This window comes from Corynebacterium sp. 1103A, from assembly GCF_055700955.1.
Map to the genome: position 1 here is coordinate 226160 of NZ_JASTTF010000002.1, position 55576 is coordinate 281735.

At 64.5% G+C, this 55576-nt stretch carries 58 protein-coding genes, 4 tRNA genes and 1 riboswitch (2 of these 63 cut by a window edge); of the genes, 19 read left to right on the top strand and 43 right to left on the bottom strand.

Annotated features, from left to right (window positions below):
• On the top strand, positions 1–523 hold the 3' portion of the coding sequence (gene fdhD, locus QQS52_RS02605) for a formate dehydrogenase accessory sulfurtransferase FdhD (RefSeq protein ID WP_472772446.1). 317 nt of this gene lie to the left of the window's left edge; 523 of the gene's 840 nt are visible here — the last part of the coding sequence; its start codon lies beyond the left edge, outside the window; the stop codon is at positions 521–523.
• 164 nt (positions 524–687) lie between these two features.
• Here fdhD and QQS52_RS02610 read toward each other — a convergent pair whose 3' ends face one another.
• Entirely contained in the window at positions 688–1473 is a 786-nt protein-coding gene (locus QQS52_RS02610; protein ID WP_472772447.1) for a formate/nitrite transporter family protein, read from the bottom strand.
• 476 nt (positions 1474–1949) lie between these two features.
• On the opposite strand from QQS52_RS02610, the gene QQS52_RS02615 reads away from it, so the two are divergent.
• The 3 genes from QQS52_RS02615 to QQS52_RS02625 all read left to right on the top strand — a co-directional run bounded on the left by QQS52_RS02615 (position 1950) and on the right by QQS52_RS02625 (position 3810).
• Positions 1950–2606 carry a hypothetical protein gene (locus QQS52_RS02615; RefSeq protein ID WP_472772448.1) on the top strand — a complete coding sequence of 219 codons (657 nt, stop codon included), beginning with the start codon at positions 1950–1952 and terminating at the stop codon, positions 2604–2606.
• Between the two features lie 447 nt (positions 2607–3053).
• A complete protein-coding gene (locus tag QQS52_RS02620; protein ID WP_472772449.1) occupies positions 3054–3506 on the top strand; it encodes a hypothetical protein in 453 nt (150 codons plus the stop codon).
• Entirely contained in the window at positions 3484–3810 is a 327-nt protein-coding gene (locus QQS52_RS02625; RefSeq protein WP_472772450.1) for a hypothetical protein, read from the top strand. Before QQS52_RS02620 ends, QQS52_RS02625 begins: the two co-directional genes overlap by 23 nt.
• Positions 3811–4146: 336 nt before the next feature.
• Here QQS52_RS02625 and rplE read toward each other — a convergent pair whose 3' ends face one another.
• From rplE to rpsJ, 14 genes are all read right to left on the bottom strand, one after another.
• Positions 4147–4698: a 50S ribosomal protein L5 gene (rplE, locus tag QQS52_RS02630; protein WP_472772451.1), complete on the bottom strand. Its 552-nt coding sequence runs from the start codon at positions 4696–4698 to the stop codon at positions 4147–4149.
• A gap of 2 nt (positions 4699–4700) precedes the next feature.
• Positions 4701–5015, bottom strand: coding sequence for a 50S ribosomal protein L24 (rplX, locus tag QQS52_RS02635; RefSeq protein ID WP_070768204.1), 315 nt, complete (start codon positions 5013–5015; stop codon positions 4701–4703).
• A 4-nt stretch (positions 5016–5019) separates the two neighbouring features.
• The gene (rplN, locus tag QQS52_RS02640) at positions 5020–5388 is read right to left on the bottom strand and encodes a 50S ribosomal protein L14 (protein ID WP_290224700.1); all 369 of its coding nucleotides are present in this window, start codon (positions 5386–5388) and stop codon (positions 5020–5022) included.
• A 329-nt stretch (positions 5389–5717) separates the two neighbouring features.
• Positions 5718–6026, bottom strand: a complete 309-nt coding sequence (gene rpsQ, locus QQS52_RS02645; protein ID WP_472772452.1) for a 30S ribosomal protein S17 — start codon at positions 6024–6026, stop codon at positions 5718–5720.
• 2 nt (positions 6027–6028) lie between these two features.
• Positions 6029–6259, bottom strand: coding sequence for a 50S ribosomal protein L29 (gene rpmC, locus QQS52_RS02650; RefSeq protein ID WP_070768201.1), 231 nt, complete (start codon positions 6257–6259; stop codon positions 6029–6031).
• The gene (gene rplP, locus QQS52_RS02655) at positions 6259–6675 is read right to left on the bottom strand and encodes a 50S ribosomal protein L16 (RefSeq protein WP_070768200.1); all 417 of its coding nucleotides are present in this window, start codon (positions 6673–6675) and stop codon (positions 6259–6261) included. Before rplP ends, rpmC begins: the two co-directional genes overlap by 1 nt.
• Positions 6676–6678: 3 nt before the next feature.
• Positions 6679–7425, bottom strand: coding sequence for a 30S ribosomal protein S3 (gene rpsC, locus QQS52_RS02660; protein WP_472772453.1), 747 nt, complete (start codon positions 7423–7425; stop codon positions 6679–6681).
• Positions 7425–7787, bottom strand: coding sequence for a 50S ribosomal protein L22 (rplV, locus tag QQS52_RS02665; RefSeq protein WP_472772454.1), 363 nt, complete (start codon positions 7785–7787; stop codon positions 7425–7427). The genes rpsC and rplV overlap by 1 nt, the downstream gene beginning before the upstream one ends.
• Before the next feature lie 3 nt (positions 7788–7790).
• Positions 7791–8069, bottom strand: a complete 279-nt coding sequence (rpsS, locus tag QQS52_RS02670; protein WP_040084843.1) for a 30S ribosomal protein S19 — start codon at positions 8067–8069, stop codon at positions 7791–7793.
• A 13-nt stretch (positions 8070–8082) separates the two neighbouring features.
• Positions 8083–8919 carry a 50S ribosomal protein L2 gene (gene rplB / locus QQS52_RS02675; protein ID WP_472772455.1) on the bottom strand — a complete coding sequence of 279 codons (837 nt, stop codon included), beginning with the start codon at positions 8917–8919 and terminating at the stop codon, positions 8083–8085.
• Between the two features lie 28 nt (positions 8920–8947).
• Entirely contained in the window at positions 8948–9250 is a 303-nt protein-coding gene (gene rplW / locus QQS52_RS02680) for a 50S ribosomal protein L23 (protein WP_070768196.1), read from the bottom strand.
• Positions 9243–9908, bottom strand: a complete 666-nt coding sequence (gene rplD / locus QQS52_RS02685) for a 50S ribosomal protein L4 (RefSeq protein WP_448871544.1) — start codon at positions 9906–9908, stop codon at positions 9243–9245. Before rplD ends, rplW begins: the two co-directional genes overlap by 8 nt.
• Complete coding sequence (gene rplC / locus QQS52_RS02690) at positions 9905–10561, bottom strand: 50S ribosomal protein L3 (RefSeq protein WP_070768194.1); 657 nt, start codon at positions 10559–10561, stop codon at positions 9905–9907. Before rplC ends, rplD begins: the two co-directional genes overlap by 4 nt.
• 32 nt (positions 10562–10593) lie before the next feature.
• Positions 10594–10899: a 30S ribosomal protein S10 gene (rpsJ, locus tag QQS52_RS02695; RefSeq protein ID WP_003848085.1), complete on the bottom strand. Its 306-nt coding sequence runs from the start codon at positions 10897–10899 to the stop codon at positions 10594–10596.
• An 809-nt stretch (positions 10900–11708) separates the two neighbouring features.
• Here rpsJ and QQS52_RS02700 point away from each other — a divergent pair.
• Genes QQS52_RS02700 through amaP form a run of 6 tightly spaced genes read left to right on the top strand, consistent with a single transcriptional unit; the run spans position 11709 to position 14825 of the window.
• A complete protein-coding gene (locus tag QQS52_RS02700; protein WP_472772547.1) occupies positions 11709–12152 on the top strand; it encodes an Asp23/Gls24 family envelope stress response protein in 444 nt (147 codons plus the stop codon).
• A gap of 6 nt (positions 12153–12158) precedes the next feature.
• The gene (locus QQS52_RS02705) at positions 12159–12542 is read left to right on the top strand and encodes a hypothetical protein (protein ID WP_472772456.1); all 384 of its coding nucleotides are present in this window, start codon (positions 12159–12161) and stop codon (positions 12540–12542) included.
• Between the two features lie 47 nt (positions 12543–12589).
• Complete coding sequence (locus tag QQS52_RS02710) at positions 12590–12787, top strand: hypothetical protein (protein WP_472772457.1); 198 nt, start codon at positions 12590–12592, stop codon at positions 12785–12787.
• Positions 12787–13707 (top strand): Asp23/Gls24 family envelope stress response protein, encoded by a 921-nt coding sequence (locus QQS52_RS02715; RefSeq protein WP_472772458.1) that lies wholly within the window; start codon positions 12787–12789, stop codon positions 13705–13707. Before QQS52_RS02710 ends, QQS52_RS02715 begins: the two co-directional genes overlap by 1 nt.
• Entirely contained in the window at positions 13697–14272 is a 576-nt protein-coding gene (locus tag QQS52_RS02720) for a DUF6286 domain-containing protein (protein ID WP_472772459.1), read from the top strand. The genes QQS52_RS02715 and QQS52_RS02720 overlap by 11 nt, the downstream gene beginning before the upstream one ends.
• Entirely contained in the window at positions 14265–14825 is a 561-nt protein-coding gene (gene amaP, locus QQS52_RS02725) for an alkaline shock response membrane anchor protein AmaP (protein WP_472772460.1), read from the top strand. Before QQS52_RS02720 ends, amaP begins: the two co-directional genes overlap by 8 nt.
• A 33-nt stretch (positions 14826–14858) precedes the next feature.
• On the opposite strand, the gene QQS52_RS02730 is transcribed toward amaP, so the two are convergent.
• The 5 genes from QQS52_RS02730 to rpsL all read right to left on the bottom strand — a co-directional run bounded on the left by QQS52_RS02730 (position 14859) and on the right by rpsL (position 20547).
• Positions 14859–15596 (bottom strand): hypothetical protein, encoded by a 738-nt coding sequence (locus tag QQS52_RS02730; RefSeq protein ID WP_472772461.1) that lies wholly within the window; start codon positions 15594–15596, stop codon positions 14859–14861.
• 151 nt (positions 15597–15747) lie between these two features.
• Positions 15748–16938 carry an elongation factor Tu gene (tuf, locus tag QQS52_RS02735; protein ID WP_472772462.1) on the bottom strand — a complete coding sequence of 397 codons (1191 nt, stop codon included), beginning with the start codon at positions 16936–16938 and terminating at the stop codon, positions 15748–15750.
• Positions 16939–17360: 422 nt separating this feature from the next.
• Positions 17361–19490 (bottom strand): elongation factor G, encoded by a 2130-nt coding sequence (gene fusA / locus QQS52_RS02740; RefSeq protein WP_472772463.1) that lies wholly within the window; start codon positions 19488–19490, stop codon positions 17361–17363.
• Between the two features lie 211 nt (positions 19491–19701).
• Positions 19702–20169 (bottom strand): 30S ribosomal protein S7, encoded by a 468-nt coding sequence (gene rpsG / locus QQS52_RS02745; protein WP_070768185.1) that lies wholly within the window; start codon positions 20167–20169, stop codon positions 19702–19704.
• A gap of 6 nt (positions 20170–20175) precedes the next feature.
• Positions 20176–20547, bottom strand: a complete 372-nt coding sequence (gene rpsL, locus QQS52_RS02750; protein ID WP_070768184.1) for a 30S ribosomal protein S12 — start codon at positions 20545–20547, stop codon at positions 20176–20178.
• 548 nt (positions 20548–21095) lie between these two features.
• On the opposite strand from rpsL, the gene QQS52_RS02755 reads away from it, so the two are divergent.
• On the top strand, positions 21096–22919 hold the full coding sequence (locus QQS52_RS02755; protein WP_472772464.1) for a ribonucleoside triphosphate reductase: 1824 nt from the start codon (positions 21096–21098) through the stop codon (positions 22917–22919).
• Entirely contained in the window at positions 22900–23589 is a 690-nt protein-coding gene (locus QQS52_RS02760; protein ID WP_472772465.1) for an anaerobic ribonucleoside-triphosphate reductase activating protein, read from the top strand. Before QQS52_RS02755 ends, QQS52_RS02760 begins: the two co-directional genes overlap by 20 nt.
• Before the next feature lie 30 nt (positions 23590–23619).
• Here QQS52_RS02760 and QQS52_RS02765 read toward each other — a convergent pair whose 3' ends face one another.
• The 4 genes from QQS52_RS02765 to QQS52_RS02780 all read right to left on the bottom strand — a co-directional run bounded on the left by QQS52_RS02765 (position 23620) and on the right by QQS52_RS02780 (position 27094).
• Positions 23620–24270: a hypothetical protein gene (locus QQS52_RS02765; protein ID WP_472772466.1), complete on the bottom strand. Its 651-nt coding sequence runs from the start codon at positions 24268–24270 to the stop codon at positions 23620–23622.
• 8 nt (positions 24271–24278) lie between these two features.
• Positions 24279–25049, bottom strand: coding sequence for an energy-coupling factor transporter transmembrane component T family protein (locus QQS52_RS02770; RefSeq protein ID WP_472772467.1), 771 nt, complete (start codon positions 25047–25049; stop codon positions 24279–24281).
• Positions 25042–26517: an ABC transporter ATP-binding protein gene (locus QQS52_RS02775; protein WP_472772468.1), complete on the bottom strand. Its 1476-nt coding sequence runs from the start codon at positions 26515–26517 to the stop codon at positions 25042–25044. Before QQS52_RS02775 ends, QQS52_RS02770 begins: the two co-directional genes overlap by 8 nt.
• Positions 26510–27094, bottom strand: coding sequence for an ECF transporter S component (locus QQS52_RS02780; protein WP_472772469.1), 585 nt, complete (start codon positions 27092–27094; stop codon positions 26510–26512). The genes QQS52_RS02775 and QQS52_RS02780 overlap by 8 nt, the downstream gene beginning before the upstream one ends.
• Positions 27084–27199: riboswitch (TPP riboswitch) on the bottom strand. It overlaps the preceding gene by 11 nt.
• 149 nt (positions 27200–27348) lie before the next feature.
• Here QQS52_RS02780 and QQS52_RS02785 point away from each other — a divergent pair.
• The 4 genes from QQS52_RS02785 to QQS52_RS02800 are packed head-to-tail and all read left to right on the top strand — an operon-like array spanning position 27349 to position 30702.
• The gene (locus QQS52_RS02785; protein ID WP_472772470.1) at positions 27349–28185 is read left to right on the top strand and encodes an ABC transporter ATP-binding protein; all 837 of its coding nucleotides are present in this window, start codon (positions 27349–27351) and stop codon (positions 28183–28185) included.
• Positions 28186–28201: 16 nt separating this feature from the next.
• On the top strand, positions 28202–28990 hold the full coding sequence (locus QQS52_RS02790) for an ABC transporter permease (RefSeq protein ID WP_472772471.1): 789 nt from the start codon (positions 28202–28204) through the stop codon (positions 28988–28990).
• Between the two features lie 9 nt (positions 28991–28999).
• The gene (locus tag QQS52_RS02795) at positions 29000–30061 is read left to right on the top strand and encodes a sensor histidine kinase (protein WP_472772472.1); all 1062 of its coding nucleotides are present in this window, start codon (positions 29000–29002) and stop codon (positions 30059–30061) included.
• Complete coding sequence (locus QQS52_RS02800; protein WP_472772473.1) at positions 30058–30702, top strand: response regulator; 645 nt, start codon at positions 30058–30060, stop codon at positions 30700–30702. Before QQS52_RS02795 ends, QQS52_RS02800 begins: the two co-directional genes overlap by 4 nt.
• Positions 30703–30855: 153 nt before the next feature.
• On the opposite strand, the gene QQS52_RS02805 is transcribed toward QQS52_RS02800, so the two are convergent.
• From QQS52_RS02805 to rplJ, 5 genes are all read right to left on the bottom strand, one after another.
• Positions 30856–34848 (bottom strand): DNA-directed RNA polymerase subunit beta', encoded by a 3993-nt coding sequence (locus tag QQS52_RS02805; RefSeq protein WP_472772474.1) that lies wholly within the window; start codon positions 34846–34848, stop codon positions 30856–30858.
• A gap of 110 nt (positions 34849–34958) precedes the next feature.
• Positions 34959–38456 (bottom strand): DNA-directed RNA polymerase subunit beta, encoded by a 3498-nt coding sequence (rpoB, locus tag QQS52_RS02810; protein WP_472772475.1) that lies wholly within the window; start codon positions 38454–38456, stop codon positions 34959–34961.
• Between the two features lie 307 nt (positions 38457–38763).
• Positions 38764–39747 (bottom strand): cell envelope lipid trafficking protein PgfA, encoded by a 984-nt coding sequence (gene pgfA / locus QQS52_RS02815; protein WP_472772476.1) that lies wholly within the window; start codon positions 39745–39747, stop codon positions 38764–38766.
• Between the two features lie 191 nt (positions 39748–39938).
• A complete protein-coding gene (gene rplL / locus QQS52_RS02820; protein WP_070768237.1) occupies positions 39939–40328 on the bottom strand; it encodes a 50S ribosomal protein L7/L12 in 390 nt (129 codons plus the stop codon).
• Between the two features lie 80 nt (positions 40329–40408).
• Positions 40409–40930 (bottom strand): 50S ribosomal protein L10, encoded by a 522-nt coding sequence (gene rplJ / locus QQS52_RS02825; protein ID WP_472772477.1) that lies wholly within the window; start codon positions 40928–40930, stop codon positions 40409–40411.
• A 334-nt stretch (positions 40931–41264) separates the two neighbouring features.
• Between rplJ and QQS52_RS02830 the strand changes: the two genes are divergently transcribed.
• Complete coding sequence (locus tag QQS52_RS02830; protein ID WP_472772478.1) at positions 41265–42695, top strand: cryptochrome/photolyase family protein; 1431 nt, start codon at positions 41265–41267, stop codon at positions 42693–42695.
• A gap of 7 nt (positions 42696–42702) precedes the next feature.
• Here the strand turns inward: QQS52_RS02830 and QQS52_RS02835 are convergent, their stop codons facing one another.
• The 8 genes from QQS52_RS02835 to QQS52_RS02870 all read right to left on the bottom strand — a co-directional run bounded on the left by QQS52_RS02835 (position 42703) and on the right by QQS52_RS02870 (position 47503).
• The gene (locus QQS52_RS02835; RefSeq protein ID WP_472772479.1) at positions 42703–44124 is read right to left on the bottom strand and encodes a phytoene desaturase family protein; all 1422 of its coding nucleotides are present in this window, start codon (positions 44122–44124) and stop codon (positions 42703–42705) included.
• A 99-nt stretch (positions 44125–44223) separates the two neighbouring features.
• Positions 44224–44928: a 50S ribosomal protein L1 gene (gene rplA, locus QQS52_RS02840; RefSeq protein WP_472772480.1), complete on the bottom strand. Its 705-nt coding sequence runs from the start codon at positions 44926–44928 to the stop codon at positions 44224–44226.
• Between the two features lie 79 nt (positions 44929–45007).
• Positions 45008–45445, bottom strand: coding sequence for a 50S ribosomal protein L11 (gene rplK / locus QQS52_RS02845; RefSeq protein WP_070768167.1), 438 nt, complete (start codon positions 45443–45445; stop codon positions 45008–45010).
• 226 nt (positions 45446–45671) lie between these two features.
• Positions 45672–46613, bottom strand: a complete 942-nt coding sequence (nusG, locus tag QQS52_RS02850; protein WP_472772481.1) for a transcription termination/antitermination protein NusG — start codon at positions 46611–46613, stop codon at positions 45672–45674.
• A 129-nt stretch (positions 46614–46742) separates the two neighbouring features.
• Positions 46743–47075, bottom strand: a complete 333-nt coding sequence (gene secE / locus QQS52_RS02855; protein WP_296206646.1) for a preprotein translocase subunit SecE — start codon at positions 47073–47075, stop codon at positions 46743–46745.
• Positions 47076–47106: 31 nt separating this feature from the next.
• Positions 47107–47182 (bottom strand) — tRNA-Trp (locus tag QQS52_RS02860).
• Positions 47183–47305: 123 nt separating this feature from the next.
• A tRNA-Met gene (locus QQS52_RS02865) sits at positions 47306–47377 on the bottom strand.
• Between the two features lie 53 nt (positions 47378–47430).
• Positions 47431–47503 (bottom strand) — tRNA-Thr (locus QQS52_RS02870).
• A gap of 518 nt (positions 47504–48021) precedes the next feature.
• Here QQS52_RS02870 and QQS52_RS02875 point away from each other — a divergent pair.
• Positions 48022–50028 (top strand): M3 family metallopeptidase, encoded by a 2007-nt coding sequence (locus QQS52_RS02875; protein ID WP_472772548.1) that lies wholly within the window; start codon positions 48022–48024, stop codon positions 50026–50028.
• A 72-nt stretch (positions 50029–50100) separates the two neighbouring features.
• Here QQS52_RS02875 and QQS52_RS02880 read toward each other — a convergent pair.
• Positions 50101–50185 (bottom strand) — tRNA-Tyr (locus QQS52_RS02880).
• Between the two features lie 98 nt (positions 50186–50283).
• Positions 50284–51300, bottom strand: a complete 1017-nt coding sequence (locus QQS52_RS02885) for a polyprenyl synthetase family protein (protein WP_472772482.1) — start codon at positions 51298–51300, stop codon at positions 50284–50286.
• A 115-nt stretch (positions 51301–51415) separates the two neighbouring features.
• On the opposite strand from QQS52_RS02885, the gene QQS52_RS02890 reads away from it, so the two are divergent.
• Positions 51416–52678, top strand: coding sequence for a geranylgeranyl reductase family protein (locus tag QQS52_RS02890; RefSeq protein WP_472772483.1), 1263 nt, complete (start codon positions 51416–51418; stop codon positions 52676–52678).
• Between the two features lie 4 nt (positions 52679–52682).
• Here QQS52_RS02890 and QQS52_RS02895 read toward each other — a convergent pair whose 3' ends face one another.
• The 4 genes in view from QQS52_RS02895 to menD are tightly spaced (at most 56 nt apart) and all read right to left on the bottom strand, a layout consistent with a single transcriptional unit that may run on beyond the window.
• Positions 52683–53375 carry a demethylmenaquinone methyltransferase gene (locus tag QQS52_RS02895; RefSeq protein WP_368520745.1) on the bottom strand — a complete coding sequence of 231 codons (693 nt, stop codon included), beginning with the start codon at positions 53373–53375 and terminating at the stop codon, positions 52683–52685.
• An 11-nt stretch (positions 53376–53386) separates the two neighbouring features.
• The gene (locus QQS52_RS02900) at positions 53387–54586 is read right to left on the bottom strand and encodes a glycosyltransferase family 4 protein (RefSeq protein WP_472772484.1); all 1200 of its coding nucleotides are present in this window, start codon (positions 54584–54586) and stop codon (positions 53387–53389) included.
• A gap of 56 nt (positions 54587–54642) precedes the next feature.
• The gene (locus QQS52_RS02905; RefSeq protein ID WP_472772485.1) at positions 54643–55086 is read right to left on the bottom strand and encodes a DUF3592 domain-containing protein; all 444 of its coding nucleotides are present in this window, start codon (positions 55084–55086) and stop codon (positions 54643–54645) included.
• A 13-nt stretch (positions 55087–55099) separates the two neighbouring features.
• Positions 55100–55576 carry the final stretch of a 2-succinyl-5-enolpyruvyl-6-hydroxy-3-cyclohexene-1-carboxylic-acid synthase gene (gene menD, locus QQS52_RS02910; protein WP_472772486.1) on the bottom strand. Its footprint extends 1185 nt past the window's final position, so only the last 477 of its 1662 coding nucleotides appear in the window; its start codon lies off the right edge, out of view; it ends in the stop codon at positions 55100–55102.

Genomic DNA, 55576 nt, shown 5'->3' on the forward strand with positions numbered 1-55576 from the left:
CATCGAACTATCGGATCTGCGCCTGGGGCTGACGACCTCCGCGTGCGGGGTCTGCGGTACCTCCTCCATCGAGCAACTCCAGCACAGGCTGCCCTACCCCATCCCCCACTGGGACGTGGACCCGCAGCTCATTGCAAACATCCCGGACCGCCTGCGTGAGCACCAGAAGCAGTTCAAAAAGACCGGCGGCATCCACGCCGCGGCTGCCTTCACCATGGGCGGCGAACCGGTGGTCGTGCGCGAGGACATCGGCCGGCACAACGCCGCCGACAAGGTCATCGGACACCTGCTGCTGGAAGGCCGCCTGCCCGCCCACGACATGGTGCTGGTTGTCAGCTCGCGTGCCTCCTTCGAGCTGGTACAAAAGGCCGCCATGGCCGGCTTCCCCGCGCTGATTGCGGTCTCCGCCGCCTCCTCACTTGCCGTCGAGACCGCCCGCGAGGCCGGCATGGCACTCGTCGGCTTCGCCCGCGGCGACCGGTTTAACCTGTACTCCGGCCAGCTGGACCGCTCACGGGGCTAGCTACAACCGCACCACCAGATCACCAACGCCAGATCAGTAGCACCAGATCACGAAGGCCCGCCGGGCAGGCACCCAGCGGGCGTTGTCCTCACCACGTGAGAACTTGCCGAAATTAGGAAACTCGCGGAGCCAAAAGGTCTGAGTTTCCCATCCCTCGGCGGGGATTAGTCGCGGTATTCCACGGGGCCGTTGTTCAGCCAGGCGTAGACGCCGCCGATGAGGAAGCCGCCGCCGACCAAGTTACCCAGCCAGACCAGGGTCCAGTTGAGCGCGACGTTGCCGATGGTCAGCGCGACCGGGAGCGGATCCGAACCGAAGGCGGTGAGCAGGAAGAGGCAGAAGTTAGCAATAACGTGCTCGAGGCCCAGGCCCACGAAGCAGGCGATGATCGGCACGATCATGAAGAACTTGGAGACGACCTCCTTGGCGAAGATGCCGCCCACGATGGCCATGTTGACCACGAAGTTGGCCAGGATGGCCTCAACGAACATGCCCTGCGGGGACTTGGTCAGCTTGCCCTCGGACAGGGTGACGATGAGGTGGGTGGGATCCATGCCGGAGAATTTCGCCGACATGCCCATGGCCGCGGCAAACAGGATGACCCCCACCAGATTGAAAAAGGTCGTTACGATGAGCAGCCAGAGGCCCTTGCCCCACGAGACCTGCTTGTTGACCGCGCCGTAGACCATATACATCATGTTGCCGGTGGCCAGGTCAGCGCCGAGCACCACGATGGCGAACAGGCCCAGGCCGAAGAGCATGGCAAAGACTGGGGTTCCCAAGCCGGGAGCGAGCTGCTCCACCGAGTTACCCACGACACCGGCGAAGGCCGCACCCACGGTCAAGTACACGCCTGCCAGGGTGGAGCGGCCCGCGAACCTGCTGAAGGATTTATCCAGCAGGGTCACTTTCTTATTGACGGCCGCGGCGGCCGAATCATTCAACGACATTGATTTCCTTTACTGCGGTTACGCGGAAGGGGCCACGCGGGCCTAGTACGCATAAAATTCTAAGGCTCTATACAGCAGTTGCATAATCAGGCAGCAAGTTTCCCATCACCCCAACCGTGTCTTTTGCAACTCCCATCACTCCAGACACTATGGTTGTGTATATTCGTTCCCCCGCCCCCACCGCCGCCCCCCTTTCCCCTCCCCGCCTTTCCCCCTTTCGGAACCACCTCGATGCCGAGCCACCCACACACCAGCGCCTGGGCCGCCTTACAGGCCCGGGACGACGCTGCCCGCCCGGATTCACGCTCCACCGCCCGCCCGCGCCCGGAAGCCACAAGCCCTCGCCGGAGCGCGGACACCGCCCCGCGGCAGCACCCTTTGGCTTTCCCGCCGCAGCAGGAGGCTGCCGCGGCCGCGCCGGTTAGCGGGGAAGCCAACACTAGCCAAGCCAAGGTCCGGCCCGGATTGCTCCGCGCGTGGTCCGCGTCGCTACGGTCGCGCTAATCTTCTCAATCCAGCACACCGTCGACACCCCGGAGGAGATCACTCAGGCCCCACAGCTGTTAGCTCACGCAAGTCAGCCCCCGGCTATCGCCCCGTCCCCAGCGCAGGAGATGTACGTGCCGGCGGTAGGCATTCACGCTAACTTCGACGCGGAGCCCTGCCGAGTCACGGACGGCGCCATCGATCCGGAAAACATGGACACCGCGTGCACGTATACCGCGGATGACCGCCCCTATTCCCTGCCCGGCACCACCGCCGAGGACCTCGTGGTGGTCGCCGGTCACACGGGCGCGGGTGTGTCCGGGGTCTTCGACAACCTCTATCTGCGCACGGAGTCCTCCGGCGACGACTGGCTGGTCTATACAGCAACCGACCCCCACGACCTCGACAAGGGTGGCCTAACTGACGATACCGCCGTGTGGGGTGACGGCCCCCAGCCCGGGCGCCTGTTGACCATCAGCTGCATCCAGCCCGCCAACCTGTGGCAGCCGGCCGTCCGCAACGCGGTGGTGGGCTGGCGGCCGGAGCCCGTGGTCAGCCCCGACGCCGGCAACCATGCGCCGGACCAGGTCTCCCCGGACGGGGTCCAGCCCGTGCCCTACCCGGGCAAAGACCCTGCCTCGGTGTAGCGGCAGCGCGCCGCGACCCGTACCGGCGCTATTATCTATACCCCCGAAATTTACCCCCAGCGAAGGAAGGGGGTCTTGACTAATACTTTTACGCTGGGGCGATACGGGTCCTACACGCCGAAAGCTGTTCGATCCACTACCTAGCTGGAGATTTACCCAGTCCCGAGCATATTCACCCCGAACCCTGTCTACCCTTTTGAACCCCAAATTGTGCCGAAGCACTCAAAGTTACTGAAGAGACAATTGTTACTTGTTGTGGCAAAAGTGACTATTGGGGGTAATCTCAATTTCGATGGCGCCATGGTCCTCTATTCGAAGTTGGCGCCTAGTCCCATCACTCTCAAGGAGAACCTCTCATACAGAAGCTCACCCGCCCCTGACCGACGGCATCCTAGCCGCAGCTCTTACCCTGGGCGGCACCGTCGTCGCTCAGGCCCAGGAATACCCATGTCGCTCACCGTCGATGGCACGGAGTACTACAAGAACGCCCAGGGCAAGTACGCCTCCGGTTTCGGCGAGGATGCCACCGAACTGACCGGTACCGAGCTCGACAATGCCCTGAATGAGTGGCGCGAAGAAAACGACTTCACCTCCGAAGACGAATCCGGTGACGCCGGCGAGGAAGGCACCCCGCGGAAAAACGAGGGCACCCCCGGCCCAGCCACCATCGAGGAAGAGGGCACCACCTGGTACCAGTCCACCCAGGACAAGCGCGGCTACGTCGACGATCTGACCAAGGTCAACGAGCCGATCGCCGGCGAGATGCGCGCCGCTTCCGATGCCATGCTGGCCGAGTACAACAAGCAGCAGGCAGAGGGAGAAAAGGACTACTCCAAGCTGGCTTGGCTGGCCCTGCCGGCACCTCATCATCGGCGGCGTGACCTGGTACCTGATGCATGACGGCAAGACCTACACCCAGGACAAGTCCCGCGTGAACGAGCAGCCGACCACAGAAGAAAAGGCCGCCTCCGAGGAACTTTTGGCCACTAACAAGGACAAGGTCATCGCCCAGGGCGGCAAGCTGGACGAGGCCGCCTACGCCGGCGCCCAGAGTTTCGGCACCGCTCAGGACACCGCCACCGCCCCGCGCGGCATGGCCGCTGAGACCGGCTCCAACACTGTGGCACGCGGCCTCATCGCCCTAGCCGGCGTCGCCATGGCAGGCGCCGCCGCCTTCGTGGCCCGTCGCAAGTTCTTCGCCTAATTACGCGAAGCCGTAAATGCTAAAGCTCCCGTACTCACCAGCTCGGTGACTGCGGGAGCTTTTCTATGCCCAGCTCAGCGCCCGTAAGCAGCCGCCGACACTCAGCAGGCGGCTATGAAGCTTTCTAAGCGACCTTATATCTCGGATACACCGCAGAGCGCACAGAACTCTGCTACGCATCGCGGTGGAACCGGGGCGTCAACTGAGAGAGGAACAGAGTCAACAAAGACAGAAGACAGAGAAGAACCCCAGCCGGTACTTCGTGTTAGTACCCGCCGGGGTCTTGCTTAGCGCGAATTCCTAGCCTTGGCTCGGCTGGGAGCTCGGCTTGCTACCTTACTTGAACGGGAAGCCCAGCTCGCGCAGGAGCTTGCGGCCCTCGTCATCGTTGGTAGCGGTGGTCACGACCGTGATGTCCATACCACGCGGGCGATCCATCTTGTCGATGTCGATCTCGTAGAACATGGACTGCTCGGACAGGCCGAAGGTGTAGTTGCCGTGACCGTCGAACTGCTGATCAGACAGACCGCGGAAGTCGCGAATACGCGGCAGCGCGATGGTCAGCAGGCGGTCCAGGAACTCCCACATGCGGTCGCCACGCAGGGTGACGCGGGCGCCGATCGGCATACCCTCGCGCAGCTTGAAGTTTGCGATGGACTTGCGTGCGCGGCGCAGCTGCGGCTTCTGGCCGGTGATGAGGGCCAAGTCTTCCAGTGCACCGTTGATCAGCTTGGAGTCACGGGCAGCGTCGCCGACGCCCATGTTGACGACAACTTTGGTCACGCCCGGAATCTGCATGACGTTGTCGTAGTGGAACTCCTCGTTGAGGGTGTTCTTGATTTCGTCGCGGTAGCGCGCCTTCAGGCGCGGGGTGTAGTTCTCGCTCATGTTTAGATGTCCTTCCCGTTGCTACGCGCGATACGGACCTTCTTGCCGTTTTCGTCGAAACGGTAGCCCACGCGGGTCGGCTTGCCCTCGGAGTCCAGGATCGCAACGTTGGACACGTGGATCGGAGCCTCTTGGGTCACGATTCCGCCGGACTCAGCACCGCGCTCGGTAGCGGAGTTGGCGACGTGCTTCTTGATGCGGTTGACGCCCTCGACGAGGACCTTCTCGCGCTTCGGGTAGGCCTCGATGACCTTGCCCTGGGCACCCTTATCCGGGCCCGAGATGACAACGACCATATCTCCCTTATGAATCTTCATAAGACTAGATCACCTCCGGGGCGAGAGAAACGATGCGCATGAAGCGCTTGTCGCGCAGCTCACGAGCGACCGGCCCGAAGATACGGGTACCGCGGGGCTCGCTTTCACCCTTCAGGATGACAGCAGCGTTCTCATCAAAGCGGATGTAGGAGCCGTCCGGACGACGGGTTTCCTTCTTGGCACGGACGATGACGGCCTTGACGATGTCACCTTCTTTAACGTTGCCGCCTGGTACGGCTTCCTTGACAGTGGCGACGACGACGTCACCGATGCCAGCGAAGCGGCGTACGGAGCCACCGAGTGGGCGGATGACGAGCAGCTCTCGTGCACCCGAGTTATCGGCGACGCGCAGGCGCGATTCTTGCTGAATCACTATGGGTCTCCTGACCTGGATTAACGTGCGACAAGATTTCCGTCCTTGCCACACCTGGTCTACTTACATGATTGGAGCTAAAGCCTTGCAACGAACATGTCGAGGGGTCTCGGGGCTGCGGTTCGGAACGCACCGCGCGCCGACCAAGCTTTTAGCAACCCTAATATTCAACCACATGCCGGCCTCTTAACTCAAATCCCTCATCTTTTCATTATGTAACACTCCGCCGGTCCGTTTGTGCAGGTGCGGGGGCCGGGCATAGAAAAAGCCCGCAGCCAACCAAATGGTTGCTGCGGGGCTTAATAGCTTAATCGCGAAAGGGCTGGGTTTTACTTAGCCTTCTCGACGATCTCGACGAGACGGAAGTGCTTGTCCTTGGACAGCGGGCGGGTCTCGGCGATGCGGACGCGGTCGCCGACGCGGGCGATCTCGTCTTCGTCGTGCGCCTTCACCTTGGAGTTGGAGCGCATGATCTTGCCGTACAGGGCGTGCTGCTTGCGGTCTTCGAGCTCGACGACAATAGTCTTCTGCATCTTGTCAGAAACCACGTAGCCGGTGCGGACCTTGCGGGCGCCCTTTTCCTTCTCCTTCTTCGGAGTCGGTTGTTTCTTGGATTCAGTCACGTTTGCCTCACTCATGATTAGGCCTCAGCTCCCGGAGCAACGGACAGGCCCAACTCGCGCTCACGCAGAACGGTGTAAATGCGAGCGATGTCGCGCTTTACAACGCTGACGCGGCGGTTGTTGGTCAGCTGGCCAGTTGCCTTTTGGAAACGGAGGTTGAACAGCTCTTCCTTCGCATCCTTCAGGCGATTTTCCAGCTCGGAGTTGTCGAGCTCGCGGAACTCGTGGGCGGGGGTACCGGTAGCCATTAGAACTGGTCCTCCTTCTTGATGATGCGGACCTTGCACGGAAGCTTTTGGCCGGCACGGCGCAGAGCCTCGATAGCGGTGGCCTCGGTCGGGTAGCTCATCTCGAAAAGAACGCGGCCTGGCTTGACGTTAGCCACCCACTTTTCGACTGGACCCTTACCGGAACCCATACGAACGCCGAGCGGCTTCTGGGTCAACGGACGGTCCGGGAAGATGTTGATCCAGACCTTGCCGCCGCGCTTGACGTGGCGGTTGATGGCAATACGTGCGGCCTCAATCTGACGGTTGGTGATGTACGCCGGCTCCAGAGCCTGGATGGCGTAATCACCGAAGTTGATGCGGTTACCGCCCTTGGAGACACCGCGCCGACCCGGGCGGTGCTGACGACGGTACTTGACGCGCTTAGGAATCAGCATGGATTAGCCCTCCTGCTTCTGCTGTGCGCGCTGACGGCGCTGGCCGCCACGGCGGGAACGACCACCACGGTCGCGGCCGCGGCCCTGCGCCGGAGCGTTCAGTTCGGATTCGCGTACGCCGCCGACAACGTCACCCTTGTAGATCCACACCTTGATGCCGATGCGGCCGAAGGTGGTGTGGGCCTCTGCGGTGCCGTAGTCGATTTCCGCACGCAGGGTGTGCAGCGGAACGCGGCCTTCGTGGTAGCGCTCGGTGCGGGACATTTCAGCGCCGCCCAGACGACCAGAGCAGAGGACCTTGATGCCCTTGACCTGCGGCTGGCGCATAGCGGACTGGATAGCCTTGCGCATAGCGCGGCGGAACGCAACGCGGTTGACCAGCTGCTCAGCGATGGACTGAGCAACCAAGGTAGCGTTGGCGTCGATCTGCTTGACCTCGAGGATGTTGAGGGCAACCATCTTGCCGGTGAGCTTTTCCAGCCCACGGCGGATTCGGTCGGCCTCAGCACCGCGGCGACCGATCACGATGCCCGGGCGGGCGGTGTGAATGTCGACGCGGACGCGGTCACGGGTGCGCTCGATAACGACGTCGGCGATGCCGGCGCGCTCGAGACCCGTCGACAGGTACTCGCGGATCTTGATGTCTTCGGCTACGTACTTTGCGTAGTCGTCCTTATCGGCGTACCAGTGGGTCTTCCAGTCGGAAGTGATGCCCAAACGTAGGCCGTGAGGATGGATTTTCTGGCCCATTACTTGGCCCCTTCCTGCTGGCTCTCGACCACCACGGTGATGTGGCTGGTGCGCTTACGGATCATGAATGCGCGGCCCTGGGCGCGCGGCTGGAAACGACGCATGGTCGGACCCTCGTTGGCGTACGCCTCGGAGATGACCAGGGTCTTCGGGTCGAGCCCGAAGTTGTTCTCAGCGTTAGCGGCAGCCGAGGCAACGACCTTAGCGACCGGCTTAGCAGCGCCCTGCGGGGCGTACTTCAGGATAGCCAGTGCCTCGGATACGGACTTACCGCGTACCAGGTCGATAACGCGGCGCGCCTTCATCGGGGCTACGCGGACGTAACGGGCCGTAGCGCTGGCGTTGGTGATGGTGTCACTCATCGCTTATCGACGTCCCTTCTTGTCATCCTTGACGTGACCCTTAAAGGTCTTGGTGGGGGCGAACTCGCCCAGTTTGTGGCCGACCATGGAGTCGTCGACAAACACCGGCACGTGCTTCCGGCCGTCGTGGACGGCGAAGGTGTGGCCAATGAAGTCCGGCAAAATGGTCGAACGGCGGGACCAGGTCTTGATGACCTGCTTGGTGCCTGCCTCGTTCTGAGCATCTACCTTGTTGAGGAGGTGCTCATCGACGAAGGGGCCCTTCTTTAGGCTGCGTGGCATTTTTTACCTCCTCTTAGCTCTTCTTGTTCGGGCGACGACGGCGCACGATCATGTTGTTGGAGTAACGGTTCGGGTTGCGGGTACGGCCTTCCTTCTGGCCCCACGGGGAAACCGGGTGGCGACCACCGGAAGTCTTACCCTCACCACCACCGTGCGGGTGGTCGACCGGGTTCATAACAACACCACGGACGGTCGGGCGAACGCCCTTCCAACGCAGACGGCCGGCCTTGCCCCAACGGATGTTCATCTGGTCAGCGTTGCCGACCTCACCGACGGTAGCGCGGCAGCGGATGTCCACGCGGCGGATTTCGGAAGACGGCATACGCAGGACTGCGTACTTGCCTTCCTTACCCAGCAGCTGGATGGAAGCACCAGCGGAGCGGGCTAGCTTAGCGCCGGCGCCCGGCTTCAGCTCTACAGCGTGGATGATGGTACCGGTCGGGATGTTGCGCAGCGGCAAGTTGTTACCGGTCTTGATATCGGCGTTGGCGCCAGACTCGACCATGGTGCCCTGCTTCAGGCCCTTCGGTGCGATGATGTAGCGCTTCTCGCCGTCCACGTAGTGGAGCAGAGCGATGTTTGCGGTGCGGTTCGGGTCGTACTCGATGTGAGCGACCTTTGCCGGGATTCCGTCCTTGTCGTTACGACGGAAGTCGATCAGACGGTAACGGCGCTTGTGACCACCGCCGATGTGGCGGGTGGTGATGCGACCGTAGTTGTTACGGCCGCCGGTCTTGCTCAGGGGACGCAGCAGGGACTTCTCCGGAGTAGAACGAGTGATTTCCTCGAACTTAGACACGGAGGATGCGCGGCGACCCGGAGTTGTCGGCTTGTACTTACGAATAGCCATAATTCTTCCTTACTTCTCGACTTCCCTCTTAGGCGCCAGCGCCGAAGATGTCGATGGAGTCGCTGCCCTCACGGAGCGTCACGTAGGCGCGCTTGGTGGACTTGCGTCGGCCGAAACCGGTGCGGGTGCGCTTCAGCTTGCCCTCGCGGTTAACGGTGTTGACGGAGTCGACCTTCACGCCGAAGATCTGCTCTACGGCATCTTTGATTTGGGTCTTGTTAGAGTCCTTGGCGACGAAGAACGTGTAGACGTTCTGCTCCATCAGGCCGTAGGACTTTTCAGAGACGACCGGGGCGATGATGATATCGCGCGGGTTAACGGTCTTAGCCATTGTTGACCTCCTTGGCCTCGTCAGCGCCGTTGACACGGTTGACGAAGGTATGCAGAGCCTCAACGGAGAACACAACGTCGTCCGCGTTCAGGACGTCGTAGGTGTTCAGCTGGCCAGCGTCCAGGATGTGGACGTTTTCCAGGTTGTTGGCGCTGCGGCGAGCGTTCAGGTCCTCGCGGCCGATGACCAGCAGCACGTTCTTGCGGTCGGTCAGGCGCTCGAGGAAGGCCTTAGCCGACTTGGTGGACGGCTTCTGGCCCGGAACCAGCTCTTCGATGACGTGGATGCGCTCGTTGCGAGCACGGTCGGACAGTGCGCCGAAGAGAGCAGCCTTGATCATCTTCTTCGGGGTACGCTGCGCGTAGTTACGCGGCTGGGGACCGTGCACGGTGCCGCCGCCAGTGTAGTGCGGGGCGCGGATGGAGCCCTGACGAGCTCGGCCGGTGCCCTTCTGGCGGAACGGCTTGCGGCCACCGCCGCGGACATCGCCGCGGGTCTTGGTGGCGTGGGTGCCCTGACGGGCGCCAGCCAGCTGAGCGGTGACGACCTGGTGCATCAAAGCGATCGATGCTTCGGTGTCAAAGATTTCAGCCGGCAGCTCCACGGAGCCGTTGGTCTTACCCTCGGCGGTCTGAACGTCTAGCTTAAGGTTGCTCATGCGTGTGCACCGCCCTTCACTGCGGTCTTAACGGTGACGAGTCCGCCGCGTACACCCGGGATAGCACCCTTGATGAGCAGCAGGTTGGACTCGGCATCGATCTTCTGAACCTTCAGGTTTTGCGTGGTAACGCGGTCCTGGCCCATACGGCCAGCCATGCGCTTACCCTTGAAGACGCGGCCCGGGGTAGCAGCGCCGCCGATACCGCCGACGCGGCGGTGAGCAGCCTGGTTACCGTGGGCAGCGCCCTGGCCGGCGAAGCCGTGGCGCTTCATAGCGCCGGCGTAGCCGTGCCCCTTGGTGGTGCCGGTGACATCTACGAAGTCAACGCCTTCGAAGATCTCAACGGTCACGTCCTGGCCGACCTCGTAAGCGGAGGTGTCGTCCATGCGGATCTCGGCCACGTGGCGACGCGGGGTCACGCCAGCCTTCTTGAAGTGGCCAGCGGCCGGCTTCTTAGCCTTGCGGGGATCCATGTCGCCGAAGGCGATCTGGATGGCGTTGTAGCCATCGGTTTCTACGGTACGAATCTGGGTGACAACGCACGGCCCAGCCTCGACGACGGTGACCGGCACAACGCGATTCTCCTCGTCAAAGACCTGGGTCATGCCGAGCTTGCGGCCCAGAATGCCCTTGATCTCGTTTTCACTCATTAGTATTTCTCCACCAAAGTTCTATTCGTCGATCACTGAATGTTCACGTCGACACTTGCCGGAAGATCGATGCGCATCAGGGCGTCAACGGTCTTCGGCGTCGGGTCGAGAATGTCGATCAGGCGCTTGTGGGTGCGCATTTCGAAGTGCTCGCGAGAGTCCTTGTACTTGTGTGGAGAACGAATAACGGCGTATACGTTCTTTTCGGTCGGCAGCGGCACCGGGCCAACGACACGGGCACCCGTGCGGGTGACAGTTTCGACGATCTTCTTGGCAGAAGCGTCGATAGCCTCGTGGTCATAGGCCTTCAGCCGAATGCGGATTTTTTGTCCCGCCACGCTTATCCTCTTTCTCGCTTTCCCACTTTCACATACCCGGTTCTTCCGGGGCGTGAAGCGGTGGAAACTTGCTTCTCGATTTCTCTATAACGTTGTCCGGGCCAGGGGCCTGGGCGCAACGCCAGTTGTCTTGACTGCCATGACGACGAAGAAGTGCTCGGCCTGACAAAAACAGGCGCCGACTTCTTTTCGGGGTACAAGACCCGAAGTCAATTCAAGCTACTCGAGGACGGTTTTCACGCATTACACGTGGCAATCCGAACCGATTTACTATACTGCCGCTGTTTATTTGCCATGCCCCTTCTCCGGTTCTAATTCTCGGGATGTCTCTGCTCAAACGCGGACCTAGCCCGATCCTTAGACCTTCGTTAGCACCTGCCGAAGCAGGCCCTATGCGAAAGCGTCATGTTCGCCTTACCAGCGCCAGCGTCTTCCTTCATTCCTTCCAGAAGCCCTGCCGTAGTTTCCTACCGCGGCCTTTCCTTCAGTCCAGAGGACACGCTGCCGTGTTAAAGCAACCCCTGTATTAAAGCACGTAGACTCACTTTTTCCAAACCACTGCCCCAAACAGTGCTAATAATCACCTTTGCATAAAGATCTCCCTATGCCTGCATTAATAACGAGCCGGTTCCGTGGAATCTCCGTATACTTTGGGTCGTAAGTAAAACCCCATTATTGAAAGGGAAATAGCTGTGGCTAACAACACCGCAAACTCCGGCAAGAACTCCAACACCAACTCGGCCAACGAGACCCAGACTAACGTGACCAAGGTGCAGGATTCCGCTTCCCAGAACGCCCCGGCCCAGAAGATTGGCGGCGAGGAGGTCTCCCAGCGCAAGGTGAACTCCAACCTGGAGACCGAGTACGGCACCACCACCATTGACGACGACGTCGTTGCCAAGATCTCCGGTATAGCCGCCCGCGAGGTCTCCGGCGTTTCCGCCCTGGGTGGCGGTGGCGCCCGCATGCTGGGCTCCATCCGCGAGTCCTTCGGCGCTTCCGAGGACGTCCGCCAGGGCGTGTCCGTCGAGGTTTCCGAGGGCACCGCTTCCGTCGAGGTCGCCATCATCGCCGAGTACGGCGTGGCTATCCATGAGCTGGCCGAGGCCATCCGCCGCAACATCATGAACGCCGTGGAGCGCATGACGGGCCTCAACGTTGAGCGCGTCGACGTCATCGTCCACGACGTTAAGCTGCCGGAGGAAGACAACGACGACCACGAGCAGCAGGCCATCGCTGGCAACCAGGCGTAGTAAATTATGCCCAGCCCCCGTTCTCGCTTCCTCTTAGAGGCAGACCAGGCCCAAGGGCTAGCTGCAGCACTGGCAGGACTTCCCGGCGTCGCCGAGCTCTTCGGCGGACGCTTCGGGGAAGTCTCTCTGTATTTCCCGGGCCAACGCGTCCCGGGGATCCGCCAACTGCACCAGCGCGACGACACCGAGATCGAAATCCAGGTGGTTGCGGATCTCTCCGGCACCACAGATCTCCACGATTTGGCCGACCGCGTGCGCGATAAGGCCCGGGAGACCGTTCCTGAGCTGCAACGCGTCGACGTGCGCATCGCGGATGCCGTCGCGAACGCTTCCGCTGTAGCGAAGGCGGACTCTTCCGTCGCCCAACCGGCCCCTGGCCCGACCTCGTAGACGAGCGACCCGCCCGACTTCTTAAATTCCCAACGAAGGGTAAACCTATGAACAACTACACCACTTACGGCATCGTCGCCGGTGTTGTTTTGGCCTTCGCCATCATTCTGGGCAACCTGCCCCTGGTGCTGCTTGTGCTCCTGTTCGGCGCCATCGGCGGTGTCATCGGCGCACACTTTGATGGCCGCATCAATCTTTCCGAAATCTGGTACAACATCATCGGCAAAGACAAGGGCCAAGGCTAATGACCGACACCCCGAACAACCCCACTGGGGCCGGGGCGGACAGCGCTGGCGCGACGGATATCTCCATCCGCACTTTTGACAAGTTGGTCACGGCAGCCATCCGTTCCGTGCCCGGAACCTGCGACGTGGACTCGAAGCTCGCCGGTATCGCCGGCCGCGGTTTCCCGCGCGTGCACACCCAGGTAGATTCCTACCGCCGCGTTCTCGCGGTGGAGGCTTCCATCGCGGTGACCTGGCCCGCGCCCGTGACCCAGGTGGCGGAGCAAGTCCGTGCCGCTATCGCCGAGGCCGCGCACACCTACACGGACTACGAGACCACGCGGGTCAACGTCTCCGTAGGCACCGTGGTCCCGGGCGAGCGCATCGCCCCGACCAGCGTTGCCGCCCGCCCGCACGCCGCGGCGTTCAGCCCGCAGGTCAACCCGCACCGAATCTGGCAGCCGGAGACGGTCCGCGGCATCAACAAGCTCGCGGAGATCCACTCCCCTGAGCCGGTCCGCCTGCGTTCCATCGACCCCGGCAGCGAGCCGGAGGTGCGTTCCGTGTCTGCGGACGCCTCCCCGTTCCGCCCGCGCCAGATTGCGCAGCCGCGCCAGCCACGGGTTACCAGCCCGGTCACCCCGGCGCCGGTCACCCCGCGCTCGGTGCAGGCGCCTGCCCCGGCACGCTTGCGCGCCCACGGCGAAGCCTTCGAACACCAGCCGCGCCCGGTGCACACCGCGTCCAGCGAGCCGCTGCGCCGGATTGAGATCCGGCCCGCCAATCCGTCGCCGGCGCACGTCCACGCGCCCCGCCCGGAGCCGCTGCGCCAGATCGAGGTCACGCCACTGAAGGTCCGCAGCCCCAAAATCATTCCGTTCCTTACCCGCCGGAAGGCGTCCCACCTGCAAACACAGAAGGGAGGCTACGATGTCCGCTAATTCCGATAACAAGGAAATCGTCGGCCTGGGCCAGCAGCCCAAGGCCTCCCCCGCCGCGCGCGGCTGGGCCATCTTCCTGGGCCTGTTGTTGCTCGCGCTGGCCGTCGTGGCCGGCCGGGAAACCTGGCTCGTGGCCACGGAAGCCAACGCCAGCTCCTGGGTCACCCCGGTCACCGACCTGGTGGCCCGGGAGAACCTGGAGACCTGGATGATCTGGGCCGGCGTGGCCGCTATCGTGGTGGGTCTTATCTTTCTCATCGTGGCCTTCAAGCCGCGCCGGAAGACCCACCTGCGCCTCGAGTCCGAGCGGTCCTCGGTCTGGCTCCGCGCCGTCGACGTGGCCCGCCGCTCCAGTGCGGTGGCCCGCCAGGTCCCGGGCGTTGCGGCCGCCCGCACCCAGGCCACGGACAATAACGTCAAGATAACTGTCAACGGCGACACCGAAGACCCGGCGCTGGCCCCGCGCGTGGAGGAGGCCGTTAGCCAAGCACTGCAGACGCTGGCGTCCACCCCGCGGGTCAGCGTGGCCGTCGAGCCGGTCCAGGAGGTCGAAACCAATGTCTAGAGCACTAGCTACCGTCGACCGCCTACTGTTTTTCCTGCTGGGCGTCGTCCTCGTCGTGCTAGGCCTGTGGCCCATCCTGATGCACTTCGACGTCAGCTTCGCCAACCAGGCCGCCGAATGGGTCAACCACGACGTCTGGGGCAGCCTCAGTGAGCAGTCCTGGTGGGTCTACGTCCTGGCCGGCACGGCCGTCGTGGCCTTCATCCTAGGCCTGTGGATCATCGTGGCGAACTCCCGCCCGCACCGCTTCAACAAGCTGACCTCCTCGGCCTCCAACGACGAAGGCCAGGTGACCATGTCGATGAACCCGATTGCCGGGGGCATCGCCAGCGCCCTGGAAAACCTCGACGGCGTGGAAGCCGTGGACCGCCGCGTGACCTATGACCGGAAGCGGCCCACCATCGCCTACACCGTCATCAGCAGCGCGGAAAAACCCCTGGCGGACCTGCGCGCAGAAATCGAGCAGTGCGAGAGCGACTTCCGCCTGGCGTTCCCGGAGATGGACGTGGACACCACGTACAAGCTCCACTACTCCAAGCTGAAGGCGCGCTAACCAGCCGCGGGCCGAGGGCCGCTGGCGGCGGCCCTAACACTCCGCGATGAGCACGTGCTCGATGGCGCCGAAGCGCGCCACCTCGCCGCCCGGCAGGCAGACAACCATCTGCTCGCCCGGGCGGCATTGTTCTATCTTCTCCCACCTAAGGCTCCGCTGTTGCAGGTCCCGGCGACCAGCGGAATAGACCCGCAGGCCATGGCCTAGCACCAGCGTCTCGCCCTGGTTGGTCTTAATCACCCAGACCACATCCCCCACGTCCCGGCGCCGCAGGGGCTTCTCCCGCGTCGCCGAGGAAAGCAGTTCCCGCGCCTTGACAATCTCTTTGTCGTCCACCCGCTTAAGGGACTCGCACACGCCCAGGCGGTGCTCTATGCCCTCGGCGTCTGCCACCACCAGCGGACGCGCCGGCCCGGTAGGGCGCAGGCGGGAATAGTCCCAAACCACCGGCTGCAGGGCGCGCGCCTGCCCGCCTTTATCCCGGAAGGAACGCACGACTATACGCTCCGGGTAGACCAACACGCGCGCGGTGGGCGCCTGCGTGGAGACCAGCCAACAGCCCTGAGCCACTCCGCCCTCGGTAGGTAGCAGGGCGGGCCGCTCCCGGGACATCTCCTCCAACGCAGAAACTAGGTCCTCGTCTCTGGTGCCCCAGCCAATCCCCCGCTCGGCTAGCTGCGCAAAGATGGTGGCCAGAGGCGACTCCGGCCGGCCCTCCCAGGCCTCCTGGAGCGCGCCCAAGGTCTTTTCAATACGAGTTGGATCATGCACCCGTCCAACTCTATTACACCGCGCGAATACGCCTGCCCCGACCACCCTCGGCGCGGGACGCGGCCAGCCCGAAGACGCGAAAAAGCCGCCTCCCCAAAAGGAGAAGCGGCTCAATCTATTACGCCTTAGCGCGGCGCGTTAGGGGTATCGATTACTCGATGACCTTGGTAACGCGGCCGGCGCCGACGGTGCGGGAGCCCTCGCGGATAGCGAAGCGCAGGCCCTCGTCCATAGCGACCGGCTGGATCAGCTCAACGCTCATCTCAACGTTGTCGCCCGGCATGACCATCTCGGTGCCTTCCGGCAGCTTGATGACGCCGGTGACGTCGGTGGTGCGGAAGTAGAACTGCGGACGGTAGTTGTCCATGAACGGGGTGTGGCGGCCACCCTCTTCCTTCTTCAGGACGTAGACGGAACCCTCGAACTTGGTGTGCGGGGTGTAAGCGCCCGGCTTGATGACAACCTGGCCACGCTCGACCTCTTCGCGCTTGGTACCACGCAGCAGCAGACCACAGTTGTCGCCAGCCTCGGTGTAGTCCATCATCTTGCGGAACATCTCGATACCGGTGACGGTGGTGGACATGGACTTGTCCTTGATACCGATGATCTCGACGTCCTCGTTGACCTCGAGACGGCCACGCTCAACACGGCCGGTCACGACGGTGCCGCGGCCGGTAATGGTGAAGATGTCCTCGATCGGCATCAGGAACGGCTTGTCGGTCTCGCGCTCCGGATCCGGGATGGACTCGTCGCAGGCATCCATCAATTCGACGATGGACTTAACCCACTTCTCGTCGCCCTCGAGAGCCTTCAGAGCGGAGATGTGAACGATCGGAGCTTCCTCGTCGAAGTCCTGCTCGCCCAGCAGCTCGCGGATCTCCATCTCGACCAGCTCGATGATTTCCTCATCATCGACCATGTCGCACTTGTTCAGTGCAACGAGGATGTACGGAACGCCAACCTGGCGAGCCAGCAGAACGTGCTCGCGGGTCTGCGGCATCGGGCCGTCGGTAGCGGCGACGACAAGGATAGCACCGTCCATCTGAGCAGCGCCGGTAATCATGTTCTTGATGTAGTCGGCGTGGCCCGGGGCGTCCACGTGTGCGTAGTGGCGCTTCGGGGTGGAGTACTCAACGTGGGAGATGTTGATGGTAATACCGCGCTCCTTCTCCTCTGGAGCCTTATCGATCATGTCGAAAGCGAAAGCGGTGTTCTCTTCCGGGTACTCGTCAGCCAGCACCTTGGTGATCGCTGCGGTGGTGGTGGTCTTGCCGTGGTCGACGTGTCCGATGGTGCCGATATTAACGTGCGGCTTCGAACGCTCGAACTTCTCCTTTGCCACTGTATGTCCTCCTGGACTATATGGTGGCTACGACCTTCGCAGCCACGTGGTTGACAGTTGCCATAGGCACGTGGGTTGTAACCGCGTGCTTATGACGCTTTCTTTACGTGCCAGTTACACGATCCTAGATTTATGCCGCGGATATTTCAAACCGCCCTTGCGGGAAGTCTGTCCGCGGAAGTTAGTGCGGACGTTATCTCTCGACAAGAATCTTTGCGGATCCTAGGTGAGCGGTAACGGCCGGCTCAGCCTGCAATGTCGCGGTGTTTACACTGCGGAGTTACAAAGCTCAGCTCGACCGCTACCGACCCAACCTAGTTCCTAGGAAGGATCTGGCATTCCCTAGCGCAGAATACCAAACGCGCAAGCTTCCTAGGATTTTGGGGTCAGAAAACCCCAAGTGATTGTCGGGGTGGATACCCCTAGTTGGCGTTGCCGGTGCGCTCAGCGATGATCTCCTGGGCCACGCTGGAGGGAACCTCAGCGTAGGAGTCGAAGACCATGGTGAAGTTCGCACGGCCGGCGGTCGAGGAACGCAGGTCGCCGATGTAGCCGAACATCTCGGACAGCGGGACCTTGGCCTTGACCACCTTGGCGCCGGCGCGGTCTTCCATAGCGTAGACCTGGCCACGGCGGGAGCTGATGTCACCATTGACGGTGCCCATGTACTCCTCCGGGGTGACGACCTCGACGGCCATCAGCGGCTCGAGCAGGGTAGGCTTCGCCTTGGCGACGGCCTCCTTCAGGACCTGGGAGCCGGCCAGCTTGAACGCCATCTCCGAGGAGTCCACGTCGTGGTAGGCGCCGTCTTCCAGGGTGGCCTTGATGTTGACCAGCGGGAAGCCTGCCACGTAGCCGTACTGCATAGCGTCCTGGATACCAGCGTCGACGGACGGGATGTATTCCTTCGGAATACGGCCACCGGTGACCTCGTTGACGAACAGGTACTGCGGGTTCTCGCCCTCTTCCAGGGTCTCCGGGTCCGGGTTGTACGGCTCGATGGAGACGATGACCTTTGCGAACTGGCCGGAACCACCGGTCTGCTTCTTGTGGGTGTAGTCCAGGGACTTCACCGGCTTCTTAATGGTCTCGCGGTAAGCGACCTGCGGGTTACCAATGTTGGCCTCGACCTTGAACTCGCGCTTCATGCGGTCGACCAGGACGTCCAGGTGGAGCTCGCCCATGCCGCCGATGACGGTCTGGCCGGACTCTTCGTCCAGTTCGACGGTGAAGGTCGGGTCCTCGTCCGCCAGCTTCTGGATAGCGGTACCCAGCTTCTCCTGGTCGGCCTTGGTCTTCGGCTCAATGGAGACCTTGATAACCGGATCCGGGAAGTCCATGGACTCCAGGATGATCGGGGCATCCTTGGCACACAGGGTGTCACCGGTGGTGATGTCCTTCAGGCCAATGATGGCGTAGATGTTGCCGGCCACGGCCTCATCCACCGGGTTTTCCTTGTTGGCGTGCATCTGGAAGATCTTGCCGATGCGCTCCTTCTTACCCTTGGTGGAGTTGATAACCTCGTCGCCCGGGGCCACGCGACCGGAGTAGACGCGCACGAAGGTCAGCTGACCAAAGAACGGGTGGGCAGCAATCTTGAAGGCCAGACCGGAAAACGGCTCGTCCTTGGACGGCTTACGAGTCATGTCCTCGTCCTCGTTGCCCACGGCGTGGCCGTGCACCTCGCCGACGTCCATCGGGGTCGGCAGGTAGTCAACGACGGCGTCCAGCAGCGGCTGGACACCCTTGTTGCGGTAAGCAGTACCGCACAGGACCGGGTAAACCTCGGAGTTGATGGTCAGCTTACGGATGCCGGCCTTGAGCTCCTCAATGGTCAGTTCCTCGCCACCGAAGTACTTCTCCATCAGCTCCTCGTCGGACTCAGCGACCGCCTCGACGAGCTTCTCGCGGTACTCGGCGGCGCGGTCCTTGAGGTCGTCCGGGATCTCCTCGATGGTCGGCTCAGCACCGGTCTCGACCTTGCCGCGCCAGGTGATGGCCTTCATCTCGAGCAGGTCGACGACGCCGTCGAAGTCATCCTCAGCACCGATCGGCAGCTGCATGACCAACGGCTTAGCACCCAGGCGGTCGATGATGGTCTGCACGGTGAAGTAGAAGTCAGCGCCCAGCTTGTCCATCTTGTTGACGAAGCAGATACGCGGAACGTCGTACTTAGCGGCCTGACGCCACACCTGCTCGGACTGCGGCTCGACACCTTCCTTACCGTCGAAGACGGCGACGGCGCCGTCCAGAACACGCAGGGAACGCTCCACCTCAACGGTGAAGTCCACGTGGCCCGGGGTGTCGATGATGTTGATCTGGTTGCCTTCCCAGAAACAGGTGACGGCCGCGGACGTAATGGTGATGCCGCGCTCCTTCTCCTGCTCCATCCAGTCAGTCGTGGAGGCACCATCGTGGGTCTCGCCTACCTTGCGGTTAATACCGGTGTAGAACAAGATACGTTCGGTCGTGGTGGTCTTACCAGCATCGATGTGGGCCATGATGCCGATGTTGCGGACCTTTTTCAGATCCTTAAGCACTTCTTGTGCCACAGTCTTTACCCCAACTCATAGTCGTTAAACGGATAGTTCTCGGTCAATTGTGCCACTAATAAGCCGCTTTAGCAGCACATGGGCGCCTAAAACACCCAAAGTGGCCTGCGAGACAAATGCCCGAGCAACGATTATCAAGTTATGGGCGCCGTGCGACGGCGCGAAAACTAGGTTGTCGTTACTCGGGCATGTGCGTGCAGTCTGCTGGAAATTACCAGCGGTAGTGGGCGAAGGCGCGGTTGGCCTCGGCCATTTTGTGGGTGTCTTCGCGACGCTTCACGGAAGCACCCAGACCATTGGAGGCGTCCAGGATCTCATTGGCCAGACGCTCAATCATGGTGTTCTCACGACGCTGGCGGGTAAACGTCACCAGCCAACGCAGGGCCAGGGTGTTGGCGCGGCCCGGGCGGACCTCCACCGGCACCTGGTAGGTAGCGCCACCGACACGGCGGGAGCGAACCTCGAGATCCGGGCGGATGTTGCCCAGAGCCTTTTCCAGCGTGTCAACCGGCTCGGTACCGGTCTTCTCGCGGCACATTTCCAGCGCACCGTAGACGATACGCTCTGCGGTCGACTTCTTACCGTCCTTAAGGACCTTGTTGACCAGCTGAGTAACCTGCTCAGACTGGTAAACGGGATCCTTTACAACCGGACGCTTCGGAGCAGCATTCTTACGCATTTTTTATTACTGTCCCTTCTTCGCGCCGTAACGGGAACGAGCTTGCTTACGGTCCTTGACGCCCTGGGTATCCAGCGCGCCACGGATAATCTTGTAGCGGACACCCGGAAGGTCCTTCACACGACCACCACGCACCAGCACCATGGAGTGCTCCTGCAGGTTGTGGCCCTCACCCGGGATGTAGGCGGAAACCTCGATGCCGGAGGTCAGACGAACACGGGCGACCTTACGCAGTGCCGAGTTCGGCTTCTTCGGCGTGGTGGTGTACACGCGGGTGCACACGCCACGACGCTGCGGGGAGCCCTTCAGCGCAGCGGTGGACACCTCGCCGCGCTTGCTGTGGCGGCCCTTGCGGACCAGCTGTTGAATAGTTGGCATATTTTCAGTCTTTCTGTTGACTTCTACGGTCGGCCGCCGGACAAGAGGACTAAACATGCAAAAATGAGGGCTCTTTTCCGGGGCCCTGCCGCACGTCCAGAACCTCACCCTAGCCGCGGCCAGTTTAAGGATCAGACTTCGTCGTCGCACGTATACGACGAGACCTTTGGAACCTTACCGGATAACACGCCAAAAAGAAAAATCACCGCCGGGCCGAAAATTTTGTGGCCCACCGGACCGAAAGTCTAGTGACAAAGTCCACGGAACTTTCCCCTCCCCACCGATAGGGTAGGTCGAACGCATGTCTGGGACGAACGTCACGGCCACTACATGGCCCCTAGTTCACGCAGCGAACTCTAGCCCAAAACCACAACATGTTGTGGGCGTGGGATACAACACCGGAATATATGGAGTTTTGGCTAACTCACACCGTCGAAATTACAGCTATGTTGTCCATCGAAAGCGCTTTTTACTTCGCCCACCCCTGGGCTCGCGGCACCGGCCCTGCCGCGACGGCTTCACCACTTCCCTGAACCGAAAGGACACCCATGGCTTACCAGCCTCCCGCACCCCCTGCGCAGCACACGACCATCGACGTGCAGTCCACCCTCGACGAGTACCTCCAGCGCGCCGACTGGCGCATCCACGCCAACGCCAACCAGGACTACTCCCTGGGCGGGATGGTGCTCAACACCTCCGGCAAGGTGACCGCCAACTACTGGCTCAACCACGTCTTCTCCCCCGCCGCCGGGCAAGCGCACCGGGCCGGCGATCTCCACATCCACGACCTAGACATGCTCTCCGGCTACTGCGCCGGCTGGTCGCTACGCCAGCTGCTGGAGGAAGGCTTCGGTGGCGTGCCCGCCACGGTCAGCTCCGCCCCGCCCAAGCACTTGTCGTCCGCGTGCGGCCAGGCCGTCAACTTCCTGGGCACGCTGCAGAACGAATGGGCGGGCGCGCAGGCCTTCTCCAGCTTTGACACCTACATGGCCCCCTTCGTGCGGCTGGACAACTTGAGCTACGAGCAGGTGAAGCAGACCCTGCAGGAGTTCGTCTTCAACCTCAACGTGCCCTCGCGCTGGGGCACGCAGACGCCCTTTACCAACCTCACCTTCGACTGGACCTGCCCGGCCGACCTGGTGGATATCACCCCTCTTATCGGCGGCGAGCCCGTCGACTTCCGTTACGGGGACCTGCAGGCGGAGATGGACCTGATCAACCGCGCCTTCCTGGAGGTCATGTCCGCCGGGGACGCCGACGGCCGCCCGTTTACCTTCCCCATCCCGACCTACAACATCACCGAGGACTTCGACTGGGACAGCCCGAACGCCCAGGCCCTGTTCACCATGACCGCGCGCTACGGGCTGCCCTATTTCCAGAACTTCCTCAACTCGGATCTGGATCCGGGCATGGTGCGCTCCATGTGCTGCCGGCTGCAGCTCGACCTGACGGAGCTGCTCAAGCGCGGCAACGGCCTGTTCGGCTCGGCGGAACTGACTGGCTCCATCGGAGTGGTCACGCTTAACTGCGCGCGGCTGGGCTACCTCTACCGCGGCGACGAGGAGGCGCTGCTGGCCCGCGTGGACGAGCTGGTCGACTTGGCCGTGGACACCCTGGAGCGCCGCCGCGCCTTCGTCCAGGAAAACCTGGACCGCGGTCTCTACCCGTACACGCGGCGCTGGCTGCCCAGCCTGGACAACCACTTCTCCACCATCGGCGTCAACGGCTGCAACGAAATGATCCGCAACTTCACCCAGGACGCCTACGATCTCACCGATCCGCAGGGCCACGACCAGGTCGCGCGCCTGCTGGACCACGTCAACGCCCTGCTGACCCAGGCCCAGGAGCGCACCGGGCACCTCTACAACCTGGAGGCCTCCCCGGCCGAGGGCGCCACCTACCGCTTTGCCCGCGAGGACAACGAGCGCTTCCCGGGCATCCTGCAGGCCGGCACCGCGGCGCAGCCCTACTACACCAACTCCTCGCAGCTGCCGGTGGTCCACACCCCGGATCCCTTCGCCGCCCTGGCCGCCCAGGAGGATCTGCAGTCCAAGTACACCGGCGGCACCGTCCTGCACCTGTACATGGGTTCGGCCATGTCCTCCGGCGACGCCTGCGCCACGCTGGTCAAGCGGGCTCTTAACACGTTCCGCCTACCGTATATCACCATCACGCCGACATTTTCCATCTGCGCCTCGCACGGCTATATCTCCGGTGAGCACCCGCAGTGCCCGGAGTGCGGCTCGACTACGGAGATGTGGACCCGCGTGATGGGCTATTTCCGCCCCGTGTCCAGCTTCAACACCGGCAAGCAGGGCGAATTCCACGAGCGCGAGTACTTCGCGGAGTCTTATGTCGGCCCAGCTCATTAATCCCCCTGGCGCTTCCGCCGGGCCGGCCAGCTCCTCGCTGCCTATCGCGGGGACCATCCCTTTTTCCACCTGCGACTGGCCGGGCAAGCTCACGATCACGGCCTTCGTGCAGGGCTGCCCGCTGCGCTGCCGCTACTGCCACAACCCGGCGCTCCAGCCCCTCGGAAACGGCGGCGGCCACCACGGCTTCGAGGAGGTGCTCGACCTGTTGGACGCGCGCAGGGGGCTTATCGATGCCCTGGTCGTCTCCGGCGGGGAGCCGCTGGCGGTGCCCGGGCTGGCCGATGCCATCCGCCGCACCCACGCCGCCGGTTTCCCGGTGGGGCTGCACACCAGCGGCTATAGCCCAGCGCGGCTGCGGCGCCTGCTGGCGGATCCGAACACGCGGCCGGACTGGATAGGCCTGGACATCAAGGGCCTGCCCGGGGACTTGCCCGCCGTGGCCGGGGTGACGTCCGCGGTTGCTCACCGGATGTGGCAGAGCCTGGATATCGCCGCGGACACCGCCCACTCTTCCGGCATGGGGCTGCAGCTGCGCACCACCTCCTGGCCCGGCTCCGTGGTGGAAAGTCACCTGCCGGAGCTTAAGGCCGCGGCGCGGGCTCGGGGATGCGAGCTGGTGGTCCAGTCCGCCCGCAGCTGCGACGCCGAGGGTTATTACCGCGGTTAGGCAGCTGGCGCGGCTGACTTTCTGCCTTCGCTAGTCCTGCGCCGGCGTCCAGTCCCAGTGGACGTCGAATTCAATTCCGGCGGCCTCGAGTTCTGCGAAGTGCTCCTGTTCTTGGTCCTCCCAGACCTCGAACCACTCGGCGTAATACGGATCGCGACTCAGTGCGCGCTCCTTGCGCTCTTCGCGCGGCCCGGTGACCCAGACGGCCACGACGCTGCCGCGCTGACGGGCGGCGGCCAACGACTCCGGGGTTACCGAGCCCACGCCCTCGACGATGAGGTCGTCGCGGGCATCCAGGCTCATCCATTCGCCGGGGGCGTTGGCCTCCCAGTCCCAACGCCAGTAGCCGGGGTTCATCTGGCGCAGGACGTGCTCGTAGACCATCTCCGAGCCGCGGTCCAGGCCGCGCCAGCCGGGATAGAACTCGTCCAGGTGCACCACCTGGCAGTTGTCGCGCTCGGCCAGGCGGGCCGAGAGCCAGGTCTTGCCCGCCCCCGACGGGCCGTCGATGAGCACGGTGACGGGCTTCATCGGCCGCTTGGTCTCGGCGGCGAGCTCTAACACCCGCGCGACCACGTAGGCCTGCTGCCGGTCAATACTCAAGTGTTTTAGCGCCGCCGCGGACGGGAAGGGCTCGTCCGCGACGCCACTAGCAGCTTGCTCGGGCTGGTCAGAGGGCATAGAAGCTATCACAATCCAAAAAATCGCCAAGAGTTCGTGATTACCGAAACTACCACCGGGACGGCCGCGAGTACTAAGGCACCGGCCATGACCAGCCAGTCTTGGGTGCACAGGCGGGATTCGCGGGCCCAGGTCCGGCTCCTGCCGTGCGGCGGGGTCCGGCCAAAACCGCGGGACTCCATCGCCGTGGCGAGCTTGCCGCCGCGCCGCAGGGCCACGACCAGCAGGCCGAAGGACATTGAGGCCATGTGCGCAATCCGGCCGCGGTCGGTCAGTCCCCTAGCCCGGCGGGCCCGTTCCATGGACGCCCAGTCATCCTTAAAGAGCGTGGCCATGCGCACCCCGGCCACCGCGCCGATGACAAAGCGCGCGGGCAGCCGCAGCACCTGGGCCAGGCCGTCGCCCAGCTCCGTCGGATCGATGTCGCGCGCCAGCACCACCACGGGCAGGGCGACAGCCAGGACACGTATCATCACCGCGATGGCCAGCTCGACCGAGTTCTCCGTGACCACCGCCAGCCAGATGGAGAAGTACTCCTTCCCACCTGGGCGGCCGTAAAGCAGCATGGAGATGCCCGACAGCGGGGCGATAATCAGCAGTGGCCAGGCCAGCCGGATCAGCCGGGGCCAGGGCACCCCGCACAGCGGGGCGAGCAGCACCGTCAGGCCCAGGGAGACGGTCGCGCTGACCCAATCCAGACTCAGCAGCAGCGGCGTGGTGATGATGATCATCAGCGCCAGCCGGGTCACCGGGTTGACAGTCGCCAGGATATTAGGCATTTGGCCCCTCCCTTCGCCGGTGTCCGCGGGCACAACTGGCTGGCCCCCTCGGCGCGGCCTCGGGGGCTGTGACGCGGATGTGGGCATCCCCCAGCGCCGCGATGAACATCTCGTCGTGGGTGATGGAGGCGATCGTGGTGCCGCCGTCGACGAGCTCGCGCAGCATGGCGACCAGCTCGGCGAAGGTAGACGGATCCTGGCCGAAGGTGGGCTCATCGAGGAGCACTACCGCCGGCGCGGTCACCAGGGCGGTGGCCACGGACAGGCGGCGCTTCTCCCCGCCGGAGAGCGTGAACGGGTTGGCCTCCAGCAGGTGCCCGAGCCGGAGGCGCTCCACCAGCTCGTCGATGCGCGCGGTCGGGACCTCCTCGCCCATCACCGTTGGGCCCACGCGCAGCTCCTCGGCCACGCTGCGGGCAACGAATTGGTGCTCCGGATTCTGAAAGACGTAGCCAATGCGGTGCGCTAGCTGCCGCGACTTCCACTTCCACGGGCTGGGCAGCAGCCCGCGGGCGACCTCCTCCGACATGCCGATCTGACCACTGACCGGGGCGAGCAGGCCGGCCATGGTCATCAGCCAGGTGGTCTTGCCGGAGCCGTTCGGCCCGGTAACCACGGTGGAGGCCCCGGCCGGGATCTCGTAGCTGCGCGGCGGCCCGAAACGGGTGACCAGGTCACGCGAGAACATCGCGGCCGGCGCGTGCGCGGCAACCGGCCGGGCTTGCGGCAGACCAAACACCGCCCGGACGGCGGCCAGTTCCGCGACGGTGGAATCCGCGCTCACGCGCCCGTCGCTGAGCATAATCGCGCGGTCCAGGAGATCTTCCCAGCCGGAGTAGTTGTGCTCAACCACGACGAGCGTCGCGCCGGTGGCCTCGACGGCATCGCGCACCGCGGCGATAACGTCCCGGGCACCCTGCGGGTCCAGGTTGGCCGTGGGCTCGTCGAGCAGGATGAGCCCCGCGCCCATGGCGATGATTCCGGCCAGCGCCAGGCGCTGCTTCTGCCCGCCGGACAGGCGCTGCGTCGGGTGGTCTAAGCCGACCTCCAGGCCCACCACGTCCAAGGCGTGGCGCACCCGGCGCCAGATCTCTTCCCTTTCCACGCCGAGGTTCTCGCACCCGAAGGCGACGTCGTCGCCCACGCGGGAGGCAATCACCTGCGCGTCCGGGTCCTGGAGCACCAACCCCACCGGGACGGTGCGCCCGGGCACCTCGCGGTGGCCGGCCCCGTCGTAGAGCGTCAGCTCGCCGGCCTGCTCGCCCTCGTCATCGCCGCCCAGCACGCCCGCGAAGGCGGCCAGCAGCGTCGACTTGCCGGAGCCGGAGTCCCCGCACAGCAGGACGCGCTCGCCCGGTGCGATGTCGAGCTCAATGTCTTTGAGTGCCGCCCGGTTGCGCCCGGCGTGCTGCCAGCCGAATTCCCGGGCGTGAAGTCCCGTCGGGTGGCTGGCAGCGGGACTAGGCACGGGCTTCCCGGCCTACCGCAAACCGGTCCAGAGCGCCGGTGCGCGCCAAGGCGCGGACCAGGTAGTAGCCGAGCACGCCGGCCAGGATGGCGCCGGAGACCATCAGGCAGGACAAGTAGATGAGGTTGAACTCCAGCGACTTGGCCAGGTTGGCGGACGTGAACAGCTCCAGGATGAACGCTCCGATGCCCGCGCCGATGCCGGACAGCGCCGCCACCGGCAGCTTGAAGTTCCGGTAGGCGAAAATCGCCAAGACGATCTCGACGCCCAGGCCCTGGGCCAGGCCGGAGTAGAGCGTCTCAAAACCCCACTGGCTGCCCAGCGCCGCGGAGACAGAGGCCGCCAGGACCTCGACGAAGACAGCCGCGCCCGGCTTGCGTACCACCAAGCCGCCAATGACGCCGCCCAACAGCCAGATACCGGTGGCCAGTCCCCCGAGCCCCGGTGTGAGACTATCCATAGCCATGAACCACGCGTACCCCACGGTGTTCCACAGCAAGAAAATCAGACCGCAGGCCACACCCAAGATGGATGCAACCACGATGTCTACAACACGCCAATGAAGCCTTTTCGGCATTCTTCCTCCCTCGCGCCGGCATTACCCGGATCAGGTTCTACGGTTCGGCCCCAAGGCCATCTCAGCCGCTGGACGTTGCCGCCAACAGCTCCCGCGTTTGTTTAGTTGTACAGGCGTTTAGCATAGCAAGCCCCTTCGCACAACAAAATCACCTGCCCGAGCGGGGGTAGAGATCCCGACCCATGACATTTGTCATGCCTATGTCTGGATCTTTGGCCTACGCACCCCTTGTTCTTCTCCCCGATACTCGGGGCATGAACGCGAGAACGAGCAGCACCCCCATCCCAGCTATTGAGATTCAGCACCTGACTAAAGCCTTTGGGCGCGGCAAGAAGCGGGTCAACGCCATCCGGGACTTTGACCTAACCATCCCCGCTGGGGAGGTTGTGGCTTTGGTAGGCGCCAACGGCGCGGGCAAGACAACGCTTTTCGACATGGTGCTAGGACTGACCGAACCAACCAGCGGCACCATCGAGCTCTTTGGCGGGCCGCCCGCCCGGGCCGCGAAGACGTCGCGCGTGGGCGCGGTGATGCAGTCCGGCGGACTTCTCCCCGACATCACGGTTGAGGAGACCGTACGCGCTATAGCCGGGCTGCACCCGCGGTCCGCGCCACTGGATGAGGTCGTGCGCGAAGTCATGGAGGAGACCCGGCTGACTGAGATCCAGAACCGTAAGGTCCGGTTGTGCTCCGGCGGGGAGCAGCAGCGCGTGCGTTTCGCGCTGGCAATCCTGCCCCGCCCCGACCTCCTCATCTTGGACGAGCCCACCACCGGCATGGACATCTACGCCCGTCACGAATTCTGGCACACCTTGCGCTACCAGGCACAAGAAGGCCAGACCATCATTTTCGCCACCCACTACCTCGAGGAGGCCCAGCGCTACGCCGACCGCGTGGTCATCCTCCAGGACGGCCTTGTCACCGCCAACGGCACCGTCGCGGAAGTCCAAGGCAGCTACCCGAGCCTCGACGAGGCGGTGCTGCGCTACATCGCCCCCGATTTCACCGCCGACCTCCACGCCGGCCTGCGGCCGGAGGAGACCCACGCGAAGAACTCCGAAGTCACGACTTGGCCTACGCGACGGGCCTAAGAAAGGAATTACAGGAATGACCACCACCGCATCCGCTGCCACGCCTGTCCGCTCCCTGACGGCGCTAAACCTCAAGCGCGCCTTCCGGGATTTCACCAACGTCTTTTTCACTGTCGTCATGCCAGTCGGCTTCTACCTGCTCTTCGGCGCGCTGCAAGACTATTCGTCCATGCCGGACTTTGCGCACGGCAACCCGAAAGCCTTCGTCATGGTCTCCATGGCGCTCTACGGCGCGGTCATCGCCGCGACCGCGGCGGCCGGAGGCACGGTCGTGGAAAGCCGCAGTGGTTGGGGCCGCCAACTAGCACTTACCCCCACCACCCCGGGCCACTACCTGACCGCCCAGGTGCTGTCCTTGGCGCTGCGCTGCACCCTCCCCGTGGTGGCTGTTTTCATCGCCGGCGCCCTGACCGGTGCCACCATGACCGCGAGCGCGTGGGCCGCCTGCTTCTTTCTCTGCATCGCCGTTTCCCTGCCCTTCGGCGTCTACGGCATGGCCTTCGGGGAGCTTTTCCGCTCCGACAGCGCGATTACGATAGCCTCCACGCTCATCGTGGTCTTCGCCTTCGCCGCCAACATGTTCATGCCACTGAGTGCCGGTATGCTCGACTTCGGGCGCTTCACGCCCCTCTACGGCGCCAACGCCCTAGCCAACTACCCCCTCACAGACGGGGTACAAACAATCTCCGACGAACCCTACTACCACGAAGAAGCCCTCCCCAATGCCCTAGCAAACATCGCCGCCTGGGCTGCTATCTTCGTAATCACCTTCATACTGCTCAACCGCCGCCAGAAGGGACGCTAAACCCGCCTCATGCACTTTTCCCGCAGCGACGCCACCAAGATCAGCATCTGGCTCGTCTTCTTGCTGTTTTCCTTCGTGCCCTTCCTGTTCTCGGAACTCAACGGAACAGCCCTAGCAACCGTCGCTGCCGGCTTTGTGTTTTTCGCCCTCGCCTACGCCCTAGGCTCCGGCTACCACGCATCAGTACCCCGCCGGCGCCTGCCCCTCTTCGTACTCGTCTGGTGCGCCGTCCTGCTGGTCGGTCCACTAGCCCTCCTACCGCTTATCGGCTGGTACGTACTGGTCTTCCTGCCCTATTTCATGGCTGTCTTCCTCTACGTCATGCCCGGGAGCACCGGCTCCTCCATGGTCGGTTGCGGAGCCGGTTTCACGGTAATCCTCCTGATCATCTTCCAGCCGCCGAACGCCTTCGCCTTGGCCGGCCTGGCCGTGTGTACTCCGGCGTTCATGGTGCTCAACAAGAGCCTCGAGGATAGGAAGGCCGCGGAGCGCAGCGCCGAGAGCCGCCTCCGGCTGGCGCGCGAGCGCGAGGCCATCGCCAGCGACATCCACGATCTGTTGGGGCAGTCCCTGACCGTCATCAATCTCAAGTCCGAGCTGGCCCGGCGGCAGCTCCAGTTCGCTCCGGAAAAGGCCGAGGAGGAACTGCGCGCCATCAGCGAGTTGACCCGATCATCTCTGGACGAGGTGCGCGCCACCGTGATCGCTTTGCGCCAGCCGCAGCTGGTGGTGGAGCTAGCCAATGCCGAAAACGCGCTACACGCCGCGGGCATCGCCGCCCGCATCCCGGAGCCCTCCCGCGCCCAAGAGCTCGCCGGTAAGCATCAGGTCTTGTATGCCTGGGCGGTACGAGAGGCCACGACCAATATCCTCCGGCACGCCCGGGCCCGCCAGGCCTGGATCGAGGTCACGCCCACACGCCTCGTCGTCGCCGACGACGGCAAAGGCCACATGATCTCCCCGGGCAACGGGCTAGCGGGCCTGCGCGCCCGGGTCGAAGACGCCGGCGGTACGTTGGGCATCACTTCCCAACCAGGCCGAGGGACCCGGATTGAAGTGGATATGTCATGACTAAAGACTTCGGAGCCAAGGACCCCATCAAGGTTTTCATCGCCGACGACCAGAACCTGGTCCGCGGGGCGCTCGCCGCGCTGCTGAGCCTGCAGGGAGGCCTCGAGGTCGTGGGCGAGGCCGCCGACGGCGCGCAGGTCGGCTCCCAGGTACGCCGCTGCCGGCCGGACGTGCTCATCATGGATATTGAGATGCCCGGCACCAGCGGCCTGCAAGCTACCAAAGAGCTGCGGGACGCAGGGCTGCTGGGAGCCGGCAAGACCCAGGTTCTTATCGTGACCACCTTCGGGCGCACCGGCTACCTGCAGCGCGCACTGGCCGCTGGGGCCTCCGGTTTCATCATGAAGGATACCCCGCCGGATTCCCTCGCCGACGCCGTACGCCGCATCCACGCCGGCCACCGCGTCATCGATCCGGGACTGGCCGAGCGAGCCCTCTTTAGCCCGCCCAACCCGCTCACCCAGCGCGAGGTAGAGGTCTGCCACGCCGCGACGGAGTACGACAGCGTGCGCGACATCGCCGCGGCCCTGCACTTAAGCGAGGGCACCGTGCGCAACCACCTGTCCGCCATCATCACCAAGACCGCCGCCAGCAACCGGCACGCCGCCGTCGCCGCGGCCGAGGACAACGGCTGGCTCTAACCCCGCCCTAGGGTCGACCGTCAAAGGCCCTGGCGTGGTGATGCCTTGGCAAGGGGGCCGCACAAAGACAGCGGCCCCGCAGCCTCCCGTGAAGGGGGTGCGGGGCCGCTGTGCAGACCGAATGTGTGCGGTTAGACCGCGGGAGTACTTCCTTTAGAAGAAGTCCTCCTCCAGCGGGACGGAGGCGCCGGTGAACTCACCGAAGCTGTCGTCGCTGTAGATGGTATCGCTGTAGGTCGGGATGGAGTACGCCGCGTTGCGGGCGGCCTCCGTCGGCTTCACAGTGATGTTGCGGTAGCGGGAAATACCGGTACCGGCCGGGATCAACTTACCGATGATCACGTTCTCCTTGAGACCAATGAGCTTATCGGAGCGCTTGTTGATAGCGGCATCGGTAAGCACGCGGGTAGTCTCCTGGAAGGAGGCGGCGGACAGCCAGGACTCGGTAGCCAGGGAGGCCTTGGTGATACCCATGATCTCACTGCGCAGCTGTGCGGGCTCGCCGCCCTCGGCCACTTGCGCGGCGTTGATCTGCTTGGCCTCGGACAGGTCCACCAAATTGCCCGGTAGGAACTCGGTCGAGCCGGCGTCGATGACCGTGCCACGGCGCAGCATCTGGCGGATGATGATCTCGATGTGCTTGTCGTGGATGGCCACACCCTGGGTCCGGTACACGGCCTGGACCTCGTCGATGAGGTGCTTCTCCACGCCACGGCGACCCAGGATCTCCAGGACGTCGTGCGGGTCGGCCGCACCGCGCATCAGGCGCTCGCCGGTGACGACGTGGTCACCGTCGCGCAGGGAACGCTCGATCATGGCGTCCGGGTTGGACTCCATCGGGCGGCGCACCTGGGCCAGACCCTGACGCTTCGACAGCTTCTCGTAGACCACGTTGTCGGAACCATCGTCCGGAGTGATGGTCAGGGTCCAGAAGTTGCCCTCGTCCGACAGGGACACGGTGCCGTCCACGGAGGCGATCGGGGCGCGGTTCTTCGGGTTACGGGCCTCGAAGAGCTCCTGCACACGCGGCAGACCGCCGGTAATATCGCCGCCGACACCGCCCTGGTGGAACGTACGCATGGTCAGCTGGGTACCCGGCTCACCAATAGACTGGGCGGCCACGATACCGACGGCCTCGCCGATATCGACTAGGTGGCCGGAAGCCATGGACTTACCGTAGCACTTAGCACAGACACCAGCCGGAGTCTGGCAGGTCAGCACGGAGCGAACCTTGATCTCCTGCACGCCAGCCTGGACCAGCTTGTTGGTCAGGCTCTCGGTCAGGTCGGAGCCGGCCTCAGCCAGCACGTTGCCGTCGGCGTCCTTGACGTCGGTAGCCACCACGCGACCGGAAGCGGAGGTCTCCCACAGCTCATGAACCGCGTACTTGCCCTCGGCGACCTCGGTGCCGATCGGCACGCGCACGCCCTGGCGGGTGCCACAGTCTTCCTCGCGGACGATGACGTCCTGGGCCACGTCGACCAGACGACGGGTCAGGTAGCCCGAGTCGGCGGTACGCAGTGCGGTATCCGCCAGGCCCTTACGGGAACCGTGCGAGTTGTTGAAGTACTCCAACACCGACAGGCCTTCACGGAAGGAGGTCTTAATCGGACGGGTGATGTAGTCACCCTTGGAGTTCACGACCATGCCCTTCATACCGGCCAGCGTCCAGATCTGGCGCATGTTACCGGCCGCACCGGACTTAACGATCATCGGGATCGGGTTGTCATCCGGGTAGAGGTTCTCCACCGCGTTACCCACGGTGTCGGTGGCGTCCTTCCAGAGCTCAACCAGGCGGTCGTAGCGCTCCCGCTCGGTCAGGGCGCCCTGCTCCCAGTACTTGCGCTCGATCCGCTCGGCTTCCTTCTCGTAGGACTCCAGGACCTCGGTCTTGTTCGGCAGAACCAGAACGTCGGACATGGTGATGGTCACGCCGGAACGGGTAGCCCAGTAGAAACCAGCGTCCTTCATCTTGTCCAGGACCTGAGCCACGGTGATCATCGGGTACTTGACGGCGAGATCGTTGATCACGTCGCCGAGCAGCACCTTGTTGCCGGACCCGCCCTTACGGACCATGACTCCCTCGAGGTACGGGTAGTTCCACGGCAGCAGCTCGTTGAACATGATGCGGCCGATGGTGGTCTCCGCCAGCCAAGCCTGGCCGCGCTCCCAGCCGTCCGGGAACTGCTCGGCTTCGATGTCCTCCGGCGGACGCAGGTGGTCGATGCGCACCTTGATCGGCGCCTGCAGGCCCACCACACCACGGTCGCGGGCCATGAGCGCCTCCGCGTAGGAGGAATAGACGCCGGTGGCCGGCTTATCGGTCTCCGCGGCGTGGAAGCGGCCCTCGCCGCCGATCTCGTCCTCGGCCTTGTCCATGGTCAGGTAGTACAGACCGGTGACCATATCCAGGCGCGGCATAGCCAGCGGCTTACCGGAGGCCGGCGACAGAATGTTGTTGGAGGCCAGCATCAGGACGCGGGCCTCGGCCTGGGCCTCGGCGGACAGCGGCAGGTGGACTGCCATCTGGTCACCATCGAAGTCGGCGTTGAAGGCCTCACAAGCCAGCGGGTGCAGCTGAATGGCCTTGCCCTCAACCAGCTTCGGCTCGAAGGCCTGGATGCCCAGGCGGTGCAGGGTCGGCGCGCGGTTCAGCAGCACCGGGTGCTCGGAAATGGCCTGCTCCAGCACGTCCCAGACCTCGGAACGCTGGCGCTCGACCATGCGCTTAGCGGACTTGATGTTCTGCGCGTAGTCGTTTTCCACCAGGCGCTTCATGACGAAGGGCTTGAACAGCTCGAGCGCCATCAGCTTCGGCAGACCACACTCGTGCAGCTTCAGCTGCGGGCCGACGATAATAACCGAACGGCCGGAGTAGTCCACGCGCTTACCCAGCAGGTTCTGACGGAAGCGGCCCTGCTTGCCCTTGAGCAGGTCAGACAGGGACTTCAGCGGGCGGGAGCCCGGGCCGGTGACCGGACGGCCGCGGCGGCCGTTGTCGAACAGGGCGTCCACGGACTCCTGCAACATGCGCTTCTCGTTGTTGACGATGATCTCAGGCGCGCCCAGATCGATCATGCGCTTGAGGCGGTTGTTGCGGTTGATCACGCGACGGTACAGGTCGTTCAGGTCGGAGGTGGCAAAGCGGCCACCGTCCAGCTGGACCATCGGGCGCAGCTCCGGCGGGATGACCGGGATTGCGTCCAGCACCATGCCGGCCGGGTCGTTGCCGGAACGCAGGAACGCGGCGACGACCTTCAGGCGCTTCAGGGCGCGCATCTTCTTCTGGCCTTTGCCGTTGTTGATGGTCTCGCGCAGGACCTCAGCCTCGGCCTCCAGGTCGAAGTTGCGGATGAGCGTCTGGATGGCTTCCGCGCCCATGCCGCCGGTGAAGTAATCCTCGTAGCGGTCGACGAGCTCTTCGTAGATGTTCTCGTCGATGATCATCTGCTTCGGGGCCAGCTTGACGAAGGTGTTCCAGATTTCGTCCAAGCGGGCGACCTCGCGCTCGCCGCGCTCGCGGATGTGCTGCATCTCCTTGTCCGCAGCGTTCTGGACCTTGCGACGGGCGTCCGCCTTGGCCCCGGCTTCCTCCAGCTCGGCCAGGTCGGCCTCGAGCTTGGACGCGCGCTCGGCGATTTCCGCCTCGGTGTCGTCCTCCACATCCTTCTTCTCGAGCAGCATCTCGCCCTCGAGGGTGGACATGTCGTTGTGGCGGGCTTCTTCATCCACGGAGGTGATGATGTTGGCCGCGAAGTAGATGATGCGCTCCAGATCCTTCGGAGCGAGATCCAGCAGGTAGCCCAGGCGGGACGGCACACCCTTGAAGTACCAGATGTGGGTAACCGGAGCGGCCAGCTCGATGTGGCCCATGCGCTCACGGCGGACCTTGGACTTGGTGACCTCGACGCCGCACCGCTCGCAGATGATGCCCTTGTAACGCACGCGCTTGTACTTGCCGCAAGCGCACTCCCAGTCGCGGGTCGGCCCGAAGATGCGCTCGCAGAACAGGCCGTCTTTCTCCGGCTTCAGGGTTCGGTAGTTGATGGTCTCGGGCTTTTTAACTTCGCCCTTGGACCAGCGACGGATGTCTTCAGCGGTGGCCAGACCAATGCGGAGCTCGTCGAAGAGGTTTACGTCGAACACGTAAATTCTCCCTTTCATCCTCGTTTAACGAGGAATTGTTGGCATTTGAAAAAGTAACTTGTTTCCTTGCCCGCCGCTGGGAAACCAGCGGCGGACCTAAAGCAGAGTTGCTAGGCGATGTCGGCGGCGGAACCCTCATCGCGGGACAGGTTAATGCCCAGCGAGGAACCGGATTCCATGTCGTCTTCATCCGAGCCGGAAAGCTCCATCGGGGTGCCGTCGGTGGACAGGACCTCCACGTTCAGGCACAGCGACTGCAGCTCCTTGAGCAACACCTTGAAGGATTCCGGGATGCCCGGATCCGGGATGTTCTCGCCCTTCACAATGGCCTCGTAGACCTTCACGCGGCCGACCACGTCGTCCGACTTGATGGTCAGCAGCTCCTGCAGAGTGTAGGCCGCGCCGTATGCCTGCATGGCCCACACCTCCATTTCGCCGAAGCGCTGGCCACCGAACTGGGCCTTACCACCCAGCGGCTGCTGGGTAATCATGGAGTACGGACCAGTCGAACGGGCGTGGATCTTCTCATCCACCAGGTGGTGCAGCTTAAGCATGTACATGTAGCCGACCGAAATCGGGTACATGTACGGCTCGCCGGAACGGCCGTCGAACAGCGTGGCCTTGCCCTCGCCGTCAACCAGGACGTCGCCGTCGCGGTTCGGGCGCGAGGACGCCAGCAGGCGGGAGATCTCTTCGTTGGTCGCGCCGTCGAAGACCGGGGTGGCAGTCAGCGAGTCGGCCGGGACGTCGTAGAGCTCTTCCGGCAGGGTCTTGAGCAGGTCGGCGTTTGCCGGGTCGTCGACGTCGACCTTCCAGCCGGCGTGAGCCAGCCAGCCGAGGTGGACCTCGAGGACCTGGCCGATGTTCATACGACGCGGAACACCGTGGGTGTTCAGGATGATGTCGACCGGGGTACCGTCCGCCATGAACGGCATGTCCTCCGGCGGGAGGATCTTGCCGACAACACCCTTGTTGCCGTGGCGGCCGGCCATCTTATCGCCGTCCTGGATCTTGCGCTTCTGGGCCACGTAGACGCGGATCATCTCGTTGACGCCCGGGGCCAAGTCATCATCGTCTTCGCGGCTGAACCGAGCCACGCCGATGACCTTGCCGACCTCACCGTGCGGGACCTTCATCGAGGTGTCGCGCACCTCGCGGGCCTTCTCACCGAAGATGGCGCGCAGCAGGCGCTCCTCCGGGGTCAGCTCGGTCTCGCCCTTCGGGGTGACCTTACCGACCAGGATATCGCCCGGGCGGACGTCGGCGCCGATGCGGATGATGCCGCGCTCGTCCAGATCGCTGAGCACGTCCTCGGCCACGTTCGGGATCTCGCGGGTAATTTCCTCGGCACCCAGCTTGGTGTCGCGGGCATCGATCTCGTGCTCCTCAATGTGCACGGAGGTCAGGATATCCTCTTCGACGATGCGCTGGTTGAGGATGATGGCGTCCTCGTAGTTGTGGCCTTCCCACGGCATGAACGCCACGAGCAGGTTGCGGCCCAGCGACATCTCGCCGTTGTGGGTACCCGGGCCGTCGGCCAGCACCTGGCCGGCCTCGACGCGGTCGCCCATCGAGACCAGCGGGGTCTGGTTGTAGTTCGTGCCCTGGTTGGTGCGCTCGAACTTGCGCAGCATATAGGTATCACGCTGGCCCTCATCGTCCATGATGGTGATGAGGTCCGCAGTCACGTCCTCGACCACACCGGCCTTCGGAGTGATGACCAGGTCGCCGGCGTCGTAAGCCGCGCGCTGCTCCATACCGGTACCCACGTACGGGGACTCGGAGCGCACCAGCGGCACCGCCTGGCGCTGCATGTTCGCGCCCATTAGTGCACGGTTAGCGTCGTCGTGCTCCAGGAACGGAATCATGGCGGTAGCCACGGACACCATCTGGCGCGGGGAGACGTCCACGTAGTCGACGCCGGAAGCGTCGGTCACGGCGATGTCGCCGTCGCGCTGGCGGACCTCGATGCGGTCGCCGGTGATGTTACCCTCGGCGTCCTGCTCGACCTCGGCCTGGGCGATGGAGAAGCGGTCCTCCTCGTCGGCGGTTAGGTACTCGACCTGGTCGGTGATCTTGCCGTCAACGACCTTGCGGTACGGGGTCTCGATGAAGCCGAAGGAGTTCACGCGGGCGTAGGAAGCCAGCGAGCCGATCAGGCCGATGTTCGGGCCCTCCGGGGTCTCAATCGGGCACATGCGGCCGTAGTGGGACGGGTGCACGTCTCGGACCTCGATGCCGGCGCGCTCACGGGACAGGCCGCCCGGGCCCAGTGCGGACAGGCGGCGCTTGTGGGTCAGGCCGGACAGCGAGTTGTTGTGGTCCATGAACTGGGACAGCTGCGAGGTACCGAAGAACTCGCGGATAGCTGCCGAGACCGGGCGTACGTTGATCAGCGAGGTTGGTGTGATGGACTCCGCGTCCTGGGTGGTCATGCGCTCGCGCACGACGCGCTCCATGCGGGACAGGCCCACGCGGACCTGGTTTTGGATCAGCTCGCCCACGGTGCGCAGACGACGGTTGCCGAAGTGATCGATGTCGTCGGTGTTGATGGAGATCATCTCACCGTTCGACGCCTTCATCTCGCGCTCACCGACGTGCAGGCGTACCAGGTACTCCAGCGCAACGGCGATGTCTTCCTCGGTCAGGGTCATCAGGCCGTCGTGGTCGCCGCCCAGACCCAGCTTGCGGTTGACCTTGTAGCGGCCGACCTTGGCCAGGTCGTAGCGCTTCGCGCGGAAGAAGGAGTTGTCCAGCAGGGACTGAGCCAGCTCGCGGGTCGGCTGCTCGCCCGGGCGCTGCTTGCGGTAGATCTCCAGCAGGGCCTCGTCCGTGTTGGCAACGCCATCGGATTCGAGGGTGGACATCATCAGCTCGGAGAAGCCGAAGCGCTCACGGATCTGCTCTTCGGACCAGCCCAGGGCCTTGAGCAGCACGGTGACCGGCTGGCGGCGCTTGCGGTCGATACGCACGCCGACGGTGTCGCGCTTGTCCACGTCGAATTCGAGCCACGCGCCGCGGGACGGGATGACCTTCACGGAGTGCAGCGGGCGCTCCGTGGACTTGTCGATCGTCTGATCAAAATACACGCCCGGGGAACGTACGAGCTGGGAGACGACAACACGCTCGGTGCCGTTGACAATGAACGTGCCCTTGTCGGTCATCATCGGGAAGTCGCCGATGAACACCGTCTGAGACTTAATCTCCTGGGTGTCATTGTTGATGAACTCTGCGGTCACGTAGAGCGGCGCCGAGTAGTTGATGTCCTTTTCTTTACACTCGTCGACGGTGTTCTTCACCGGCTCGAAGCGCGGCTCGGACAGCGACAGGGACATATTGCCCGAGTAGTCCTCGATCGGGGACAATTCCTCTAGGATGTCCTCCAGGCCAGAGGTAACGCGCGCGTCGTCGCCGCGTTCAGCCTGCTGGCGCTCACGCCACTCCGGCGTGCCGATGAGCCATGCAAAAGAATCAAGTTGTAAGTCAAGGAGGCCCGGAACCGCAATCGGCTCGCTAATCTTAGCGAACGAATAACGCTTCGGGGCTCCAGGGATATTGGCCACTGACTTGGTCTGGCGGGAGACTGCCAAGATGGGTCCTTCCAGCACCTCACGCGGATCACTAACCCGCCTGGGAGGGGCGAGCAAGCAAAACCGCTGGTAGATTTAGCATTCGGTCTGCTGTGGAATCAGCGGGCTCAGATAGCACAAAATCACCTTGTCAAGTCGCTTTACCATCACCACGTGCCAAGGCTAAATGTGCACTGGGGATCCGGATTCCAGCGCAACGAAACAGCCTATATCAAATTCGGCGATTTGTAAAGACGCGCACGATCGTCTATGTGCCCGGCCGGGTTCTTGCTCGCACGCAGCGGGCGCGGGCGGTCCAGACGCAGTCGCAAGCCCAAGCCCAGACCTAGAGGGCCGGCTTGACCTTCTGGCCGCGCGGACCGAAAACCCCGAAGACTCCCAGTAGCCCGATGATGGTCAAGACAACGCCTAGGCCGAGGCCAATCCAGCGCGCGATGTTCGCGGCCTGTGGATCCGGAATCTGGCCGGCCTGCTCAATGAGCTGGGCGCGTTCCTCGTCAGAGGTGGAGGCCTGGAAGACGAAGGCGTCCTCGCGGCGCTCGCCCTCCCGGGTGCCATAGTAGTTGTCGATGTCCAAATCCATGCCCACCACCATGCCGGTGGCGTGGTCGACGTAGATGCTGCGCTTGCCGGAGTGGAACAGGTAGCCCGGCTCCGTACCGCCGTCGGGGGTCTCGAACTGAGTGGTATTGCCCATCCCCGCGTAAAGCGTGGCGACGTTGACCGGCGCTATCTCCTGGTCGTAGCGGTAGATCTCTCGGCCATCTATCTCCTGCTCCTCGGCGAAGACGGCGTCTTCCGCTTGGCGCAGGGTCGGGTCGAAGACCGGGTAGGTGGTCTTTGCTGCCTCCGAGGGGAACTTTAGCCAGTAGCCGTCCACGGCCACCTCCGTCGCCGGCGATGCGATCGTGTGGTTCAGGCGTGCCTTGCCCTGTGCCGCGCCGCTGACGCGGTCGATGGGGAAGTTCCACACCTGGGCGCTGACCAGGTTCTCCACGTCCCCGGCGTCGGCCTCAGTGCCGCGCACGGTGGTCTGCCCGACCCGCAGGGAAGCATCCTCCTTGCCGGAGGGATCCACGGTGTCGTAGTGCAGCTGGTAGGCCAGCGGGCCCTCGTAGGGCTGTGTCCCCTCTTCGCTCACGGTCTGCGCTCGGCCGTCCTGGTCGCTGAAGCTAAACGTGGTGTGCTCGGCGTCCAGCGGCAGCTTGGCCCGCAGGTCTAGGAAGACAGGCGCGAGCGCGCCCGCGGCAATCAAAGCGATGCCGAGGCCTAGAACGATCACGGAGATGATGCGGGATTTGGGCAGCATGGTACAGCATCTTACAACCCAGCAATTGCCGGTTGATAACGAAACACCCGGTTTCTAGCGCGCGACCCCTCCCCCGCCGCGGGTGGAAGCATAAAAAGACCTCCGCCTGCTCCCGCGGTGATGCGGGGCAGGCGGAGGTAGTTAAAGCCTTTAGAAGGCTCAGGCCGATGCCGAGGTGAGTCTAGTTCAGACTACTTCAGCTCGACGGAAGCGCCAGCCTCTTCCAGCTTGGTCTTGGCAGCCTCGGCGTCGTCCTTGTTGGCGCCTTCCAGGATGGCCTTCGGAGCGGACTCAACCAGCTCCTTGGCTTCCTTCAGGCCCAGGCCGGAGACGATCTCGCGGACAGCCTTGATGACGCCGATCTTCTTGGCGCCAGCGTCGGTCAGAACGACGTCGAACTCGTCCTTCTCCTCAGCAGCAGCCTCGCCGCCGGCAGCCGGAGCGCCTGCAGCAACAGCGGCGACCGGAGCGGCAGCCTCAACGTCGAAGACCTCTTCGAATTCCTTGACGAACTCGGAGAGCTCGATGAGGGTCATTTCCTTGAAAGCTTCAATGAGCTCGTCCTTGGTGAGCTTAGCCATGGTAAGCATCCTTTCTTATGTGAGCGCTGCAATAGCGTCTCGGTAGTTGTGTAGTTGTTGCGCAGGTTGTGCGCGAATTCTTAAGCTTCTGCTTCCTTCTTGTCCTGCAGAGCCGCAACGGTACGTACGGCCTTGGTTGCAGGAGCGTTGAAGAGAGCGGCAGCCTTCGCCATAGAACCCTTCATAGCGCCAGCCAGCTTGGCCAGCGTGGTCTCACGGTTGTCAAGGTCAGCAATGGCCTTGACCTGGTCGGCAGTCAGAGCGTTGCCGTCCATGTAACCGCCCTTGACGATGAACGCGTCGTGATCCTCGGCGAACTTCTTCATCACCTTGGCAGCGTCGACAGCCTCGCCCTTGATGAAGGCGATAGCGGTCGGGCCGGCCAGGTGCTCGTCAAGACCCTCGATGCCAGCTTCCTTGGCAGCGATCTTGAAGAGGGTGTTCTTGGCGACGGAGTAGTCAACGTCAAAGCCCAGGTTGTTACGCAGCTCGGAAAGCTGTGCCACGGTCAGGCCGCGGTACTCGGTCAGCACGAACGCATCAGCCGCGTCGAGCTTGCCCTTCAGCTCCGCCAGGTCTGCGGTGTTCTTCGGGTTTGCCATCTTAACTCTCGCCTCCTTCCAAAACATCTCTTATTTTTCCGCCGGAGCTTTTTCTAGCTTGCCCCGGGCGGGCTTTAACTCGCCCGGTCGTCGCATCAAAAAAGCCCCGTGCAAGAGCACAGGGCGCACACATAGGATGTGATGCACAAGTGTCTCCTGCGTGGGCCGTTCCCGTGGATGGGAAACCTTCGACCTTCCAACAAGAAGGTGACCAACGGTCTTCGGTGAAACTTGAGCTCGGGAAACCTCCCGTTCAAACTTCGCTGTATACCCTAGCACCCGGCCTACAGATTTAAAAAATCGTCTGCGCGGACGGCGTTGGTAGGCTTGGCCCATGACTAGCCTGATGTGGTTTCGCGACGATCTTCGCCTTCTCGATAACCGGGCGCTGGACTGGGCCAACGAGCGCGGCCCCGTGGTCGCGATGGTCCTAGACGAGCCGGCTACCTACCCCGCCCGTCCGCTGGGCGCGGCGGCGGGTTGGTGGCGCGAAGTCTCCCTGGCGCGGCTGGCGCGTTCCCTGGATGCCCACGGCGTGCCGCTGCTGCGTGCGGCCGGCGATGCCCGCGAGCTTATCCCCCGCCTCGTGGCCGACCTGGGCATCGACGCGGTGGCCTGGTCCCGCCGCTACCACAAGCCCTGGCGGGAGGTTGACGCCGCGGTCAAGTCCGAGCTCCAGGCCCGCGGCATTAAGGTCGCCTCGCACCCGGGCCACACCCTGGTGGAGCCGTGGGAGGTCACCAATCGCAGCGGCAAGCCCTACCAGGTCTTCACCCCGTTCTCGAAGGCCGCCCGCGACCAGGTCCGCGACGACGCTCCCCTGCCGGTCCCCCAGCTGCGCGGCGCCGGCGTGGACGACATCCCCAATCATGCCGGCGCCGTGGGCTTCGCCCGGCAGCCGATGAGCGAGCCGGCCGACCCGCACTGGGCGGGCGGGCTGCGGGAAACCTGGGCCCCGGGCGAGGACGGCGCCCGCGCGCGCCTGGAGTCTTTCCTGGAGGGCATCGCCGGCTACGAGTCGAGCCGCGACCAGCCGGCCGAGGAGGCAACCTCGAGGCTCTCGCCCCACCTGCGCTTCGGGGAGGTATCCCCGCGCCAGGTCTGGGCCACAGTCGGCGAGCTACTGGCCACCAACCAGGCCCCGGCCGGCGACGGGCAGAAGTTCCTCACCGAGCTGCTGTGGCGCGACTTCGCCTGGCACCGCCTCTACTACCTGCCGGAGCTGCACGCGGTGAATGTGCGCCGCCAGTTCGACTCCTTCGCCTGGTCCAGCGCCGAGGAGGAACCCGAGCTTATTGCCGCGTGGAAGGCCGGCACCACCGGCATCGGCCTAGTCGACGCCGGCATGCAGGAGCTGTGGCAGACCGGCTACATGCACAACCGGGTGCGGATGGTGGTCGGCTCCTTCCTCACCAAGAACTTAGGCCTCCACTGGCGCGCGGGCGAGGCTTGGTTCTGGGATACCTTGGTAGACGCGGACCCGGCCTCCAATCCCTTCGGCTGGCAGTGGATAGCCGGCTGCGGCGACGACGCCGCGCCCTTTTTCCGGATCTTCAACCCGGTCACCCAGGCCGAGCGCTTCGACCCGCACGGCGAGTACGTCGGCCGCTGGGCCCCGGAAGACCTGACTCCCCTGGGGCCTGAGCCTATCGTGGATCTGCAGAAGTCGCGCAAGGCCGCGCTCGCGGCCTACTCCGACATCAAGGCCGGCGCAAACAAGGCTGCCGTGCCGGCGCGGCAGGCCGGCCTGCCGGACGATATCTAGTCCCTCGCTACCGGCCCAGGATCCGGCCAGCGCAGTTCCAGCCGCCCATGCCGTGGACCCCGCCGCCGGGTGGGGTGGCCGCCGAGCACATATAGGCCCCGTCGGCCAGGCGGTAAGGGTGGGCAGTCAGGCGCGGGCGGGCGAGCATTTGCAGCCCGCTCATCGCGCCGGCGGCGATGTCCCCGCCCACCAGGTTCGCATCATCGGCGGCCAGCTGCGCGGGTGAGCTGACCCGCCGGGCCTCGACGACGTCCCGGAAGCCGGGCGCGAAGCGCTCGATCTGGGCCTCGATGCGCTCGGTGACCTGGCCCGGGTAGGCCTCGCGGTAGCCGTTGGGCACCTGCGCGTAGGCCCACAACACGGGCCCGCGGGAGGGGTCCGCCACCGCCTGCTGGCAGACCATCACGAAAGGCCGCTGCGGCAGCTGCCCGGCGGCAACCTGGCGCGCGGCCAGCTCGATATCGTCCACCCCGCCGCACACGTGCACCGTGCCAGCACCACCCACGGCCGGGTCCGCCCACGGCACCGGGGCGCTCAAACGGTAGTCCACCTTGTGCACTCCGGGCCCGTAGCGCCACGCGCGCAGGCTGGCCGTCACCCGCCCCGGCAGGCGCAGCCCGGCGATACCCAGCACGCCGCGTGGGGCAAGGTCCAGGACCACCGCGTCCCACTCGGCCCGACCGCCGGCGTCGACGAGCTGATCCATGCTCGTGATGGGCTGCCCACAGATCACTTGTCCGCCGCCCGCTCGCAGCCGCCCCAGCAGATGGTCGATGATGGCCTGGGTGCCGCCGCGTGCCACGGGCCAGCCGCCCGCCATGCCAAAGGCGTTGAAAAGGACGCCGAGGCTGACCGTCAAGGGCTGAGACGGCGGGCACAGCGCGTGCGCGGCCGAGCCCAGCGTCAACACTCGGGCCGGTTCTTCCCGGAAGAAGATCTGGCTCAGCGCCTGCGCCGGCCACGGCGCCCGCAGCCCGAAGCGGGTTAGGTCCACCGGGTGCAGGGGCCACCCCGCCATCGGCCGCAGAATGTTGTCCGCGTGGCGCTCGGGGTCCTCGACCATGGGCCGGTGGATGAGCTCCCAGCGCTGACAGTCGCGGCCCAGCCCCCGGGCGGTCTCTTTCAGCCCTGGCCGCAGCAGCGCGGCGGGCTTTCCCTCTAGTGGGTGGGCCAGCGGCAGCGGCGCGTGCACCCAGTCGTTAAAACCGAGCTCGCGCAGCGCCGGGGAGACGAGCCCGAAAGGGTGCGCGGCTGCGCCGAAGTCCACGATGGTGCCGCGCCCGAGCGCCCCGGGCAGGGAGCGCGCCGCCCCGCCCGGGGTGGGCTGGGCCTCAAAGACGGTGACCGCCCAGCCGGCCCGGGCCAGCCGCGCTGCCGCCGTTAATCCGTTCGGCCCTGCTCCTACAACCGCCGCGCGCTTTTGTGTCATAGGACGAGGATAGAGCAAAACCCGCCCGCCTCCCAGAAACGGAAGGAGCGGACGGGTTAGGCGCTTATCTACGTGACCGTGAAAAGGCTTAGCTAGAAATTACTCAGCGAAGTTCTTCTGCACGGACGGATCCACCGGGATGCCCGGACCGTTGGTGGTCGAGATGGTGATCTTCTTCATGTAGACGCCCTTGGAAGCGGACGGCTTCAGGCGGTTGAGCTCCTCGATGAGGGCGCCGTAGTTCTCAGCCAGCTTCTCTGCATCGAAGGATGCCTTGCCCAGGATGGCGTGCAGGTTCGCAGCCTTGTCCACGCGGAAGGAGATCTTGCCGCCCTTAACCTCGGAGATGGCCTTAGCCACGTCAGCGGTCACGGTGCCGGTCTTCGGGTTCGGCATCAGACCACGCGGGCCCAGCACGCGGGCCACGCGGCCGACCTTGGCCATCTGGTCCGGGGTGGCGATGGCTACGTCGAAGTCCAGGTTGCCGGCGTTGACGGCCTCGAGCAGCTGCTCGGTGCCGACGATGTCGGCGCCAGCCTGCTCAGCCTCGGTAGCCTTCTCGCCCTCGGCGAAGACGGCCACGCGGACGTCCTTGCCGGTGCCGTTCGGCAGAGAGACGGTGCCGCGGACCAGCTGGTCGGCCTTGCGCGGGTCAACGCCCAAGCGCAGGACAACGTCGACGGTGGCGTCGAAGTTCTTGGAGGAGGTCTCCTTGGCCAGCTTGGCGGCCTCTAGCGGACGGTACAGGCGGGAAAAGTCAACCTTTTCCGCGGCGGCCTTGTAAGCCTTGGATTTGGTGCTCATTATTAGCAGTCCTTTTCTTGAGTAAAGGGGGTGTGGTCTTTGGCGGGCCGGAGCTGGCCCTACCACATGCAGTTGTTTCTTAGGCCGGCGCGCCGTCGACGGTGATGCCCATGGAGCGGGCGGTACCGGCGATGATGCGGGCGCCGTTCTCAATGTCGCGGGCGTTCAGATCCTCGAACTTGGTCTGAGCGATTTCCTTGCACTGATCCCAGGTGACAGAGCCAACCTTGTCGGTGTGCGGAACGCCCGAGCCCTTCTTGATGCCGGCGGCCTTCATCAGCAGCTTCGCTGCCGGCGGGGTCTTCAGCTTGAAGTCGAAGGAACGATCCTCGTAGACGGTGATTTCCACCGGCACGATGTTGCCGCGCTGGTTCTCGGTTGCGGCGTTATAAGCCTTGCAGAACTCCATGATGTTGACGCCGTGGGCACCCAGTGCCGGGCCAACCGGCGGGGCCGGGTTAGCGGCGCCAGCCTCGATCTGCAGCTTGATGAAGCCAGAAACCTTCTTCTTAGCCATCGAATTACCTCTTTCCTAGTTACCGGTACGCCCGCCACGATGAATAACGGGTGCCGTCCGGATGCTTCCCCTCTTTCGGGTTCGGCCACCGGGGATGAACGAATAACGGCGTATGCGGCACTTGGCCACACACGCCGGTCAATATTACGGGACGGGCCCTGTCAGACCCAAATCCCAGTTCGTCTCCGCACCGGCGTTTCGCACCGGCGGGAAACTGGGGTGAGTTTTAGTTGATGCGCTCGATAGCGGTCGGCGACAGCTCGACCGGGGTCTCGCGGCCAAAGATGGAGACCAGGCCCTGCATCTTGCCGGTCTCCTCGTCGATCTCGGAGATGGTCGCGGACACGGACGCCAGCGGGCCGGACAGGATGGTCACGGCCTCGCCGACCTGGAAGTCGTGGGCGATCTTCTTCTTGGCTTCCTTCTCCGGCATGGCCACGACCTGCTCGCCCTCGGCGGCGTTGGCGGCGGCCTCGCCGGTCTTCGCGGCGGTGTCGTTCGGCATCAGGAACTTGGCAACCTCGCGCGGCTTGACCTCGGTAGCGTTGCCCTCGTTGCCCACGAAGGAAGTAACACCCGGGGTGTCGCGGACCACGGACCAGGCCGCGTCGTTGAGCTCCATGCGGACCAGGACGTAGCCCGGCAGCAGCTTGCGCTTGACGATCTTCTTCTTGCCGTCCTTGTTGGCCTCGAGCACCTGCTCGACCGGGACGATGACCTCGAAGATGGAGTCCTCCACGCCCAGGGTCTGGGCGCGCATGTCCAGGTTGGTCTTCACCTTGTTCTCGTAGCCGGAGTAGCACTGAATGATGTACCACTTGCCGTCGCGCTTCTTCAGCTCGGAGGTGAAGGCGCGCAGGCGGCGGCGGTAGTCCGCCTCCGGGTCGACCTCTTCTTCGCCCTCGGCGCCTTCCTCGGCCTGCCCCTCAGCCTGCGCGGCGTCGGCAGACTCGGCCTCACCGGCAGCTTCCTCGGCAGCGGCCGGGGCCTCGCCTTCGCCGGCCTCGGCGGCAGCGGCGCCGTCCGCGTTGTTGGCGGCGTCCGCGTTCTCGGCAGCCTCGACGCCCTCGGCGTTCTCAGCGCTCTCGGCGGCGTCGGCAGCCTTGTCCTGGATGCTTTCCAACAGGGCCGACTCGACGGAGTTCTCGAGGTTGTTGTCTTCGCTCACTGGATTCTTCCTCACCTTGGGGTTTCGCGTGCCACCGATTATAGGCGGTGGGCTAATAAATTATCCCGCCCTCCCCATCATCGGGAAGCGGCGGGACTAAGCTTTCTAGCTTGCTGTTTACCTAGTGTACTAAGGAGTCAGTACCCACTCAACTCCGAGGCCGGTCAGCGTGTCGACACTCCAGACCAGAGCGGTCAGCACGATCAGGAAGCCGAAGGTCACCAGGGTGTACTGGACCATTTCCTTGCCGGTCGGCCAGACGACCTTCTTGACCTCGGTAACAACCTCAGGAAGGAAGGAAGCCACACCATTGCCCGGCTTTTCATCTTGCGGGCTGGCGGTAGCGACCTGGCCGCCATGCTTCTTGGCGTAGTCTGCGGAGGAGGTGGTGGAGGCGCCGGAGCGTTGACGCTTACCGGTGGGGCGCTGTGCGCCAGCATCTGGACGCTGATTATCGCTCACGACGTCTGAACTCCTCGCTAGAAAATAAGTTTGGCAGGGGCGACAGGACTCGAACCTGCAACCTACGGTTTTGGAGACCGTTGCGCTACCAATTGCGCCACGCCCCTAGGCGTACTGCGTTTAAAACAGCACGGACTACCCTACCAGAGTACCGGTTAATAAATAAACCGCCCTCATTTTCGGTGGAGATCGGTAATAAAAAAGCGCCCGAGGGCGCTTTTTGTTCCCGGTAGCGATGGCGAGAATTGAACTCGCGACACAGCGATTATGAGTCGCTTGCTCTACCACTGAGCTACACCGCCAAGTGACCGCTTCCTTAAAGGGCACTGTTGGATAATACCCTAGAAACGAACAGAGCCCCCTGACAGAATCGAACTGTCGACCTTTTCCTTACCATGGAAACGCTCTGCCGACTGAGCTAAGGGGGCACAGCCTCGTTAAAGATAAGCGGTAATTCTTACCGCCCCTCTCGCGTTGAAGCCTTGATAACAATAACCCGATTCCTAAAACTTTCACAAATCGGCAGTACAGACCACATTTTTAGCGCTTTGAAACACGGCCGTTTTCGCCTTGGTTGCGTTCTTCTTCCGGCCACTGCTGACCCCGGACCAAGGCGCGCCCCGGAAATCCCTGCACCGCCCAGCGCGCGCCGCGACATCAAGTGACACCCCGAAGTTCGTGTAGCGTGGGTCACAGTCCTGCTAGCTTTGATGTATTTTAGCACCCCTGCCCTAGTGCCAGGCGTAGCGTGGTGGCCTTGACGTTGCGGCTGCAGCGCCGGCCCTCGTCCCCGGCGCTGTGCCAGCCCCCAAGGCCGCTAGCCGCCCCGCCGCCTCAGAAAGGAAAGATTGTGTCCCACCAACCGTCCCGCCCAGCCGAATCTGGCTCCACGGCCCAGGTTCGAACCGCGGATGCCGCGGGGAACGCGGAGCTAGCTGCCAACCCGCTGCTTGTGCCCTCGAAGCTGGATTACCAGCTGCCGGACTTCGCCGCGATTTCTTTTGCGCACGTGCGCCCGGCCTTCGACGAGGCGCTGCGCCGCCACGACGCGGAAGTGGCCGCTATCGCCGCGTCGGAGCCCAGCTGGCAGAACACGGTAGAAGCGCTGGAGCGCTCCGGCCGCGACCTCGAGCGGGTGGTCAGCTACTTCGCGAACCTGCTGGGCACGGACTCCACGCCGGAGATGCAGGAGCTGGCCGGCGAGGTATTTCCGGAGCTTTCTGCCCACTTCAACGCCGTCTACCAGAACGAGGATCTCTACGCCCGGCTTAAGGCGGTCACCGCGCCGGAGGATCCCGAGTCCCAGCGGCTGCTGGACTACCTCCTGCGGTCTTTCGCCCGCCGCGGCGCAGACCTGGACGCCGCCGGCAAGGAGGAGCTAACCCGCCTGAACCAGCGCCTGTCCGCGCTGTCGGAGGAATTCGGCCGCCACCTGCTGGACGACACCAAACGCCGGGCCGTGGGCTTCGACAGCGCCGAGGAGCTGCGCGGCCTGCCGGAAGAGCGCGTCGCCGCAGCCCGGAACTACGCCGCCCAGGCCGGCCGCACCGGCTTCGTACTGCCGCTGGAGCTGCCCACCCAGCAGGCAGAGCAGGCGCGCCTGGAGGACCCAGAGTCCCGGTTTAAGCTCTGGGAGGCCTCCCAGCAACGCGGCGCGGAATCCAATGGCGCGGTGCTGACCGAGATGGTGCGGCTGCGCGCCCGGCGCGCGGAGCTTTTGGGCTATGCCACGCACGCGGACTACGTCATCGCGGAGGAGACCGCGGGTACCGCGGCCGCGGCCCGGCAGCTGCTGGCGGACCTGGCGCCGGCGGCCGCGGCCAACGCCGCCGCCGAGGGCAAGCTGTTAAGCGAGGAGGCCGGCTTCCACGACGCGGACTTCGGCCCCGCGGACTGGCCCTACTGGCAGTCCCGGGTCCGCGAGCGGGACTACGCCCTCGACGAAGAGGAGCTACGCAAGTACTTCCCGCTCGACCGAGTCTTACGCGACGGGGTCTTCCAGGTCGCGCACATGCTCTATGGGCTCACGGTCCACCCGCGCCCGGACTTAGGCGGCTACGCCCCGGATGTGGACGTCTGGGAGGTCGTGGATGCCGACGGCACCGGCCTGGGCCTGCTGCTGACGGACTACTTCACCCGCCCCTCCAAGCGCGGCGGGGCCTGGATGAGCACGTTTGTGGAGCAGTCCCGCCTGCTGGGCACCCGCCCGGTGGTAGTCAACGTCATGAACCTGTCCAAGCCGCCGGCGGGCCAACCGGTGCTGCTGAGCCAGGACGAGCTGCACACCGTCTTCCACGAGTTCGGCCACGCCCTCCACGGCCTGCTCTCCGACGTGCGCTACCCGACCTTCTCCGGCACGAACGTGCCGCGGGACTGGGTGGAGTTCCCCAGCCAGATCAATGAGAACTGGGCGCTGGATCCCCGCCTAGTGAAGGCGTATGCCTTCCACGTGGACACCGGCGAGCCCATCCCCGACAAGACGCTGGAGGCACTGGGCCGCGCCCGCGAGTTCGGTCAAGGCTTCGCCACGGTGGAATACCTCGCTGCGGCCGTCATCGACCTGGCCTGGCACAGCCTTCCGGCAACCGAGGCTGGGAAGCTGGTCGCCACGCCGGAGGCCATCGCCGACTTCGAACAGGAGGCCCTGGCGAAGGTGGGCCTGGGCGAGACCGGGATCGCCCCGCGCTACCGCTCGACGTATTTCAACCACATCTTCGCCGGCGGCTACTCCGCGGGCTACTACTCCTACCTGTGGGCGGAGGCCCTCGACGCCGACGGCTTCGAGCTCTTCCGCGACGCGGAGTCCCTGCGGCAGGCCGGGCAGGCCTTCCGCGAGCAGATCCTGTCCGCGGGCGCCTCCCGCGATTTCACCGACGCCTTCCGCCAGTGGCGCGGGCACGACAAGGACATCCGCCCGCTGCTTGAACGGCTCGGGCTGGCCGGCTCCCGGTAGGTGGTGTGGTTCGGCCCGAAACTGCGGGCATAAGGAAACTCCCCTTCACGAAAAGTGAAGGGGAGTTGTTGTTGGTGCCAGGTAGAAGATTCGAACTTCTGAAGGCAATGCCGGCGGATTTACAGTCCGCTCCCTTTGGCCGCTCGGGCAACCTGGCGTGCACCTTGGTGCGAGTAGTTACTCTACTACGAAACCCCCTGCCCGACACAAATCGGCAGGCAAGGGGCCATCTCGCTGGGGTCTTGCGGGTAAGGCTTAGCCCACGCGCTTGACGGTGTAGGTGGCCAGCTGCCGCAGCGCCGTGGTGGCGGAGCTGTCCGGCAGGCGGCCCAGTTCGGTATCCACCTGGTTCAGGTAGTAGCGCACGTCTTCCAAGGCTTTCTCCCGGCCGGCTGACTGGCGCAGCAGGTCGATGGCGCGCTCGACCGTGGCGTCGTCCTCCAGCGGCCCGGTGAGCAGCTCGCGCAGCTGCTCGCCCGCGGGGCTGTCTTCCTCCAAGGCGTAGAGCACCGGCAGGGTGAACACGCCCTCGCGCAGGTCGGTGCCCGGGGTCTTGCCGGATTCCTCCGGGTCGGAGAAAATATCGATGATGTCGTCGACGATCTGGAAGATCATGCCGACGGCGCTGCCGATGCGCTTGAGCGCCTGCGCGTGCTCCGGGGCGGCGCCGGAGTGGTAGGCGCCCAGGTAGCCGGCGGAGGCGATGAGCACCGCCGTCTTTTCCTCGATGACGGCGCGGTAGTGCTCGATGGCGTTCGCCTCGCCCGCCCCAATGGTCTCGCGCATCTGGCCGGTGACCAGGGTCTGGAAGGTCTCGGCGAAGTGCTCGACGGTGTGGGTATCCAGCTGGCCCATCAGGCGGGAGGCGTGCGCCAGCAGGGCGTCGCCGGCCAGGATGGCCACGGAGTTGCCCCAGCGGGAGTTGGCGGATTCCACGCCGCGGCGGCGCTCGGCCTCGTCCATGACGTCGTCGTGGTAGAGAGTGGCCACGTGCACCATCTCCACGGAGGTGGCGGCCTTGACCACCCGGGCGGAGCCGGGCTCGGGGCCGTATTCGCTGGCTAGCAAAGCCATGACGGGGCGGAAGCGCTTGCCGCCGGCTTCCGCGAGGTAGAGAGCCTTTTCGTGGACGAAATCCTCTCCCTGAGTAATCTCAGTGCGCAGCAATTCTTCGACGGCTGCCACGCCTGCCCCCACGCGCTGGTTCAGCTGGGGGTCTCCCAAGTCCACGGACTGCGAGGAGCCGTGGGACGATGTCGGGCCGTTGGTCATGGAGGCGATCCTTGGGGTCGATACTCTAATTTAACTCCCTCAACCGTAGTCCAATACTCATTTATAGACATACTCGAGGGGTCGGCGGGCAAACGCGCATGCGACAATAGGGGGCATGTCGGCACAGACTCAGCACATCCCCGCATCTTCCCCACTTACTTGCGACGTGGCGGTCATCGGCGCCGGGCCGGCCGGTTCGGCCGCCGCCATCCACGCCGCCCGCGCCGGCTACGAGGCGCTGCTTGTCGATGCCGCCTCCTTCCCCCGCGACAAGACCTGCGGCGACGGGCTCACCCCGCGGGCCATGCACCAGCTGGACCAGCTGGGCATCACGGTCAACCCGGGCTACCGCAACCTTGGCCTGAAGCTGCACGGCTATGGCGGACACGTCACCGCCCCCTGGCCAAGCACGTACCCGTGCGCGGAGGGCTCGGCCCTGCCGCGCCACGACTTCGACAACTTGGTCTTCGAGACCGCCGTCGCCGCAGGCGCCACTCCCCTGCTCGGCACGCCGGCCACCAATCCGCAGCTGGCCGGCAACCGCGTGGAGTCTTTCCAGGTGGGCGAGCAGACGGTGCGCCCGCGCTGGGTCATCGTGGCCGACGGGGTGCGCTCCACCTTCGGCAAGCAGCTGGGCCGGACCTGGCACCGCGGGGAGGTCTACGGGATCGCCGCGCGCTCCTACTGCGACAGCCCGTTTGCGGACGAGCCCTGGATGCACTCCCACGTGGAGCTCAAAGACAACGACGGCACCGTCCAGCCCGGCTACGGCTGGATCTTCCCGCTGGGGGCCGAGTCCGGCCAGGTCAACCTGGGCTGCGGGGCGCTGTCCACGGACAAGCGCCCGGCCAAGATCAACACCAAGAAGCTGCTGGAGCACTACGCCGAGCAGCAGCGCGCCGACTGGCAGCTGGGCCCCACCCAGGCGGTGACCTCGGCCCTGCTACCCATGGGCGGGGCGGTCTCCCACGTGGCGGGCAACAACTGGATGCTCATCGGAGACGCGGCCGCCTGCGTGAACCCGCTCAACGGCGAGGGCATCGACTACGGGCTGGAGACCGCCCGCAGCGCGGTGGAGATGTTGGGCCCGAAGGACTTCACCCTGGCCTGGCCGGACCGCCTGCGCGCGGATTACGGCGAGGCCTTCGTCCTGGCGCGCACCGCCGCCCGCCTACTGACCTACCCGCAGTTCCTGCCCGTGGTCGGCCCGGTGGGCCTGCGCGGGCCGGTGGGCCGGGCCCTCATGCCGGCGGCCGCACGCCTGATGGGCAACCTGGTCACCGAGCAGGACCGCGATCTCATCGCCCGCGCCTGGCGGCTAGCCGGCCACACCATTTCCAGCGCCCGGCGCGGCTCCCCGCTCTGGGACGCGGCTTAAAGAGTTATTCCTCCGGCTTGGTGGCCGAGTGCAGCGCCACGATGCCGAGCGTGAGGTTCTGCCAGCCGGCGTTAGACCAGCCGTTGGCGTTGATGGCCTGGGCCAGCTCCTCCTGGTCCGGCCAGGCGCGGATGGATTCTGCCAGGTAGATATAGGCCTCCGGGTTGGAGGAGACCACGCGGGCGATAGGCGGCAGCAGGCGGGTCAGGTATTCCTTGTAGACCGTGCCAAAGACCGGCACCACGGGCTTGGAGAACTCCGCGACCGCCAGGCGACCGCCGGGCTTGGTCACGCGCGCCATCTCCCGCAGGCCCAGCTCGAAGTCGTGGATGTTGCGCAGGCCGTAGGAGATGGTCACCGCGTCGAAGGTGTTGTCCGCGAACGGCAGCTGCATGCCGTCGCCGGCCACCTTGGGCACGTTGCGGTCGCGGCCGGCGGCCAGCATGCCGCGGGAAAAGTCGCACGCCACGCACCAGGCGCCGGACTTGGATAGCTCCACGGTGGAGACTGCGGTTCCGGCGGCCAGGTCGAGGACCTTCTCCCCCGGCTGCAGGTTGAGGCGCTCGCGGGTGCGCTTGCGCCAACCGGCGTCCTGCCCGAAGGACAGGACCGTGTTGGTCAGATCGTATTTCTCCCCGACCGCGTCAAACATGTGCGCGACGTCGAAGGGTTGCTTGTCCAGATTTGCCTTAGCCACGGCTGTCTAGTCTAGGCCACTCGGGCGCCGAGGGCCCGCGCGGCCCAACGCGGCAGCTCCGGGCGCTGCCCCAGGATGGTCAGCGGCACCCGGCGGGTCTCCTCCAGCACCTCGGCGTAGTAGCCCATGAGCTGCTCACACAGCCCCTCCCACGTCTTGGTGCGGATGGACTCCCGGGCATTGGCGCATATCTCGGCGTGGATCTGCGGGTTGAGCAGGGCTTCGGCCGCGCGCGGCAAGTCCTCGATGAAGGTGTCCACGTCCAGCAGGAGGCCGTTGTAGCCCTCGTCGATGAGGTCGACCGGGCCGCCCGCGCGCGGGCCGATGGTCGGCACGCCGGAGGCCTGGGCCTCCTGGATGGACTGGCAGAAGGTCTCGAACTCGCCGGCGTGGACGAACAGGTCGAGGCTCGCGTAGGCGCGCGCCAGCTCCTCGCCCTTCAGGGCACCGGTGAAGACCGCAGTGGGCAGCTGGGCCTCCAGCAGGGGGCGTTCCGGGCCATCGCCCACGATGACCAGCTGTATATCGTCCCGATCGTTGAGCGCGCTGAGCCGGTGCACGCCCTTTTCGGCGGCCAGGCGGCCCACGAAGCCGACAATGTTCTTCTTGCCGCTGGCATCCCAGCTGCGGCGCAGCTTCTCATCCCGCTTAGAGGGATGGAACAGTTCCGCGTCCACGCCGCGGCCCCAGCGGCGGACGTTGCGCACGTTGTGCTTTTCCAGGTCCTCGATGGTGGGCGTGGACGGCGCCAGGGTCATCTGGCAGGAGTTGTGGATGATCCGTAGCCACTCCCACACGCCGTGCGCCAGGGCGGAGGCGTGGTACTTGGTGGCAAAGCCGGCCACGTCCGTCTGGTAAAGCGCCACGGCCGGGATGCGCAGCTGCCGGGCGGAGAAAGCCCCGGCCGCGCCCAGGACGAAGGGGCTGGCCAGGTGGATGATGTCCGGCTGGAACTCACGCAGGCTGCCGAGCACCTCCGTGGTCGGCACGCCGACGGGCAGGGAGTCCACCAGCGGCACCCGCACGGTGGGCACGCGGCGGATGCGGAAACCCAGGTAGTCTGCGATTTCTTCCTGGCCGTCCCGCGCGCCCGGCGCGACCACCAGGGCCTCGTGCCCGTTGGCGTGCAAGTGCTCGAGCACGCGCAGGACCGAGTTGGTAACGCCGTTGACGTTCGGGAGGAAAGATTCCGCAACAATGGCTACTCGCATACGCTCATCCTTGTTCATCAAACTCAACCGCTGGTGGCCCCGGCGCGAACTTGAGGTTAATTTTTATTAACACCCCGGGTTGCCCGGTTTAACAACCACCACAATACGGCAGCCGCTGCCGTGGACACGGCCCACACGGACAGCGCCGGGATGACTGAGAGGGTCCACTCGCGGCCCTCCACCTTGACCAGCTCTGGGTCGGCGCTGGAATAGGACACCCACACGCGCTGCCCCTCGCCCAGCCCGGAGGGGTAGAGCAACCCGGTCTCCGGGGCGTGGTAGAGCCCGGACTCGTCCTGGAAGTCGACGGTGGTGCGCAGCCAGTCGATGTCCGTGACGGTCGCCAGGGCCCGCCCCGGGTTCTGATTGATCTCCCGGTCGTTGAGCCAGGGGCCTATCACCAGCGCGATTGAGGCGACGATCATCACGGCGTAGGCGCCTAGGATGAGCTGGCGGCCGCGCCGGCGCAGGATGGCGGGACGGTGGCGTCTCTGCTGCATGGGGTGGGTCTACCTATTCGCCGGCGTGGGAACGGATGGCCGCGTTCAGGCCACGGCGGGTTTCCCGGGTCGTGCGGGCCTCGACCACGGTCACGCCGGCGGAGTATTCCTTCAGCTCCGCCAGCACGTCGAGGAGTTCCTGCGGGGTCTCGGCGCGGCGGTAGTCGGCGCCGTAACCGTGGACCAGGGACTCGATGTCCGCCTCGTGCGGGGTGCCGAAGGCCTGCTCGAAGGAGCCACGCAGGCCCTCCTGGCCGACCTCCAGGGTCTCGAAGATGCCGCCGCCGTCGTCGTTGGCCACCACGATGGTGAGGTTTTCCGGGCGCGGGTTATCCGGCCCGATGAGCAGCGAGGAGGCGTCGTGGAGGAAGGTCACGTCCCCCAGAAGCGCCACGGTGCGCGGGGCCCGCGGCAGGTCGGCGTGCAGGGACTGGCCGGCCAGCGCGATGCCGACGGCCTGGGCCACGGTGCCGTCGATGCCGGCGACCCC

Bases quoted from the DNA above. Each gene is read 5' to 3' on its own strand.
- QQS52_RS02610 (WP_472772447.1), bottom strand. From the start codon at position 1,473: ATGTCGTTGAATGATTCGGCCGCCGCGGCCGTCAATAAGAAAGTGACC.
- QQS52_RS02620 (WP_472772449.1), top strand. From the start codon at position 3,054: ATGTCGCTCACCGTCGATGGCACGGAGTACTACAAGAACGCCCAGGGC.
- rplE (WP_472772451.1), bottom strand. From the start codon at position 4,698: ATGAGCGAGAACTACACCCCGCGCCTGAAGGCGCGCTACCGCGACGAA.
- rplX (WP_070768204.1), bottom strand. From the start codon at position 5,015: ATGAAGATTCATAAGGGAGATATGGTCGTTGTCATCTCGGGCCCGGAT.
- rpsQ (WP_472772452.1), bottom strand. From the start codon at position 6,026: ATGAGTGAGGCAAACGTGACTGAATCCAAGAAACAACCGACTCCGAAG.
- rpmC (WP_070768201.1), bottom strand. From the start codon at position 6,259: ATGGCTACCGGTACCCCCGCCCACGAGTTCCGCGAGCTCGACAACTCC.
- rplP (WP_070768200.1), bottom strand. From the start codon at position 6,675: ATGCTGATTCCTAAGCGCGTCAAGTACCGTCGTCAGCACCGCCCGGGT.
- rpsC (WP_472772453.1), bottom strand. From the start codon at position 7,425: ATGGGCCAGAAAATCCATCCTCACGGCCTACGTTTGGGCATCACTTCC.
- rplV (WP_472772454.1), bottom strand. From the start codon at position 7,787: ATGAGTGACACCATCACCAACGCCAGCGCTACGGCCCGTTACGTCCGC.
- rpsS (WP_040084843.1), bottom strand. From the start codon at position 8,069: ATGCCACGCAGCCTAAAGAAGGGCCCCTTCGTCGATGAGCACCTCCTC.
- rplB (WP_472772455.1), bottom strand. From the start codon at position 8,919: ATGGCTATTCGTAAGTACAAGCCGACAACTCCGGGTCGCCGCGCATCC.
- rplW (WP_070768196.1), bottom strand. From the start codon at position 9,250: ATGGCTAAGACCGTTAACCCGCGCGATATCATCATCGCCCCGGTCGTC.
- rplD (WP_448871544.1), bottom strand. From the start codon at position 9,908: ATGAGCAACCTTAAGCTAGACGTTCAGACCGCCGAGGGTAAGACCAAC.
- rplC (WP_070768194.1), bottom strand. From the start codon at position 10,561: ATGAGTGAAAACGAGATCAAGGGCATTCTGGGCCGCAAGCTCGGCATG.
- QQS52_RS02705 (WP_472772456.1), top strand. From the start codon at position 12,159: ATGCCCAGCCCCCGTTCTCGCTTCCTCTTAGAGGCAGACCAGGCCCAA.
- QQS52_RS02710 (WP_472772457.1), top strand. From the start codon at position 12,590: ATGAACAACTACACCACTTACGGCATCGTCGCCGGTGTTGTTTTGGCC.
- QQS52_RS02715 (WP_472772458.1), top strand. From the start codon at position 12,787: ATGACCGACACCCCGAACAACCCCACTGGGGCCGGGGCGGACAGCGCT.
- QQS52_RS02720 (WP_472772459.1), top strand. From the start codon at position 13,697: ATGTCCGCTAATTCCGATAACAAGGAAATCGTCGGCCTGGGCCAGCAG.
- amaP (WP_472772460.1), top strand. From the start codon at position 14,265: ATGTCTAGAGCACTAGCTACCGTCGACCGCCTACTGTTTTTCCTGCTG.
- rpsG (WP_070768185.1), bottom strand. From the start codon at position 20,169: ATGCGTAAGAATGCTGCTCCGAAGCGTCCGGTTGTAAAGGATCCCGTT.
- rpsL (WP_070768184.1), bottom strand. From the start codon at position 20,547: ATGCCAACTATTCAACAGCTGGTCCGCAAGGGCCGCCACAGCAAGCGC.
- QQS52_RS02755 (WP_472772464.1), top strand. From the start codon at position 21,096: ATGGCTTACCAGCCTCCCGCACCCCCTGCGCAGCACACGACCATCGAC.
- QQS52_RS02760 (WP_472772465.1), top strand. From the start codon at position 22,900: ATGTCGGCCCAGCTCATTAATCCCCCTGGCGCTTCCGCCGGGCCGGCC.
- QQS52_RS02765 (WP_472772466.1), bottom strand. From the start codon at position 24,270: ATGCCCTCTGACCAGCCCGAGCAAGCTGCTAGTGGCGTCGCGGACGAG.
- QQS52_RS02770 (WP_472772467.1), bottom strand. From the start codon at position 25,049: ATGCCTAATATCCTGGCGACTGTCAACCCGGTGACCCGGCTGGCGCTG.
- QQS52_RS02780 (WP_472772469.1), bottom strand. From the start codon at position 27,094: ATGCCGAAAAGGCTTCATTGGCGTGTTGTAGACATCGTGGTTGCATCC.
- QQS52_RS02785 (WP_472772470.1), top strand. From the start codon at position 27,349: ATGAACGCGAGAACGAGCAGCACCCCCATCCCAGCTATTGAGATTCAG.
- QQS52_RS02790 (WP_472772471.1), top strand. From the start codon at position 28,202: ATGACCACCACCGCATCCGCTGCCACGCCTGTCCGCTCCCTGACGGCG.
- QQS52_RS02795 (WP_472772472.1), top strand. From the start codon at position 29,000: ATGCACTTTTCCCGCAGCGACGCCACCAAGATCAGCATCTGGCTCGTC.
- QQS52_RS02800 (WP_472772473.1), top strand. From the start codon at position 30,058: ATGACTAAAGACTTCGGAGCCAAGGACCCCATCAAGGTTTTCATCGCC.
- pgfA (WP_472772476.1), bottom strand. From the start codon at position 39,747: ATGCTGCCCAAATCCCGCATCATCTCCGTGATCGTTCTAGGCCTCGGC.
- rplL (WP_070768237.1), bottom strand. From the start codon at position 40,328: ATGGCTAAGCTCACCAAGGACGAGCTCATTGAAGCTTTCAAGGAAATG.
- rplJ (WP_472772477.1), bottom strand. From the start codon at position 40,930: ATGGCAAACCCGAAGAACACCGCAGACCTGGCGGAGCTGAAGGGCAAG.
- QQS52_RS02830 (WP_472772478.1), top strand. From the start codon at position 41,265: ATGACTAGCCTGATGTGGTTTCGCGACGATCTTCGCCTTCTCGATAAC.
- QQS52_RS02835 (WP_472772479.1), bottom strand. From the start codon at position 44,124: ATGACACAAAAGCGCGCGGCGGTTGTAGGAGCAGGGCCGAACGGATTA.
- rplA (WP_472772480.1), bottom strand. From the start codon at position 44,928: ATGAGCACCAAATCCAAGGCTTACAAGGCCGCCGCGGAAAAGGTTGAC.
- rplK (WP_070768167.1), bottom strand. From the start codon at position 45,445: ATGGCTAAGAAGAAGGTTTCTGGCTTCATCAAGCTGCAGATCGAGGCT.
- QQS52_RS02885 (WP_472772482.1), bottom strand. From the start codon at position 51,300: ATGACCAACGGCCCGACATCGTCCCACGGCTCCTCGCAGTCCGTGGAC.
- QQS52_RS02890 (WP_472772483.1), top strand. From the start codon at position 51,416: ATGTCGGCACAGACTCAGCACATCCCCGCATCTTCCCCACTTACTTGC.
- QQS52_RS02900 (WP_472772484.1), bottom strand. From the start codon at position 54,586: ATGCGAGTAGCCATTGTTGCGGAATCTTTCCTCCCGAACGTCAACGGC.
- QQS52_RS02905 (WP_472772485.1), bottom strand. From the start codon at position 55,086: ATGCAGCAGAGACGCCACCGTCCCGCCATCCTGCGCCGGCGCGGCCGC.